The organism is Acinetobacter sp. TG2027 (assembly GCF_000302435.1).
Taxonomy (GTDB): domain Bacteria; phylum Pseudomonadota; class Gammaproteobacteria; order Pseudomonadales; family Moraxellaceae; genus Acinetobacter; species Acinetobacter pittii.
Map to the genome: position 1 here is coordinate 57,672 of NZ_AMJN01000036.1, position 57,671 is coordinate 115,342.

At 40.1% G+C, this 57,671-nt stretch carries 47 protein-coding genes (2 of these 47 cut by a window edge); 29 read left to right on the forward strand and 18 right to left on the reverse strand.

Annotation, left to right across the window (positions count from 1 at the left end):
- From pcaF to B806_RS0108975, 5 genes are all read left to right on the forward strand, one after another.
- Window positions 1-1,156 carry the 3' portion of a 3-oxoadipyl-CoA thiolase gene (pcaF, locus tag B806_RS0108955; protein WP_017402908.1) on the forward strand. The gene continues 53 nt to the left of window position 1, outside the view, so the window shows 1,156 of its 1,209 coding nt (coding positions 54-1,209); its start codon lies off the left edge, out of view; the stop codon is at window positions 1,154-1,156.
- A gap of 40 nt (window positions 1,157-1,196) precedes the next feature.
- Entirely contained in the window at window positions 1,197-2,486 is a 1,290-nt protein-coding gene (paaK, locus tag B806_RS0108960) for a phenylacetate--CoA ligase PaaK (protein WP_017402909.1), read from the forward strand.
- 53 nt (window positions 2,487-2,539) lie between these two features.
- The gene (gene paaX / locus B806_RS0108965; protein WP_079381066.1) at window positions 2,540-3,505 is read left to right on the forward strand and encodes a phenylacetic acid degradation operon negative regulatory protein PaaX; all 966 of its coding nucleotides are present in this window, start codon (window positions 2,540-2,542) and stop codon (window positions 3,503-3,505) included.
- Window positions 3,492-4,097 (forward strand): DapH/DapD/GlmU-related protein, encoded by a 606-nt coding sequence (locus B806_RS0108970; protein ID WP_017402911.1) that lies wholly within the window; start codon window positions 3,492-3,494, stop codon window positions 4,095-4,097. Before paaX ends, B806_RS0108970 begins: the two co-directional genes overlap by 14 nt.
- 77 nt (window positions 4,098-4,174) lie before the next feature.
- On the forward strand, window positions 4,175-4,558 hold the full coding sequence (locus B806_RS0108975) for a PaaI family thioesterase (RefSeq protein ID WP_004709473.1): 384 nt from the start codon (window positions 4,175-4,177) through the stop codon (window positions 4,556-4,558).
- 108 nt (window positions 4,559-4,666) lie between these two features.
- Here B806_RS0108975 and B806_RS0108980 read toward each other — a convergent pair whose 3' ends face one another.
- Window positions 4,667-5,851 carry a hypothetical protein gene (locus B806_RS0108980; protein ID WP_017402912.1) on the reverse strand — a complete coding sequence of 395 codons (1,185 nt, stop codon included), beginning with the start codon at window positions 5,849-5,851 and terminating at the stop codon, window positions 4,667-4,669.
- A gap of 1,375 nt (window positions 5,852-7,226) precedes the next feature.
- On the opposite strand from B806_RS0108980, the gene B806_RS0108990 reads away from it, so the two are divergent.
- The 7 genes from B806_RS0108990 to phnX all read left to right on the forward strand — a co-directional run bounded on the left by B806_RS0108990 (window position 7,227) and on the right by phnX (window position 15,320).
- Window positions 7,227-7,949 (forward strand): UTRA domain-containing protein, encoded by a 723-nt coding sequence (locus B806_RS0108990; RefSeq protein ID WP_017402914.1) that lies wholly within the window; start codon window positions 7,227-7,229, stop codon window positions 7,947-7,949.
- Between the two features lie 91 nt (window positions 7,950-8,040).
- Window positions 8,041-9,078, forward strand: a complete 1,038-nt coding sequence (locus B806_RS0108995) for a putative 2-aminoethylphosphonate ABC transporter substrate-binding protein (RefSeq protein WP_017402915.1) — start codon at window positions 8,041-8,043, stop codon at window positions 9,076-9,078.
- Window positions 9,079-9,100: 22 nt separating this feature from the next.
- The gene (locus tag B806_RS0109000) at window positions 9,101-10,303 is read left to right on the forward strand and encodes an ATP-binding cassette domain-containing protein (protein WP_025466684.1); all 1,203 of its coding nucleotides are present in this window, start codon (window positions 9,101-9,103) and stop codon (window positions 10,301-10,303) included.
- Window positions 10,297-12,006, forward strand: coding sequence for a putative 2-aminoethylphosphonate ABC transporter permease subunit (locus B806_RS0109005; RefSeq protein WP_017402917.1), 1,710 nt, complete (start codon window positions 10,297-10,299; stop codon window positions 12,004-12,006). Before B806_RS0109000 ends, B806_RS0109005 begins: the two co-directional genes overlap by 7 nt.
- Before the next feature lie 102 nt (window positions 12,007-12,108).
- Entirely contained in the window at window positions 12,109-13,263 is a 1,155-nt protein-coding gene (locus tag B806_RS0109010; protein WP_017385552.1) for a TIGR03364 family FAD-dependent oxidoreductase, read from the forward strand.
- A gap of 26 nt (window positions 13,264-13,289) precedes the next feature.
- Window positions 13,290-14,477 carry a 2-aminoethylphosphonate--pyruvate transaminase gene (gene phnW / locus B806_RS0109015; protein ID WP_025465957.1) on the forward strand — a complete coding sequence of 396 codons (1,188 nt, stop codon included), beginning with the start codon at window positions 13,290-13,292 and terminating at the stop codon, window positions 14,475-14,477.
- Between the two features lie 27 nt (window positions 14,478-14,504).
- Window positions 14,505-15,320 (forward strand): phosphonoacetaldehyde hydrolase, encoded by an 816-nt coding sequence (phnX, locus tag B806_RS0109020; protein WP_017385554.1) that lies wholly within the window; start codon window positions 14,505-14,507, stop codon window positions 15,318-15,320.
- Window positions 15,321-15,535: 215 nt separating this feature from the next.
- Here phnX and B806_RS0109025 read toward each other — a convergent pair whose 3' ends face one another.
- On the reverse strand, window positions 15,536-16,786 hold the full coding sequence (locus B806_RS0109025) for an MFS transporter (RefSeq protein WP_017385555.1): 1,251 nt from the start codon (window positions 16,784-16,786) through the stop codon (window positions 15,536-15,538).
- A 61-nt stretch (window positions 16,787-16,847) separates the two neighbouring features.
- The gene (locus B806_RS0109030; protein WP_017385556.1) at window positions 16,848-17,999 is read right to left on the reverse strand and encodes an acyl-CoA dehydrogenase family protein; all 1,152 of its coding nucleotides are present in this window, start codon (window positions 17,997-17,999) and stop codon (window positions 16,848-16,850) included.
- Between the two features lie 331 nt (window positions 18,000-18,330).
- On the opposite strand from B806_RS0109030, the gene B806_RS0109035 reads away from it, so the two are divergent.
- Complete coding sequence (locus B806_RS0109035; protein ID WP_017385557.1) at window positions 18,331-19,548, forward strand: CaiB/BaiF CoA-transferase family protein; 1,218 nt, start codon at window positions 18,331-18,333, stop codon at window positions 19,546-19,548.
- Window positions 19,549-19,734: 186 nt separating this feature from the next.
- Window positions 19,735-20,580, forward strand: a complete 846-nt coding sequence (locus B806_RS0109040) for an IclR family transcriptional regulator (RefSeq protein ID WP_013198245.1) — start codon at window positions 19,735-19,737, stop codon at window positions 20,578-20,580.
- 66 nt (window positions 20,581-20,646) lie between these two features.
- Here the strand turns inward: B806_RS0109040 and B806_RS0109045 are convergent, their stop codons facing one another.
- Entirely contained in the window at window positions 20,647-21,456 is an 810-nt protein-coding gene (locus tag B806_RS0109045; RefSeq protein ID WP_017385558.1) for an enoyl-CoA hydratase, read from the reverse strand.
- A 230-nt stretch (window positions 21,457-21,686) separates the two neighbouring features.
- On the opposite strand from B806_RS0109045, the gene B806_RS0109050 reads away from it, so the two are divergent.
- Window positions 21,687-22,658, forward strand: a complete 972-nt coding sequence (locus B806_RS0109050; protein ID WP_017385559.1) for a nitronate monooxygenase family protein — start codon at window positions 21,687-21,689, stop codon at window positions 22,656-22,658.
- 58 nt (window positions 22,659-22,716) lie between these two features.
- Here the strand turns inward: B806_RS0109050 and B806_RS0109055 are convergent, their stop codons facing one another.
- The 6 genes from B806_RS0109055 to B806_RS0109080 form a co-directional block, all read right to left on the reverse strand.
- Window positions 22,717-23,889, reverse strand: a complete 1,173-nt coding sequence (locus tag B806_RS0109055) for an MFS transporter (protein WP_017385560.1) — start codon at window positions 23,887-23,889, stop codon at window positions 22,717-22,719.
- A 63-nt stretch (window positions 23,890-23,952) separates the two neighbouring features.
- A complete protein-coding gene (locus B806_RS0109060) occupies window positions 23,953-24,795 on the reverse strand; it encodes an IclR family transcriptional regulator (RefSeq protein ID WP_000081480.1) in 843 nt (280 codons plus the stop codon).
- 108 nt (window positions 24,796-24,903) lie between these two features.
- Window positions 24,904-26,109, reverse strand: coding sequence for a 3-oxoadipyl-CoA thiolase (locus B806_RS0109065; RefSeq protein WP_017385561.1), 1,206 nt, complete (start codon window positions 26,107-26,109; stop codon window positions 24,904-24,906).
- Between the two features lie 14 nt (window positions 26,110-26,123).
- Window positions 26,124-27,647, reverse strand: coding sequence for a 3-hydroxyacyl-CoA dehydrogenase (locus B806_RS0109070; protein ID WP_017385562.1), 1,524 nt, complete (start codon window positions 27,645-27,647; stop codon window positions 26,124-26,126).
- Between the two features lie 61 nt (window positions 27,648-27,708).
- The gene (locus B806_RS0109075) at window positions 27,709-28,470 is read right to left on the reverse strand and encodes an SDR family oxidoreductase (protein ID WP_017385563.1); all 762 of its coding nucleotides are present in this window, start codon (window positions 28,468-28,470) and stop codon (window positions 27,709-27,711) included.
- A 29-nt stretch (window positions 28,471-28,499) separates the two neighbouring features.
- Window positions 28,500-29,288 carry an enoyl-CoA hydratase gene (locus tag B806_RS0109080; RefSeq protein ID WP_017385564.1) on the reverse strand — a complete coding sequence of 263 codons (789 nt, stop codon included), beginning with the start codon at window positions 29,286-29,288 and terminating at the stop codon, window positions 28,500-28,502.
- Window positions 29,289-29,599: 311 nt separating this feature from the next.
- Between B806_RS0109080 and B806_RS0109085 the strand changes: the two genes are divergently transcribed.
- The 6 genes from B806_RS0109085 to B806_RS0109110 are packed head-to-tail and all read left to right on the forward strand — an operon-like array spanning window position 29,600 to window position 36,057.
- Window positions 29,600-30,754 (forward strand): acyl-CoA dehydrogenase family protein, encoded by a 1,155-nt coding sequence (locus B806_RS0109085; RefSeq protein ID WP_000617392.1) that lies wholly within the window; start codon window positions 29,600-29,602, stop codon window positions 30,752-30,754.
- Window positions 30,755-30,812: 58 nt separating this feature from the next.
- Window positions 30,813-32,096: an MFS transporter gene (locus B806_RS0109090; RefSeq protein WP_017402918.1), complete on the forward strand. Its 1,284-nt coding sequence runs from the start codon at window positions 30,813-30,815 to the stop codon at window positions 32,094-32,096.
- Between the two features lie 47 nt (window positions 32,097-32,143).
- Window positions 32,144-32,812 (forward strand): 3-oxoacid CoA-transferase subunit A, encoded by a 669-nt coding sequence (locus tag B806_RS0109095; RefSeq protein WP_017385566.1) that lies wholly within the window; start codon window positions 32,144-32,146, stop codon window positions 32,810-32,812.
- A complete protein-coding gene (locus tag B806_RS0109100) occupies window positions 32,812-33,465 on the forward strand; it encodes a 3-oxoacid CoA-transferase subunit B (protein WP_002157212.1) in 654 nt (217 codons plus the stop codon). Before B806_RS0109095 ends, B806_RS0109100 begins: the two co-directional genes overlap by 1 nt.
- A gap of 36 nt (window positions 33,466-33,501) precedes the next feature.
- Window positions 33,502-34,818, forward strand: a complete 1,317-nt coding sequence (gene dcaP / locus B806_RS0109105; RefSeq protein WP_017385567.1) for an outer membrane trimeric porin-like protein DcaP — start codon at window positions 33,502-33,504, stop codon at window positions 34,816-34,818.
- A gap of 18 nt (window positions 34,819-34,836) precedes the next feature.
- A complete protein-coding gene (locus tag B806_RS0109110) occupies window positions 34,837-36,057 on the forward strand; it encodes an MFS transporter (protein WP_017402919.1) in 1,221 nt (406 codons plus the stop codon).
- A gap of 16 nt (window positions 36,058-36,073) precedes the next feature.
- Here the strand turns inward: B806_RS0109110 and B806_RS0109115 are convergent, their stop codons facing one another.
- The gene (locus B806_RS0109115; protein ID WP_079284144.1) at window positions 36,074-36,523 is read right to left on the reverse strand and encodes a PaaI family thioesterase; all 450 of its coding nucleotides are present in this window, start codon (window positions 36,521-36,523) and stop codon (window positions 36,074-36,076) included.
- Between the two features lie 304 nt (window positions 36,524-36,827).
- Here B806_RS0109115 and B806_RS0109120 point away from each other — a divergent pair, with 304 nt between their 5' ends.
- The gene (locus B806_RS0109120; RefSeq protein WP_017402920.1) at window positions 36,828-38,630 is read left to right on the forward strand and encodes an acyl-CoA dehydrogenase C-terminal domain-containing protein; all 1,803 of its coding nucleotides are present in this window, start codon (window positions 36,828-36,830) and stop codon (window positions 38,628-38,630) included.
- Between the two features lie 196 nt (window positions 38,631-38,826).
- Window positions 38,827-39,630, forward strand: coding sequence for a thioesterase family protein (locus B806_RS0109125; RefSeq protein WP_017402921.1), 804 nt, complete (start codon window positions 38,827-38,829; stop codon window positions 39,628-39,630).
- A 73-nt stretch (window positions 39,631-39,703) separates the two neighbouring features.
- Here B806_RS0109125 and B806_RS0109130 read toward each other — a convergent pair whose 3' ends face one another.
- The gene (locus B806_RS0109130; RefSeq protein ID WP_017402922.1) at window positions 39,704-43,186 is read right to left on the reverse strand and encodes an indolepyruvate ferredoxin oxidoreductase family protein; all 3,483 of its coding nucleotides are present in this window, start codon (window positions 43,184-43,186) and stop codon (window positions 39,704-39,706) included.
- A gap of 204 nt (window positions 43,187-43,390) precedes the next feature.
- Here B806_RS0109130 and B806_RS0109135 point away from each other — a divergent pair, with 204 nt between their 5' ends.
- Window positions 43,391-44,332, forward strand: a complete 942-nt coding sequence (locus B806_RS0109135; protein WP_017385572.1) for a LysR family transcriptional regulator — start codon at window positions 43,391-43,393, stop codon at window positions 44,330-44,332.
- 247 nt (window positions 44,333-44,579) lie between these two features.
- Here B806_RS0109135 and B806_RS0109140 read toward each other — a convergent pair whose 3' ends face one another.
- The 5 genes from B806_RS0109140 to B806_RS0109160 are packed head-to-tail and all read right to left on the reverse strand — an operon-like array spanning window position 44,580 to window position 51,096.
- The gene (locus tag B806_RS0109140) at window positions 44,580-45,485 is read right to left on the reverse strand and encodes a hydroxymethylglutaryl-CoA lyase (protein WP_017385573.1); all 906 of its coding nucleotides are present in this window, start codon (window positions 45,483-45,485) and stop codon (window positions 44,580-44,582) included.
- Window positions 45,482-47,473, reverse strand: a complete 1,992-nt coding sequence (locus B806_RS0109145) for an acetyl/propionyl/methylcrotonyl-CoA carboxylase subunit alpha (protein ID WP_017402923.1) — start codon at window positions 47,471-47,473, stop codon at window positions 45,482-45,484. The genes B806_RS0109140 and B806_RS0109145 overlap by 4 nt, the downstream gene beginning before the upstream one ends.
- Window positions 47,474-47,484: 11 nt before the next feature.
- Complete coding sequence (locus tag B806_RS0109150; RefSeq protein ID WP_017385575.1) at window positions 47,485-48,288, reverse strand: enoyl-CoA hydratase/isomerase family protein; 804 nt, start codon at window positions 48,286-48,288, stop codon at window positions 47,485-47,487.
- A 9-nt stretch (window positions 48,289-48,297) separates the two neighbouring features.
- The gene (locus B806_RS0109155; RefSeq protein ID WP_017402924.1) at window positions 48,298-49,899 is read right to left on the reverse strand and encodes a carboxyl transferase domain-containing protein; all 1,602 of its coding nucleotides are present in this window, start codon (window positions 49,897-49,899) and stop codon (window positions 48,298-48,300) included.
- A 24-nt stretch (window positions 49,900-49,923) separates the two neighbouring features.
- Window positions 49,924-51,096, reverse strand: a complete 1,173-nt coding sequence (locus tag B806_RS0109160; RefSeq protein WP_001053639.1) for an isovaleryl-CoA dehydrogenase — start codon at window positions 51,094-51,096, stop codon at window positions 49,924-49,926.
- Window positions 51,097-51,240: 144 nt separating this feature from the next.
- Between B806_RS0109160 and B806_RS0109165 the strand changes: the two genes are divergently transcribed.
- The 5 genes from B806_RS0109165 (at window position 51,241) to B806_RS0109185 (ending at window position 57,421) form a co-directional block, all read left to right on the forward strand.
- Window positions 51,241-51,858: a TetR/AcrR family transcriptional regulator gene (locus tag B806_RS0109165; RefSeq protein WP_017385577.1), complete on the forward strand. Its 618-nt coding sequence runs from the start codon at window positions 51,241-51,243 to the stop codon at window positions 51,856-51,858.
- Window positions 51,859-51,968: 110 nt separating this feature from the next.
- On the forward strand, window positions 51,969-53,663 hold the full coding sequence (locus B806_RS0109170; RefSeq protein WP_017385578.1) for an AMP-binding protein: 1,695 nt from the start codon (window positions 51,969-51,971) through the stop codon (window positions 53,661-53,663).
- 71 nt (window positions 53,664-53,734) lie between these two features.
- A complete protein-coding gene (locus B806_RS0109175; RefSeq protein ID WP_017385579.1) occupies window positions 53,735-54,406 on the forward strand; it encodes a class I SAM-dependent methyltransferase in 672 nt (223 codons plus the stop codon).
- A gap of 275 nt (window positions 54,407-54,681) precedes the next feature.
- The gene (locus B806_RS0109180) at window positions 54,682-55,965 is read left to right on the forward strand and encodes a DcaP family trimeric outer membrane transporter (RefSeq protein WP_079381074.1); all 1,284 of its coding nucleotides are present in this window, start codon (window positions 54,682-54,684) and stop codon (window positions 55,963-55,965) included.
- A gap of 100 nt (window positions 55,966-56,065) precedes the next feature.
- Complete coding sequence (locus B806_RS0109185; RefSeq protein WP_017385581.1) at window positions 56,066-57,421, forward strand: MFS transporter; 1,356 nt, start codon at window positions 56,066-56,068, stop codon at window positions 57,419-57,421.
- Between the two features lie 49 nt (window positions 57,422-57,470).
- On the opposite strand, the gene B806_RS0109190 is transcribed toward B806_RS0109185, so the two are convergent.
- A protein-coding gene (locus tag B806_RS0109190) for an SGNH/GDSL hydrolase family protein (RefSeq protein WP_017385582.1) crosses the window boundary here: on the reverse strand, window positions 57,471-57,671 show its end. The gene runs 1,038 nt beyond the window's last position; 201 of the gene's 1,239 nt are visible here — the last part of the coding sequence; the start codon falls outside the window, past its right edge; the stop codon is at window positions 57,471-57,473.

Sequence of the window (57,671 nt, forward strand, 5' to 3'; positions counted from 1 at the left end):
AGGTGCCTTAAGTGCTGTACGTGCAGATGATTTAGCTGCATTGCCCATCAAATATTTAAAAGATAAACACCCGAACCTACCGTGGAATACGGTAGACGAAGTGTTTTTAGGATGTGCCAACCAAGCAGGTGAAGACAACCGTAACGTTGCACGTATGGCGACACTCTTGGCAGGCTTACCTGATACTGTACCAGCGATGACCGTCAATCGTTTATGTGCTTCTGGCTTAGATGCGGTAGGACTTGCAGCACGCTCAATTAAAGCAGGCGAAGCACAGTTTGTTTTGGCGGGTGGTGTGGAGTCGATGAGCCGTGCGCCATTTGTACAAGCTAAACCGACCGAAGCGTTTAGCCGCACACCTGAAATTTATGACACCACCATTGGCTGGCGCTTTGTAAATAAGCAACTTAAAGCGCAATACGGCACCGACAGCATGCCGGAAACAGCCGAAAATGTAGCTGAAAAATATCAGATTAGTCGTGAAGACCAAGATGCGTTTGCATTGCATAGTCAGCAAAAAACCGCTGCGGCACAACAAAATGGTTTCTTTAACGATGAGATTTTGCCTGTCGAGATTACAGACCGTAAGAAAAACGTGACTGTTGTTAGCCGTGATGAACATCCGCGTGAAACGACACTTGAAGCACTCGCTAAGCTAAAAGCCCCGTTTAAAAAAGAAGGCGGCTCGGTGACTGCCGGAAATGCCTCTGGTGTAAATGATGGCGCCGCATGTGTGTTAATTACCAACCGTGAATTTGCAGATACACATGGTTTAAAACCTTTAGCACGCGTGATAGGCATTGCAAGTGCAGGTGTTGAGCCCAAATATATGGGTATAGGTCCTGTTCCGGCTGTGCAGAAAATTTTAAAGCAAACAGGCTTAACGCTAGATCAGATGGATGTGATTGAGCTGAATGAAGCATTCGCAGCCCAATCTTTGCCTTGTATGCGTGAACTTGGTTTAAAAGATGACGATGAACGCGTTAACCCAAATGGTGGTGCAATTGCATTAGGCCATCCGCTCGGTATGAGTGGTACACGTTTAGTGATTACGGCAACACGTGAGCTAAAAAAACGCGGTGGACGCTATGCACTTTGCACGATGTGTGTGGGTGTTGGACAAGGCGTTGCACTGATTTTGGAAAACTTAAATTAATTCAGACGATTTTTAAAATTACATAATGAGGAGAGAGGCGATGGACAGCCTTACAATGGATAATGTTGAGCAATTAACACTTGCAGAGCTTAGAGAACTGCAAACTAAACGGTTAAAACAAACCCTGACTTTTGTATATGAAAATAGTCCGGTCTATAAGAAAAAGTTCGACGATGCAGGTGTACATCCTGATGACTTCGTCACTTTAGACGATCTGGCGAAGTTTCCATTTACCACCAAACAGGATTTAAGAGATAACTATCCGTTTGGAATGTTTGCTGTGCCACAAGAGCAAATTGTGCGTTTACATGCATCATCGGGCACAACGGGTAAACCGACAGTCGTGGGTTACACCCAAAAAGATATTAATACGTGGTCTGACATTGTTGCGCGTTGTTTACGCATGGCAGGTTTAACCGCGAAAGATATGGTTCAGGTTGCTTATGGCTACGGACTATTTACAGGTGGACTAGGTGCACATTATGGTGCCGAGCGCTTAGGTGCAACGGTTATTCCAATGTCTGGCGGGCAAACTGAAAAGCAAGTTCAGCTCATTCAAGACTTTAAACCTACCGCAATTATGGTTACGCCATCGTATTGCGTGAGCATTATTGAAAAGCTCGAGCAACAATTTGGTACTGCACGTAATACGTCTTTAAACGTCGGGATTTTTGGTGCCGAGCCATGGACCAACGAACTGCGCCGTGAAATTGAAGAGCGCCTAAATATTAAAGCACTCGATATTTATGGCTTGTCTGAGGTAATGGGGCCGGGCGTTGCGATGCAATGTCTAGGTGAGGGCGAGGGATTAACGATTTGGGAAGATCATTTCTACCCTGAAATTATTAATCCTGAAACAGGTGAAGTCTGTAAAGATGGCGAACTTGGCGAGCTAGTCTTTACGACCATTACTAAAGAAGGTTTACCGATTATTCGTTACCGTACTCGTGATTTGACCCGTTTGCTCGCTGGTGAAAATCTGGCGATGCGTAAAATGGATAAAATTGTGGGCCGTAGTGACGACATGCTGATTATTCGCGGTGTGAACGTTTTCCCGACTCAGATCGAAGAGCAAATTTTGCAAGTTCCGCATTTAGTTCCAAATTATGAAATTTTGGTGACTAAAAAAGGCCATATGGATACTTTGCATATTCGTACAGAGATGTGTCATAACTGTACTATACAGGCCAATCAACTTGCTCAGGAGTTGATGAAACGCATTAAAACCATGATTGGGATTAGCGTTACTGTAGAAGTTGTGACAGAAGCGACCTTACCTCGTTCGGAAGGTAAGGCAAAGCGGGTAATCGATATGCGTCAGATTGCTTAACATCAAGATCATTCAGGGTATAGAATCTATACCCTGAAACTAAACGCCAAGACATCAGTATGAGTGCAAAAATACAGCAAATAATTGATTCTGTTGTAAAGAATGAAACCTTAAGTGGAACTTCGCTTATTTCGACAATTTTTGGAGATTCAGTACTTCATCGGGGTGGAAACATTAGTCTTGCAAGCCTGATTCAGTTATTAGAGCTATTTGGTTTTAATGACCGTGCTGTAAGAACCTCTGTTTTTCGTTTAGTTAAAAATGATTGGTTATGTTCGGACAAAATCGGCAGAACCAGTTTTTATCGAATTACCGATTCGAGCCGTTCGACCTATTTGCAAGCCGAGCAACGCATTTATAACGACCAGATGAAAGAGTGGGATCATTATTGGGATCTTATTCTGATGTCTAGCCTCGACACTGAAAATAAAGCGTTGTTAAAGAAAGAACTCGAATGGTTAGGATTTGCCAATATTTCGACAAACTTAATGGCTTATCCGGGTTGTAACCGTATTGAACTGCAACGCTTGTTGGTTGACTTAAATATGAGTGAGCAAGTGGTGGTGTTTAAAGCCGAAACCTTGCAGCTCTTTAATAATTCGGTCGATACCATTGGTCGTATGCTCAGAACCAACTGGCCCATCGATGAATTACGCCAAAGATATCTACAGTTTCTCGATATTTTTAGAGAAATTGGGGTATTGCTGATGCAGGAAAACGAACAACTCGAACCTGTTCAGGCCTTTCAGATTCGAACTTTGCTGATTCATTATTATCGACGGATTTTATTGAAAGACCCTGCATTACCGCTTGAATTGTTGCCAACTGACTGGCCTGCGATTAGTGCACGAACGTTATCAATGAATATTTATAAAAAAGTATTTGAACCTGCCGATGAATACTTCTTGTCTGTTGCTGCAACAGCAGAAGGACCAATGCCAAATGCCACAGCACATTATTGGCGCCGTTTCGGAGGTTTGGCGGCGACAAATGAGAGGTTAAATCATGCCTTGTTATAGTATTGACGGTGTTATTCCGGTGGTCAGCCCAGAAGCTTTTGTACATCCAACCGCTGTTTTAATTGGTGATGTGATTATTGAAGCGGGTGTATATGTGGGGCCATTTGCGTCATTGCGTGCCGATTTTGGACGTATTCATATTAAGCAAAATGCCAATATACAAGATAGCTGCACCGTACATGGTTTTCCGCAAAGCGTGACTTTAGTTGAGGAAATGGGGCACATTGGGCATGGGGCAATTTTGCATGGCTGCCGCATTGGTAAAAATGTTTTGGTCGGTATGAACAGCGTAATTTTGGACTATGCAGAAATTGGTGAAAACACCATTATTGGTGCAAATAGTCTGGTCAAAACTAAAGATATAATTCCGGCAAATGTATTGGCAATGGGTAGTCCTGCCAAGGTTGCACGTGATTTATCAGAACAAGAAAAAAAGTGGAAAACCAGAGGCACGCAAGAATACATTGAGCTTGCACAGCGCTGCTTAAACTCAATGGAAGAAGTTGAGCCTTTAACTTCAGAGTTGGATGACCGCCTAACCTATAAGGACTTTAGTTCTTCAAACTATCAGATTAAACAAGATAGCGTTTAACGGCTATTCATAAGTCGATTTCAATACATAGTGATTCATAACACTTAAGGAATACTCGCACGAGTAGGGAGAGGTTTGTGCAAAAAATGGAAACTACTGCGGTTGATCAATTCGCAGAGCTATTGGGTGTACAAGTGCTGCATCGCAGTTTTGATGAAGCACGTTGTCAGCTTAATGTGAAAGACGAACACATGAATGCATTGGGCGGCGTGCATGGTGGCGTCATATTTTCTTTAGCCGATATTGCCTTTGCGATGGCTTGTAATGCAGGGGATGCCCCATATACTGGCCTACAGGCGGATATTCGCTATATGAGTGGTGCGAAAGATAAGGTGTTATTTGCAACGGCAACCAAGGTTGGTAGTAGTAAAAAATTTGCGCATTATGAAGTGGTGATAACAGATGGTTTAAATAATAGAGTCGCTTTATTTACATCTACGTGTTACAGACTTGCGCCTTAATGTGTGGTTAGTTTTGAAGAGAGCCCCTAATTTTTTTGGGGCTTTTTATTAATACTAAGAAATTAAAATAATTTCATTTTATTAGGATGGACTTATTTTTTAATTGAACTACCAAGGAAATATTTCAGATTCTAATCTTTCTGATTGCTCATCTTTTTGAGACTGAATCTCTATAAGCCTTATCCATTCTTGCTCTTTCTTATCAATTAAAGATAAAATTTCAGTATTTTTATTTTTTAACTTCAATTTTAAAGAGGCTAGATACGATAATTTATATCGCATATTATCTGACATATTTCCTGAACGAACTTCTATTGTTTTTGTATAGAATACATTATTTTTAATAATTTTTTCTAAAATTAAAGTTGGATTTTCACTAATATCCAAAATTTGAATAATCAAATCTATCCAATTTTTTTTAACTATAAAACTGGAGTTTTCAACCCAAAATATTAATTTTTCTTGATCGTTTTTTATCCACTGTAAAACTTCTTCTTCTTTTGCATACGGAAGAATATTAAATAAACCATTAAAAAGGAATTTTCTAAATAATTCTTCATTGCAAAATTCTTTAATAAACTTTAATGTTTGGAGTGTAATTAACTCTTTTAATGTATTGAAGTTTTTATCATTATTGCTGATATTAATGTATTCTTGTTGTTGGTAGTGTTTAATAATAATTTTAAAGGTCTTGTTTATAGTAGTTTGGTCACTTGTTAATAGATAATTTAATATATCTTTAGTTGTATATGTATTTTCTATACTTATAAAATAGCTCAAATGTTTAATTAAAAATTTTTTATATTTTGTAGAGACCTTTTTTTGAAGGCTACACTCTTGAAATAACTCAAATTGCACTATTTTATGAAGTTTTAGGTCTATTAAGGCATCTAAGATAATTTCAAATTGTTTTTCACTAATTTGATTATTTGCTTTTAGCCAAGCTAAACCAATAACATTTTCACAATATATTTCTTTATTCTTTAGTAGATTGGCTAAATATTGATAATCTTCATCATTACTGCAATTTATAAAGATAATTCTACATGCCAATTTTCTATATTTTATATTAGATGATATAAAATTTATAAGATGCTGGTATTCATTTTCAGATTTTTTCTTAAAATATTTAACTATACCTAGTAGTAAGTCAGATTCTATCAATGGTTCAGTAATTTTGGCAGAATTTAAAATTTCAATACATTCATCTAAGGATTCTAATCTAGATGCAATACGCTCTCCTAATATTTCTGTATAATTTATTTTTCCTCGTATTGATTTGATATTTAACAATAGTGAAATATTATTTTTTAAGTTTTCAGTATTTTTAAGTTGAATACTTAAATAATTAATTAAATTTTCATAATTGTCGAAATCTGGAATCTCTATAATAAATTCATCATCACAATCTTTATTTATCTTATATAAAAAAGTATCTGTAATAAGAAGATATGATTTTATTAAATTTTCAATATTGGTTAAGTACTGAAATATAATTGATTTAAAATGTCACATGACTTGGTCGTAATAATACTTTCTCCTTAAAATATTATAGTCGCTATTAAGTAAAATTTAATTTGCTTAAACTAAATTGAAAAAATACAAATCTAATTTCAATTAATCTTAATTAAATCTAAATATACATTCATGAAAAAACAAGAAGAAAAATTATTATAATTTTTGAATGTTATTTTTTTAATCTATTTATTGGTGCTATTTTTAATAAAATTTTTTAAAATATAACATTTGGTAAATGATTAACTTTATTATTGCAAAAGATTTTTTTGTTTTTTTCAATATATTTGATTATATTTTTTATCAGTTGGTAAAATATAAAAAATTAGGTGAATAAATATCCATAATTTTATTCAATAGAATACAAAAAATTAAAATAAATATATTTTTCATGGGCTTAATTGTTGTTGGTCCAAGCTTTTTAGAAGCTGTGGATTATGTTGTATCAATTTTAAGCATCTAATGTCATGTTTAATAGTTTTTCATAAGTTAATTTAAATTTTATAAATAAAATATTAATTAGATTGAGTGAATAATTGGGTGATATTTAACCTTGGGTGTATGGTTGTGGTTTTGTGCAATAAATATACTAGTATGTCTTATACTCTTTTTTTAATTCGATTTATTGTTTAATATTTTAGTTAAATTAAAATTTTATGTTTGTTTTGAGGTTAAGTAATTTTCTTAATATTTTAGTTTTTATTAAATGAATAATTTTGTATTAAGACTTTATAAATATAAGATGATGAGTGTATTTTTTTTATTGCTTAGGATGATTTGGGTTTTTCTTGATCATGTTATTCTAATTCTATAAGAATGTAATATAGGAGGCGTGATATTGATTTTTAGTGCAAACCGTCAATTCCTGTGTAAGAGTCCGTACAGAAATATGAATTTTTATCTTAAAAAGTGTCTAATTAAATATGAGGTAATGGCTAGGTCATGCCGATTTTTCTTGATGAACAAATGAGCTAAGGAAAATTTTCAGAAGCTATTGTAGGCGTGAACACTCGATTTTTTTTATGAAAAAATGAATTGGAAAAAGCGGGGAATAGGACGCGTTTTGCTTAAAAGATCAGCATTAATAAAAGCTTTTGTCATATTTTTTCAGTATATTGCTATTAATTTCTTTATTTATAAATTCTAAGTTTGTATGGAACAGGACCAAGCTCGCATACCTAAATATATTCCTATCCGCGATGCAATTGCCCACGATATTGAATCTGGTGTATTAAAAGCCCACGCAAAACTCCCTTCGGAAAGGGTGCTTTCTGAACAATTCCAAACCACTCGTGTTGCTGCACGTGAAGCTTTGTTAGCTTTGGAAACTGATGGTTTGATTTATCGCTTAGATCGCCGTGGTTGGTATGTCCGTTCTCCTCGTATTATTTATCACCCGCAATCTACCAAAAACTTTAATCAGTTTGTGATTGAACAAGGCTATGAACCTTCGACAGAAGTGATTTCGAGTGAACTGACTCAGGCTACTTCTTGGGATGCCAAGCATTTAAAAGTTGAAAAAGGGCATCCGATTTATTCAGTTTGGCGACGTCGTTGTATTAATGGACGACCTGTTTTGGTTGAGCATTTACGGGTGAATGCCGAGTTTTTCCCTGAGTTTTTAACTCATGATCTTAAGCAATCGATTACTTTACTGATGGCAAAACAATATGACTGCCATATCACTAGAGCCGACATTAATCTGTATCCAACCGCTTTATCGGAACAGCAGGCCAAAGCACTGCATGTCAATGTGGGCGCACTGGGTTTATATATTCGTCGTAGTAATAGAAATGAACAAGGCGTGATTACTGATGTCGACCAAGAATATTGGCTACATGATGTTTTAGATTTACATTTCGAAGCGCGAGCATAAAAATACAATCTGGTTTAAACCAGATTAATTAAACTGTCATATAAAGCTGTTGAAATACGATCATCAAATAATTGCATTCGATGGTTTGCAGATGAAACAGTATGTTCAACAGACAATTAAACTCGGTACTGCATCAGTTTTAGGTGTAGTAGTTGCTATTCAAATGGGATGTTCATCAGCAACATCAAAACAATCAGAAGAAATTACAGTCTATACGGCAGTGGAAGCCGACCAGCTTAAACAGTACCAAGAAGAATTGCATAAAGCCTATCCTGAACTCAAAGTAAAATGGGTACGTGATTCAACAGGTGTGATCACTGCTAAACTTTTGGCAGAGCAGAAAAACCCACAAGCAGATGTGGTTTTTGGTGTGGCTTTAACCAGCTTACTGGTCATGGAAAAGAAAGACATGCTTGAGCCTTTCAAACCTGAAGGCATCCAAAATTTAAAACCGGAATTTGTAAGTCAAAAACCTGTACCGACTTGGACGGGTATGGATGCATGGGAATCTGCAATCTGTGTAAATAAAGTCGAATTAGAAAAACGTAAGTTACCAATTCCAAAAACTTGGAAAGATTTAACCAACCCCATTTATAAAAACCTGATTGTGATGCCAAATCCAGCTTCGAGTGGCACAGGCTATTTAGATGTCACAGCTTGGATGCAAATTTGGGGCGAAAAGCAGGCATGGGATTATATGCAGGCTTTAGATAAAAACATTTCCCAATATCCTCATTCGGGTTCAAAACCTTGCAAGATGGCAGCACAGGGCGAAATCCCAATTGGTGTTTCTTTCGGCTATCCAGCCTTTAAATTAAAAGCAGAGGGCGCGCCTTTAGAAGTGGTTTATCCAACAGAAGGTTTAGGTTGGGAAATGGAAGCCTCAGCAATTGTGAAAGGAACCAAAAAATTAAGTAGCGCACAGAAATTTATAAATTGGTCGGTAAGCAAAGCGGCAAATGAAGCCTATGCCCATAACTTTTCAATGGTGGCCTATAAAGGCATTGAAAATACCACTATGGACTTCCCGAAAAATCTTTCTCAAATGCTCGTAAAAAATGATTTTTATTGGGCGGCCGAGCAGCGTGAACGTATTTTGGCTGAATGGTCAAAGCGTTTTGAAAAGTGATCTTTTAGATAAAGGCCTCATTATGCAAATACCTTCGTCATTGCAGTCATCGCTGCTGGGTCAAAACCAAAAGGCCGAGTTAGCAGGGCATTTATTGTCGACCTTAACGACCTATAAATATCCTGAACATGGCCCCTCAGTTTTAGAAGTGGTGGATATTCAAAAAAAGTTCCAACACTTTCAGGCCCTAACGCATATTAATTTAGACCTGAAAGCTGGCGAGTTCGTGAGCTTTTTGGGACCTTCTGGATGCGGTAAAACCACATTGCTACGTATCATTGCGGGTCTAGAAAAACCTGATTATGGAAAGGTTATAAAAAAGGGCGCAGACATTACGTTACTCAGTGCTGAAAAGCGTCACTGTGGAATTGTGTTTCAGAACTATGCGTTATTTCCAAACTTAAACGTTGAAGAAAATATTGCTTTTGGCTTAGACAAACAGAAATGGGATAAGGCACAGCGTAGTCAACGAGTTCAGCAATTATTAGAACTGATTGAATTACCAGATATTGCTAAAAAATATCCAAATCAATTGTCGGGTGGGCAGCAGCAGCGTGTTGCGCTTGCTCGGGCAATTGCACCGAAGCCTGATATTTTACTGCTCGATGAACCCTTGTCTGCACTTGATGCGCAGGTACGTCTAAACCTAAGACAAAAGATCCGTTCGATTCAATCGCAGCTTAATTTGCCAACCATTATGGTCACACACGATCAAGAAGAAGCATTAAGCATTTCTGACCGTGTTGTAGTCATGAATCATGGTGTTATTGAGCAAATTGATACGCCGCACAATATTTATTACAAGCCACAAACCCAATTCGTTGCAAAGTTTATTGGCACCATGAACTTTTTGGTAGCTACTTGTTCGGTAGTTAATCAGCTCGAGGTTTTGGGTTTTATTCCTCTAAATTTGGAACAGCAAAAACTTAAAGCAGGGGAAAACTACAGCATTGGTTTTAGACCGGAAGCTGTCGAGTTGGTTGATGATTTTGGTAGTGATAAAGAATCGTTGTATTTGCCAGTTAAAGTATTAAGCACTGAATTTTTGGGTGCCAAGCGTCGTTTGTTTTGCGCTATTCATATCGATGGAATTGAGCAGGCAAAACACCTGTTGCAAATTGAAATTGAAAATACCAAGTTCAAATCTTTGCAAGAACTCATGTTTATAAAAGTACCTAATCAGCTCATTCATGTCTTTGACGAACAAGGGTACGCACTATGTTAAATGAAGCTGCTTCAGCGGTTTTAAAAACACAGCCGCGTCGGAAAACTGCATATTCATTAAGATCAAATATTGCTTTGGCAGTCGTCGCAATTGCTTTGACTTTAGCGATTATTGCTCCTTTAATCATGTTATTTGAAACTGCATTTTTTGATGAAAATCAAAATTTTGTTGGTCTTGAAAATTTTTATAGCTATTTTGCAAGTCCAGCTTTACTCAGTTCTATATTTAACTCAGTGTGGGTTGCTTGTGCTGCTACTGTCATTACAGTATTGCTTGCCAGTATTTATGCTTTTGCACTCACCAATGTGAATATAAAAGGTAAAGGCTTCTTTAAACTGGTGGCTTTTTTACCGATTTTAGCGCCGTCACTTTTGCCCTCTTTGGCATTGGTTTATTTGTTTGGTAAGCAAGGTGTGTTTAAACCTTTACTGGGCGATATACAAATTTATGGCCCAATCGGTATTTTAATCAGTTATTGCTTTTGGCTATTTCCAGCAATTTTGATGTTGATGATGGTGTCTTTTCGCAGTGTCGATCAGCGTTTAATTGAAGCCTCTTTGTCGCTAGGTAAAAATATCTGGAATACACATTACCACGTCACGCTACCTGCAATTCGCTATGGGCTTATTAGTGCAAGTCTGGTGGCTTTTATTTATGTACTGACCGATTTTGGGATTCCAAAAGTCATTGGCGGTTCATTTAACATGATGGCGCTTGATGTCTATAAACAGATTATTGGTCAGCAAAACATGAGCATGGGTGCAGTGATTTCCATCTTATTGTTGTTACCAGCAGTTTTTGTATTCATTTTCGATCGTATTCAAAGCAAACGCCATGCACGTTTTCAAGCTTTTCAGGCTAAACCTTATATCTCAACATCGAACAAAAAACTTGAAGTCGTTCTGAGCTTATTTTGTGGGTTGGTTTCAGGTGCGATTTTACTGATTATCTTTACGGCAGTGCTGGCTTCATTCATTCAGTCTTGGCCTTATGATTTGTCTTTAACCTTAGCACATTACAGTTTTGAATATGTCGATGGCGGCGGTTGGGCAGCGTACTTTAACTCGGTTCGTATGGCACTCTTTAGTACGGTTTTTGGAACATCACTCATTTTTATGGTGGCACTATTAACCGAACGTTTTAAGGCACACCCACTCATTAAAAACTATGTGCAAGCTTTGGTTTTATTACCCCTTGCTGTACCAGGGTTGGTGCTAGGTATTGCTTATATTTTGTTTTTTAACCAGCAAAGCAACCCTTTAAATGTGCTGTATGGAACCATGACCATTTTGGTGATTTCAACCATCGTGCATTATTACACCGTCCCACACCTGACTTTAACCAATGCTATTAAACAGATTCCGCTACAGCTCGATCAGGCAGCACAAACTTTAGGAACATCGAAGTGGAAAACCTTTTGGAAAGTCTATTTGCCTATGTGTTTTCCAGCACTATGCGATGTATCGGTCTATGTTTTTGTGAATGCCATGACCACTGTATCGGCTGCCATTTTCCTATATTCACCAGACACTAGTTTAGCGGCGGTAGCCGTTTTAAATATGGATGATGCGGGAGACACGGTTGCTGCTGTTGCCATGAGCATTCTAATTTTAACCACCTCATGTATTGTAAAACTCATTCACTGGTTATTTACCAGAAAAATTATGGCAAGAAGTCAGCAATGGCGTGAAAGCGCTCACTAAGTTTTAGCTAAACACAATTTTTATTTAACCGACTGAAATGAAAATGCTTTGTTCAACAAGGCAAGGGTTTATTCATCCTAAATTTCGCGAATTGGAAGTCCTATGAATAACGCACAGTTTGATTTAATTGTTGTCGGAGCCGGTATTTTAGGTTTGTCCGCTGCCATACAGGCACAAGAACAAGGCCTAAAAGTCTGTATCTTCGAGAAAAATGCCAAGCCTGTGGGGGCAACTCGTCGTAATTTCGGCATGGTCGGAACTTCGACATTAACCCATCCAGAGCAACAGTGGCGAAAGTACGCGCTTGAAACGCGTTCTTTTTATCAGCGTATTCAGGCTGAAACCGATATTTCATTTGCTCAACGCCAAGGTGTTTATCTCGCAAACACTGCACTTGAATGGCAGGTTTTAAATGAGTTTGCCGAGCGTGCAAATAATTACCAAATTCCAGTTCATTTGCTTAGCCATCAGGAACTGGTCACTCAATTTTCTTATTTAAATCCTTCGCAGCATTTTCAAGGCGGCTTGGTTTTTGAAGAAGATTATTCGGTTGAACCGCATGTGATTGGGCAGCGACTATTGGCATATGCCGAAAAAAACGGTGTGGAGATTTATACCAATGCCTGTGTTGTTCAAACCCAATATCAGCAGGAAAGTTGTCGGGTCCATTTGGCAAGTGGCGAGGCATATCGGGCAAATAAAGTTTTGATCTGTCACGGTGAAGTCATCGATGTTTTATATCCAGATCTTTTGCAAAGCTTGAATCTGAAACGTTGTGGCTTACAAATGGCCCTGACTCAACAGTTTCGCCAAAACTTAAATACTTCTCTTTATTCGGGCTTATCCATTTCACGTTATCCAGCTTTTGAAATTTGCCCAAGTCATGCTGAGTTGATTAAAGCGTCACAACAGGGATTCATAAAAGAATTCGGTATTCATATTCTGATTAAACAAAACGAATTTGGCCAACTTATCGTAGGCGATAGCCACGAATATCATTCGATTAATGAAGCGCCTCAGTTTGAGCAGCGTGAAGAGATTAATGAATTTATCCAAGCTTATTGTCATGAAAAACTAGGGCTGAATTTACCTCCAATTCAAAAACGTTGGAATGGTTATTACCTGACTCATGAACATGAGTTGGCCTGTATCACTGAAGCTGAAAAAAATATCTTTCTGGTGAGTGCGATTGCTGGCAAAGGCATGACTACAGGGGCTGGCTTTATGAAAGAAATATTAGAACAAAATATTTATTAGTTTGTCATCTGGTTTAAACCAGATTGATGTATATTGAAATGAACGCGAAAGAAATGAGTAACATTATGAACATGCAACCCCAACTCGATATGGATTTAGAGAACAAATATTTGCTTCTTACTCCAGGACCATTATCAACATCGGCAACAGTACGCCGTGCCATGCAAAAAGATTGGTGTACTTGGGACCAAGAATACAACTCGCTGGTACAAGATATTCGTAATCGACTGGTAAAGTTGGCAACCAGTCAACCTGAAAAATATACGGCTGTGTTAATGCAAGGCAGTGGTAGTTTTGCAGTGGAGTCTGTGCTTGGTTCAGCTATTCCGCGTGATGGTAAAATCTTAATTATTAATAACGGCGCATATGGTGCACGTATGGTGCAAATGGCGCGTTGCTTAAATATTGAAGTTGTAGAACTGAACTATTTAGAAACCCAGTCACCAGATTTACAAGAGATTGAACGCGTTTTAGAAGATAAAGCCATTAGCCATGTTGCTTGTGTGCACTGTGAAACCACCACAGGTATTTTAAACCCGATTCAAGACATTGGTCGTTTAGTTAAAGCAGCAGGAAAAATCTGGATTGTAGATGCCATGAGTTCATTTGGTGGTGTGCCCATGGATATGGCTGAGCTGGAAATTGATTTCCTGATTTCAAGTGCAAATAAATGTATTCAAGGTGTTCCGGGTTTTGGTTTTATTTTGGTAAAGCGTAATTGCCTAGAAGTATGTAAAGGTTTAGCTCGTTCGGTCAGCCTCGATTTGTATGATCAGTGGAACACGATGGAGCAGTATAACGGTAAATGGCGTTTTACCTCGCCAACTCATGTGGTACGTGCTTTTTATCAAGCCTTACTTGAGCTTGAGGCAGAAGGCGGTGTTGCTGCACGTTATCAACGTTATTTACAAAACCAGCAAACCTTATCGCAAGGTATGCAACAACTGGGCTTTGAATTGGTATTAGGTAATCAAGCTCCCCAATCACCCATCATTACCACTTTTCTTTACCCAACAGCCGAGAAATTTAGCTTTCAGTCATTTTATGAAACGCTGAAAAAAGCAGGCTATGTGATTTATCCGGGTAAAGTCACTGACCTTAACTGCTTCCGTATTGGCAATATTGGCGAAGTTTATATTCATGACATTGAAGGACTTCTTGCTGCGATTGCGAGCTACTGCGAAAGCCATCTCAATCAAGCTGTAACAGCATAATTTTTATTAAATTAAGGGGAATACATCATGACGACCAACAATACACAAATTCAGGCTGTAGTTTTTGACTGGGCTGGCACAACTGTAGATTTTGGTTCACGCGCACCGATTTTGGCTTTTATGGCTTTATTTAAAGACAATAAAATTGAAATTACGGTCGAAGAGGCGCGTGCGCCAATGGGTTTAGAAAAACGTGACCATATTGCAGCAGTTTTAAAAATGCCGCGTGTAGCGACTGCATGGCAGGAAGTATATGGTCAGGCGGCAACTGAAGCAGATATTGACCGTTTATATAAAGACTTTATTCCGTACCAGTTAAATTCTATTCCGAAATGTTCTGCTTTAATTCCGGGTGCATTAGAAACGTTTGAAAATATTAAAAAGCGTGGTGCAAAAATTGGTAGTAATACAGGATATGCATCCATGATGATTGGTCGTTTGGTCAAAGATGCTGCCGATCAGGGCTATCGACCGGACTGTATCGTTACGGCAAGTGACGTGAAATATGGTCGTCCATATCCTGAAATGTTGTGGAAGAACTTAATTCAACTCGATGTATCCGATATTAAAACCGTTGTAAAAGTAGATGATACCGTGGTGGGTATTGACGAAGGTTTAAACGCAGGGTGCTGGACAGTAGGACTTGCGATTAGTGGTAATGAAGTCGGCTTGAGCTATGAAGAGTGGAGTGCATTATCGGCTGATGAACAGATTGTGCTAAAAGATAAGGCATACCAAAAAATGAATGCGTCGGGTGCTCACTATGTGATTGATAGTGTCGCTGATTTGCCAAATGTACTCGATGATATTGAACGCCGTTTGGGGCAGGGTGAACGACCTTAAACAAAGTTTAGGTTTATATATTTTTAAGCTTAGCTCCCTTGGGAGCTAAGCTTACCTAAAAAATTAAAATGAAGAGTAGATACACTCTACATATGTGGAAATAAGGAGTAACTTTGAGGAGTAAATTCCTTATTTCCGGCTAACGATTTAAAACACATGTTTCGATTGTTAGCACCATCAATCAGATAGGCATATGACCTATGTGATAGATCTTTTTATGACTTTTGAGGGTCATATAATTTTTCTTTAATAAATAGGGCTGGTATCACGCCACAAATTAGGTAGGCAGCACCCATCACGACAAAACCTAAACCAATTGAACCGCCAGAGGCTAAGAAACCAATCGTTGCAGGGGCTAAAGCAGCACCTAAACGTCCGACGTTATAAGCACCACCAATGGCTGTACCGCGGATTGCTGTTGCAAAGCTTTCGGTCATATAGGTGGCATTTACGCCATACGGGATGCCGTAGAGGAAACCAAAGGTCACCAGTAAATATAAAATGTTGCTTGGAGAGTTATAAAAAACAATTAAAGGTAGGAAAATAGCAGTGCCGATTGCACCAAAAGCATAGGTAAAACGACGTCCTAATTTATCGGCCATCATGCCCGCAAGAACTTTACCCAAAATCATCGCGGTATATGTACCTACCATATAGGCAGTCATTTCCTTAAATTTCATACCGAGTTCACTTTCAAGGTATGAAGGCATCCAGTTATTTACGCCATAGTAGCCAAACTGTAAAAAGCCTGCCGTTAGCGCCCATAGGATAAACATATTACGGTTTCGTTTATCTTGGAAAATAAGCTTAAATGCCGAGGTTTTTAGAGCATTTTGAGCCACAACAGGTTGTTGTAGTCGAGACTTTTGCCATGCTTCTGGTTCTGGTACAAGAATATGCATGAGGAAAGCAATAACAACAGGAATAATCGCAACATAAAACAGCATGCGCCAGCCATGATCAGGAATAATCCAGCCTGCAAGTAAGGTCGCAACAATATAGCCAACCGTCCAGCCAGCTTGTAGGGTACCCAGTACTGTGGTGCGGTAACGGGTTGGGACATATTCGGCCATGAGGGTATTACAGGCAATATAAAGTGAACCCAAACCCAGTGATGCAAAAAATCTTAAAATACCAAACTGAAGAAAGCTTTGGGTGAAACCTAAGCCACAGGTGAGGAGTGAGAAAATTAAAATAGAAATAACCACAATGCGCACGCGACCAAATTTATCGCACGCCCATCCCCCAAAAATTCCACCAACAGCCATGCCTGCCAATGTGAAACTGCCAAGCATACCTGCTTGTACTGAACTTAATCCAAAATCTGCCTTAATACTATTTAAGCTATAAGACAGTAGCATCAAATCTGCCCCATCTACCAACAGTGCTAGAAATGCAAAAATAAATGCTATTTTCCACGTATGAGGCTGTATACGGGAAAGACCTTCTTTGTAATTTGTAGCCATAATCCATTACCTACATTTGATAAAAAGCACTTCAAGTCGTTTTGAAGCGCTTAAAATTTGATTAAGACGCAACGCGAATCATGTTTCGGGCAATAATCATTTGTTGAATTTGAGTGGTCCCTTCATAGAGACGGAACAAACGAACATCTCGATAAAAACGTTCAATGGCGTATTCACTGATGTAACCCGCGCCGCCGTGAATTTGTACGCAGCGATCAGCAACGCGGCCACACATTTCTGTTGCAAACATTTTTGCGCATGAGGCTTCGGTGCTAACGTTTTGACCTGCATCGCGTAGGCGTGCAGCGTCTAAGACCATACATTTAGCTGCATAAATTTCAGCTTTTGAGTCGGCAAGCATGGCTTGAATGAGTTGAAATTCGGCAATCGGTTGTCCAAATTGCTTGCGTTCGATGGCGTAATTTAAAGAATCGTCTAGCATTCGTGTTGCTGCGCCGACACTCAAAGCCGCAATATGCAAACGGCCTTTATCGAGTACTTTCATAGCAGTTTTAAAACCAACACCTTCAACACCACCAATGAGTGCCGAAGCAGGAATACGACAATTTTCAAAAATCACATCACAGGTATGTGCGCCTTTTTGCCCCATTTTTTTATCGCGTTTGCCAAGAAAAATGCCCGGAGTTTGGCTATCGACAATAAAAGCAGAAATACCACTAGTGCCTTTAATATCAGGGTTTGTACGTGCCATGACTGTAAATACACCAGCGTGAGGAGCATTGGTGATAAAGCGTTTAGTACCATTTAAAATGTAAAAGTCACCGTCTTTTACAGCGGTGGTTTTTAAAGAGGCAGCATCAGAACCTGCATCCGGTTCGGTTAAGCAAAAAGAACTGATCACTTCACCACGTGCTAAACGTGGCAAGAAAAATGATTTTTGTGCTTCGGTCCCATCAATAATCAGGCCACTTGAGCCAATGCCATTATTGGTCCCAATGAGAGAGCGAAAAGCAGGAGAGGTACGACCTAATTCAAAAGCCACATAGACTTCTTCTTCCATCGTCAGGCCAAGACCTTCGTACTCTTCAGGAATGGTTAAACCAAATAAACCGAGAGCTTTCATTTGCTCAACGATATCTTGAGGAATTTCATCCGTTTCAGCGACTTCATTCTCATGAGGAATTAATACACCTTCAACAAATTGTCGAATCATATCAACAAGTTGATTTAAGGTTTCCTGATCTCGAATCATAGTCTCGTCCTTTTACTACATGCAGAAAACATCAATGTGATGTTCGTAAAATCACCAATATTTGAAGCGATAGTAATCAAAGGATGAACGCAAAACAATATATTTTGAAAATTAATTTCGCAATGCGATACTTTGTTGTTGATTTATGTTTGGCTAATTTATTGATTTATTTAAGCTATATTTTCTTATAAAAAATCATTATTTTTAGTGGAAAATTAAAGTTTGATTTTTCAAAAGAGCTGTGTATATTAAAAATATATATCGCTATGCGAAATTTTAAATAGATAAGTTTTCCTATAGGAAATGATTCACAAAATATAGTAGGATAAAGATGGGTGCTTTAAATGGAATTCGGGTGCTTGACTTAAGTCGGGTATTGGCTGGACCTTGGTGTGGACAGATTCTTGCCGATTTAGGCGCAGAAGTAATCAAGATTGAACGACCGGAAGTCGGTGATGACACCCGTTCTTGGGGGCCACCTTGGATGAAAGATGACTCAGGCCAAGACACTCAAGAAGCTGCATATTATCAGTCCACTAACCGCAATAAACTATCGGTTGCCATCGACATTGCCAGTCCTGATGGTCAAGAATTGATTAAAGCCCTCATTCAAGACACCGATGTCGTGATTGAAAACTACAAAGCGGGGTCTTTAAAAAAGTACGGTTTGGACTATGAGTCTTTATCTGCGATTAACCCTAAACTGGTGTATTGCTCGATAACAGGTTTTGGTCAAAATGGCCCAAGAGCAGAAGAGCCCGGTTATGACTTTATTATTCAGGGCATGGGGGGACTCATGTCAGTTACAGGTGAGCGTGATGATTTGTCGGGCGGTGGTCCACAAAAAGTAGGGGTCGCATTTTCCGATTTAGCTACAGGACTTTATTCTACGATTGCCATACAGGCTGCTTTACTCAACCGCCATGTGACAGGTTTAGGCCAATACATTGATATGGCTTTACTTGATGTTCAAATTGCCACAATGGCAAATCAGGGAATGAACTATCTTTCATCGGGTAATATCCCTAAGCGTTATGGCAATGCACACGCTAATATTGTGCCTTATCAAGTGTTCAAAGCTTCTGACCGTGATTTTATTATCGCGTGTGGAAATGACACTCAGTTTATTCAACTCTGTCGAAGTATTGGGTTACCCGATTTAGCAAATGATGCACGTTTTGCTCGAAATGCGGACCGAATCAAGCATCGTGATGAAATTATCGGGATTTTACAAACTCACTTTTTAACAAAAACAGCAGATGAATGGGTAGATGCAATTTATGCCGCTAAAGTTCCCGTCGGTGTGATTAATAACTTGGAACAAGCTTTTCAAGAACCGCAAGTCATTGCCCGAGAAATGTTAGTCGAGATGAACCATCCTCAGCGTGAAAAACTGAAGGTAATTGGGTCACCAATCAAACTTTCTAGAACACCTGTTGAATACAAAACAGCACCACCGCTGCTGGGAGAACATACGCAGGCGGTTTTAGGTCGAGTAGTTTCTCCTGAAAAACTAGCTGAGCTCAAAGAAAAGGGCGTAATTGGGTAGGTGGCTTAAAAGCGGAAGGTTAAAATTATATTTAAAATCAGAAAATAAAATATTTAATCTTTCGCTTTAATGAGTTAAATGAAGTTATCTTTTAGATGCAGACTCGGATGTTTGCTCTTTTGCTATTTATAGAAAAAATAGATTATAATTTTCGCAGTGCGAAACAAAATATGGATTGGTATGACAATGAACGATGCAGTTGATGCAGAACCGACAGAAAAATTATTAGCGCCATTAAGGCATGAATTATTACATCCGATTGAAGACATGCAGGATGAAAATGATCGCCAATTTATTACTGCATTAGCACGTGGTTTAGAGCTATTACGTTGTTTTACGCCTAAACATCAGCATTTGGGTAACCAAGAGCTTGCTCAGATGACCGGTTTGCCAAAACCAACCATTACTCGCCTTACACATACCTTGTCGCGTTTGGGTTATATCAAACAAGTACCTAACTCAAGCAAATTCCAGCTTTCAGTAGGGGTTCTTGCGTTTGGTTATTCCATGTTGTCTAACGTATCGATTCGCTCTATTGCTCATCCATATATGAAAAATTTGGCAGACTATGCTGGCGCTGCTGTAGCCATGGCAACACGTGATCGATTGAACATGATTTATCTTGATGTGGTGCAAGGCAAAGGCAATATGACCATGCGCCGTCAAGTTGGAACCTATTTACCGATTCATTTAAGTTCTATGGGGCGTGCATGTTTAGCTGCAATGCCTGAAGACGAAAGAGAATTTTTACTTGATGCCATCCGTAGCAAACACAAAGAAGACTGGATCAAAATTAACCGTGATTTAGACAAAGCCTTTAAAGATTACCAAGATTTTGGTTATTGTTTTTCAATTGGCGAATGGCATAAAGATGTCAATTCTGTTGCAGTTCCACTGATTCATGAACAACATGGTTTACTGGTGTTCAACTGTGGTGGCCCAAGTTTCATTATGAATCGTGAAAAACTTGAAGAAGATATTGCACCACGTCTTTTACACATGGTGAATAATATTCGCACTGAGATTAGCTAAACCTATTTGATTCATTTATAGGAGCCAGCTTTGTTTTTTCAAGGCTGGCTTTTTAGTGGGTAAGCTTTAGGCTGTTTGGTTGTGAAAGTTCGGTTTCCGTTTTTCTTTGAAAGAACTTAATGCTTCTTTAAACTCGGAACCTTGTAAACAACGCGAGAAAATAGTCGACTCATGGTCAATACGATTGAGTAGATCATCAATTGGCATATCTCTTAGTAACTTTTTACTGAGCTGTAAGGCTTGGCTTGGTTTGTGAGCAAGTTTAATGGCCATATCTTCAACCGCTTGATCCAGCTCAGTTGCCTCAAATATTTCATTTACCAGACCGTAATTTTTTGCTTGTTCCGCCGAAAACTTTTCACCGAGTAAAATAATTTCCGAAGCTCGAGCAAAGCCCAATAATCTTGGCAAGATGTAACTTGAACCCGCTTCAGGTACAAGTCCCAAATTCACGAAGGGAAACTGAAAAATAGAATTTTGGCTTGCATACACAAGGTCGCAATGTAGAAGCATAGTGCTGCCAATGCCAATTGCCACACCATTTACTTTAGCAATAATCGGTTTTGGAAACGTTGCTAAGCTTTTTAAGAAAATAATCGAAGCGGGTGGTTCGGAACTTGATGCGTCGCGTTTTTCAAATGCATTGACATCATTACCACTCGTAAATGCGGAGTTTTCACCAGTAAGCACAACGACATGAACGTCTTGATTGGTTGCAGCTTGATCTAAGGCCTGACTTAGGGCCGCATACATTTCGTAATTAATTGCATTCTTTTTAGTGGGATTGCTCATGGTGAGCGTTAGTATATGTTTATCTAAACGCTGTTGAATTGTGCCTGTTTTAAGCTCGCTTTGGGTTTTATTGTCCTGCTGCATTATTCATTCCTTTAAATAGCTTTCCGTCTAAAATTTAAACTTATTAAAATAATGCTATCGAAAAATAATTCCGTTATCAATTATTTTGTTTTATATTGTGGTATAAAATTTTGTATTGTGAAATTTTTACTTTAAGTCACTTTAAATGATGATAAGATTTATGTGTAAATAAGCATCTAGCTCTGCTAAGGAAATAAGAGGCTAGCTATAGAACAGTGAGTGGGAATAATATGAAGACCAAAATTACAGAACTATTTGAAATCGAGCATCCAATTATTCAAGGCGGTATGCATTATGTTGGTTTTGCAGAGCTTGCTGCTGCGGTTTCTAACGCAGGCGGGTTAGGTATTATTACTGGCTTAACTCAGCGTACACCTGAAAATCTGGCAAAAGAAATTGCACGTTGCCGAGAAATGACTGATAAGCCTTTTGGGGTAAATTTAACCTTTTTGCCTACGGTGAATACCCCTGATTATCCGGGTTTTGTAGAGGCAATTATTAAAGGTGGAGTCAAGGTTGTAGAAACAGCAGGGCGTAATCCTGAACAAGTCATGCCGTATTTAAAGGCTGCTGGCATTAAAGTAATTCACAAATGTACTTCGGTTCGACATAGCTTAAAAGCACAGCAAATTGGGTGCGATGCGGTTTCTGTAGATGGTTTCGAGTGTGGTGGGCACCCCGGTGAGGATGACGTGCCAAATATGATCTTATTGCCTTTAGCAGCCGATGCATTAGACATCCCGTTTGTTGCTTCAGGTGGAATGGCAGATGGGCGCTCACTCGCTGCTGCATTAGCGATGGGAGCCGATGGAATTAACATGGGAACGCGTTTTATTGCGACTCAGGAAGCTCCCGTACATGCAAATGTGAAACAGGCGATTTTGAATGCAACCGAACGAGATACGCGTTTAATTATGCGTGCTTTGCGAAATACTGAACGTGTTATGAATAATGCTGCTGTAGAAAAAATCGTGGCAAAAGAAAAAGCGCTCGGTGATAACATTAAATTTGAAGATATTATTGAAGAAGTTGCGGGCGTCTATCCCAAAGTCATGATTGATGGGGACGTTAATGCTGGCGCATGGTCATGTGGGTTAGTGGCAAGCTTGATTCATGATATTCCGACATGCGATGAACTGGTTAACCGAATTGTCAAAGATGCAGAAGATATTATTCGTGGCCGATTATTAGGACTTTTATAGAGTTATCCTAGCTTCTATAACTCATTATTAGCCTAATTTATATACATCAGCACAAGTTTTAATTGTGCTGATTTTTTGCATCACTCTCACAATAATAAAGACATAAAACGGCAAAAATTAAACCCAAAATACAGACACCTGTCCATCCGAAGTGTTTCCAAGCATAACTTCCTGCCGTTGTGCCTAAAGCGCCGCCAGCAAAGTAACCCGTCATATAAATCGCGTTAAAACGTGAGCGTAGTTCTTGATTAAGTTTAAATACAATACTTTGGTTGGTGACATGCACAGCAGAAAGAGAAGCGTAGAGAATGAGTAAGGCAATAATATAAAAAGCGAAATGGTAGGGTAAAAGTGAAAAAAGAATCCAACTTAAAATAAGGCCAATGCCGCAATAAATTGAAATTTTATGAATGTAGCCTTGATCAATAAATTTACCTGAAAAATTGGCAACGAACGTCCCTAACACGCCAACAAAACTGAAAAGGCCAATGGTAAAGTCGCTAAAAAAATAGGGTGCTGGAGCCAAAAGCAACGACATGGTGGTAAAGGTTAAACTTACACAAGCAAATGTAAAACCACCAATATAAGTTCTGGTTCTTAACCGCCGATTTTGAATAAAAATCTGTGGTAAAGAGCGAATAGTTTTTGCATAGTTTTCAGATTTGGTTGGTGGAAATAACCCGATATTACGATGCAAAATAATGGCAATGACAAGTAACAGAAAGCCACTGACCAGATAAATAATATTCCATGCAAAAAGTGTAGACATCAGCCCTGAAAGAGAGCGGGCGAGTAAAACCCCCATCATCAGTCCACTGAGTAAAAAACCGACGACTCGGCCGCTTTGTTGGATTGGAACCAGACTTGCAGCAAGTGGTAACAACAGTTGGGCTGCACTAGAAAATAGACCAGTAATGATAGTGCCAAGCAGTAAAAGATAAATATTGTGCGAAAACCCGCTAATAATTAATCCGCTTGAAGCCAATAACATAAAGACAAATAGCAGCTTGCGCTTTTCTAATATGTCACCCAACGGCATTAAAAAGAGTAAGCCACATGCGTAGGTGATTTGGGCTAGAGTTGGCACCCACGCTGTAGTTGTTTCAGTTAAATCTAGGCTTACACTAATTGAATGAATAAGTGGCTGACTAAAATAATTTCCACCTGTACAAATGCCTGCGGCAATTGCCATTAAAATAATGGTTGGGGTATAGAGTGCGTTTTTCATCATGCCTTAGTCATAATGAAAGTGGAACTTTAATCAACACAACCATGACTGTTTTAAGCACGACTGTTAGTGCGTTTCATTCAAAGCATCTTGAATGTTGTGCACCATGTGAATTAAACGTGGTCCAATTTCACCTTCAAGTTTTTCGGGATTTAAATGAAAACTTGGCGCACCACAGTTAAAAACATAAAGACCATGTTTGGAGCTAACTAAAGGTACAGCCACCGAGTTCACTTCTTTATGCCACTCGCCTAAAGACAAACAATATCCATAATCTTGGTAATCACGGAAAGCTCGTTCTAAAGAACGTTTTATGGCTGGCCAGTTTTCGGGATTCTTTTGTTTCAACGCATCAAGTAGAAAGTTGCGCTCACGTTCAGGGGTCGCAGCCAAGCATGCTCGGCCCATAGAACTACTATGAATTGGCAAAGTCGAACCAATTGGACGGCGCATATTTAAGGCTGTTTCAATTTGCACAACATCGATATACACCATATTTAAGCGATCACGCGTTGCCATCGCTACAGGCGCTTGAACATACTGGCTCATCTCTTCCATATATTGATGAGCAATATTACGAATCGAGATGTTAGATAAAGCTGCATATCCTAAAGATAAGACACCAATATCTAGTGTGTATTTGGTCGAGTTAGGCAATTGTTTTAAATAACCTAATGACACAAGGGTATTGGTAATACGTGCAATGGTCGGTTTAGGTAAACCTGTCATTTTTGCTAATTCTTGGTTACCAAGTACCTGATTATTTGCAGAAAAGCATCTTAAAAGTTCTAAACCGCGCGCTAAAGAAGCAATAAATTGCGGGTTATTTTCCCGATGTATATGCGAAATAGGATCTAAACGTATCTCATCAAAATTTATTGGTTTTTCAGTTTCCGTGTTTTGAGACATTCGATCCTCAAATATAATTAAAGCAATAGTTTTGCCATTATATTTCGCTCTGCAAAATAAATCCATTCATCACTGCGCTGTTGTGATGAATGGATATCGGGTTCATGGTTATGAAACGTTTTCAATCACCATTGCAAGACCTTGACCTACACCAATACATAGGCTCACCACGGCATATTTCTTTTTACGGCGGATTAACTCGCGAGCTACTGTTAACGCAAGACGAGCGCCAGAGGCACCCAGTGGATGACCAACTGCAATTGCACCACCGTTGGGGTTCACACGCGGGTCATTAAAATCAACATTTAAACCTTTTAAACAAGATAAAACCTGTGAAGCAAACGCTTCATTAATTTCAATAATATCCATGTCATCTAAAGTAAGGCCAGCACGAGTAACTGCTTTTTTAATGGCTTCGATCGGGCCTGCACCCATAATACGTGGTTCAATACCCGCAGCTGCTGCTGACAAAATTTTAGCCATTGGTTTTAAGCCATATTTTTGACCTGCCGCTTCTGAACCAATCAAAAGTGCTGCTGCACCATCATTAATACCTGAAGCATTACCGGCAGTGACCACGCCACCTTCAAAGAGTGGTTTTAACTTTGTAAGTGCTTCAACAGTTGAGCTTGGGCGAGGATGTTCATCTTCAGAAACGAGTTTAGGTGGCAATTTTTTGCCTTGGAAAACCTCAATTGGAGTAATTTCATCGGCAAAGAAACCTTCTTCTTTGGCTTTTTGATATTTGGCTTGTGATTGAGCTGCAAATAAGTCTGCTTGCTCACGACTAATACCAAAATCGGCTGCAACGTTATCGCCCGTTTCAGGCATTGAATGACCGCCGTACTGAGCAATAATTTTTTTATTTGGAAAGCGAGAACCAATAGTGGTGTCATAAATTTTTGCATCACGGCTATAAGCACTTTCTGCTTTACCCATTACAAAGGGAGCACGTGACATACTTTCTACACCACCTGCAATATAGAGCTCGCCTTCACCACAAGTAATAGCGCGTGCTGAATCAATTACAGCGCCTAAACCACTAGCGCATAGGCGGTTTACCGTTTGGCCCGGCACAGTGACAGGTAAACCGGCAAGCAATAGTGCATTTCGTGCCACATTACGACTATCTTCACCTGCTTGATTGGTATCACCTAAAATCACATCTTCAATATCCGCTCCCGGTACACCTGTTTTTTCAAGTAATTTTTGAATAACAGTTGCTGCTAAATCATCAGGGCGAATTGAGGCAAGTTCACCTGCATGACGGCCAAATGGACTACGTAAACCATCATAGATATATGCATTTAACATTGAGAAATTCCTTTTCAAGACTCGTGAGTAAAAGTAAGAGGTAAATGAAGTGCGACACGACGCTGTAACCACGGGCTAGGGCGGTAACGTGGATCATACGTAAGCGCTGTTATACGGTTCAGAATGAGTAAGATTTTTTCGCTACCGACTTGATCGCCCCATTCAATTGGACCAAATGGATAGCCTAAACCAAGACGTACTGCGGCATTAATGTCATCTACCGTGGCAACATTTTGCTGGGCAATATCACAGCCTAGATTAATCACCATCGCTAAAACACGCTGAGCAACAAAGCCAATACTTTCATTAATCATGCTCACCAGATTTCCGTCTAGATTGAAAATAGAGTGAGCTGCTTGACAATATTCAGATTTAGTAATGAGTGAAGGCATTAAGGTTCGGTGCTTTGCAATGCCATAAAGCATGTCTATAGCAACAGCTTGCGCAGGATTAACCCCAAGGCGAGTAGCCGCTTGAGTGGTATCTTCACCGTAACAAGCAAGTAAACATAAGCTATCTATTTGTGGTTCAGGATTAGCGTCTAGGGCAATATTTTGCTGAGTTAAATAATCTTCGAGCTGTTTTTTATCTTCTGGGAAATCGGCAGCTACCCAAACTTTTGGATATTGCGCTAAACGCTCTACAAACTTGGCAGGTTGTTCACCTGTTTTTGAACCGGTTTCATAGTTATAAAAACCTTGATTAACCTTCCGTCCAAGTTGCTTGGCATCTAGCATCTGTTTGGTCAGCGGGTTCGGTTTGTAGCGCGCTTCTTCATAGTATTGGTGATAAATCGACTCCATAACTGGATGCGAAACATCAAGGCCAGTTAAATCGAGTAATTCAAAAGGACCCATTCTAAAACCAACGCCGTCACGTAAAATACGGTCAATTTCGCTAATATCACAGACATTTTCATTTAAAATTTTAAGCGCTTCGGTGCCATAAGCTCGGCCTGCGTGATTAATAATAAATCCAGGAGTGTCCTTCGCTACAACAGGGCGGTGACCAAATGCACGAGATAAATCGTTTAAAGCATCAATAATAAGTGGATCTGTTTTTAAACCACGAATGACTTCGACCACTTTCATGAGTGGAACTGGGTTAAAAAAGTGATAACCCACAACACGCTCAGGCTTTTTGCAATTTGCCGCAATGGCTGTAATAGAAAGAGAAGAAGTGTTTGAGGCTAAAATAGTATTATCCGAAACAATATCTTCAAGCTGCTGCATCAAGCTTTGTTTGATATCAAGACGTTCAACAATTGCTTCTACAATCAGGTCGCAATTTTTTAAATCTTCAATTTGATGAGCAACAATTAAATGGTTATTTGCTGCTGCTGCTTGCTCAGACGTGATCTTATTTTTGTCGACTAACTTTTGAAATGTAGCAGCCAGTTTTTCTTTAGCGTGTTCTGCTGCACCTGCTTTGGCATCATATAAATAAGTGGTATGACCTGACTGTGCAGCAATTTGAGCAATACCACTGCCCATAATACCGACACCAATCACAGCCATGCTTTTAATATCATAAGTCATGTCGATCATCCTGATTATTGATCTATATTTGAAATTAAATGGAAAAATAGGGTTGGGTGATTTAGCTTAAGCATTGTTTATCACCATCAATTGGTAGAATTTGCCCTGAAATTGAGCGGCCACTATCTGAAGCTAAAAATAGGCATAAATCTGCAATATGCTTTGGATTGACAAAATATTTGAGTGACTGATTTTTCAGTGCATTTTGAGTCACTTCTTCAAGTGAGGTATTTGCTACATCGGCGCGGGCCTGTAATACGCGTTGAACCCGATCACCATCGACTGCACCCGGAAGAATAGCGTTAACTCGAATATTGTCTGCACCGAGTTCCATAGAAAGGGTTTTGGTAAAACCGATCAGCCCCCATTTTGAAGTGGAGTAAGCTAATCGGTATGGATAGCCTAAGCGGCCGGCAATAGATGACATATTAATAATCACGCCTGCTTCTGCTTTCTTTAAATAGGGAATGGCTAACTGGGTAATTAAAAAAGTGCTATTCAGGTTTAAATTTATAACTGTATTCCAATCTTCAAAACTTAGCTCATCTGCGGCAACAGTCGGGCCTGAAATGCCTGTGTTATTAACTAAAATATCAATACTGCCAAGTTTCTGAACTGCATGACTAAACATGAGTTTAATTTGCTCATGATTAGCTAAATCACAGGTATATATGTGCAGCTTTGGATAACCTTTTTGAAATTGTTCTAGGCTTTTAGCATTAATATCACAAACGAAAACTTCATCCTGATTGTTTAAAAATGCCTCGGCAATGCATCGTCCAATCCCTGAACCACCTGCACTGATCAATACTTTTCTGGCCATTTTCATTCCTTTGTTATTATGGTTTTAAATTATTTACCTTGATACGACGGCTTACGCTTTTCGATAAAAGCTTGAACGCCTTCATTTTTATCTTCGGTAGAAAACAACAACTGGAATGCTTTTCGTTCTAGCGTTAAGCCTGCATTTAATGGAACATCTTCGCTCATGAGCGCAACTTCTTTAATTTGTTGCAGGGCAATAGGAGGCATTTTTGCGAGGCTTTGCGCCATTTGAATCGCAGTTGGAATAGTTTGGTCATCTTCGGTGACTTGCGAAACAAGACCGATGGTATAAGCTTCTTCGGCTTTCACCATGGCACCCGTCATAATCATGCGCATGGCATGGAATTTACCGACAGCACGGAATAAACGTTGTGTACCACCAGCACCCGGCATTAAACCGACTTTAATTTCTGGTTGACCAAAAGTCGCGCCTTTACCAGCAATAATAATGTCAGCATGCATTGCAAGTTCACAGCCACCACCTAATGCATAGCCATTTACAGCAGCAATCACAGGTTTAGGGCACTGAGCAATCGCATTCCAGTAACGTTCGGTATGACGCAATAACATTTCTGTGGAAGTTGCGGTTGCCATTTCTTTTAGATCTGCGCCTGCGGCAAAGACTTCTTCTCCACCTGTGAGCACAACCGCATTGATCTCATCGTTAAAACTTAATTCGGTAAAAGCATGTGCTAGTTGTTTGCGAACCTCTGTATTCAGTGCATTTTTTGCTTCAGGTCGGTTTATTTTTACAATCGCTATTTTTTGAATAGAAAAGTCGACTTCTACGAAATTATTCCCTATTGATACACTCATTTTTGAATTCCTTGTTTCGCACATCAAAACTATATTCCTTTTATGATGCTTATTTTGGAATTTATTTCAAGTCTTATTTAGTCCATTAGAGCAATTATGATTTATTAAATAAGCTAAGTTATTGATATTGCGTAATGGTGATTTTTTAAATTTCGTTAAACGAAATTAATTTTCAAAAAAGCTTGAAATTTGTATTTTCGTTCTCGTACTATGAAACACATCCGCAGTAAACAAGATTTAAAACATGGTATCCAGACAAGCTGGAGATGGCTGATGGGTACGATGGAAATACATAAAAAGGGAGATCACAGATGATCCGTGATGAAGGGATGTTGGAGCAGTTACTTTCAACAATTCGAGATTTTGTAAAAAATGAATTGATCCCTCGTGAAAACGAAGTGGTAGAGAAAGACAAAATTCCGGATGACATTGTGCAGCAAATGCGTGAGCTTGGTTTGTTCGGCCTCACAATTCCCGAAGAATATGGTGGCTTAGGTATCACCATGGAAGAAGAAGTCAGAGTTGCATTTGAACTTGGACAAACTTCACCAGCTTTTCGTTCTTTAATTGGTACTAATAACGGTATTGGTTCAAGTGCAATTTTGATTGATGGCACAGAAGAGCAAAAGCAAAAATATTTACCTCGTTACGCAAGTGGCGAAATTATTGGTTCATTTTGTTTAACCGAGCCTGAATCTGGCTCTGACGCTGCCTCTTTAAAAACCAGCGCAGTTAAAGACGGTGATTTTTATGTGTTAAACGGCACCAAACGTTTTATTACCAATGCACCTCATGCTGCAACTTTTACCGTAATGGCTCGAACCAATCCTGAAATTAAAGGGTCTGGTGGTATTTCAGCTTTTTTAGTTGAGGCAAATACGCCTGGCATTACGTTGGGCAAAATTGACCAAAAAATGGGGCAAAAGGGTTCGCACACTTGTGATGTGATTTTTGAAAATTGCCGTGTGCCTGCTTCTGCATTGATTGGTGGCGTAGAAGGTGTTGGTTTTAAAACGGCCATGAAAGTGCTGGATAAAGGGCGTTTGCACATTGGTGCCTATAGCGTGGGTGTTGCCGAACGCATGTTAAACGACGCACTGCACTATGCGATTGAGCGTAAGCAGTTTGGTCAACCTATTGCAAATTTTCAGCTGATTCAAGCCATGCTCGCCGACTCAAAAGCCGAGATTTATGCAGCTAAATGTATGGTTTTAGATGCAGCTCGCCGCCGTGATAATGGCGAAAACATTAGCACAGAAGCATCATGCGCAAAAATGTTTGCGACTGAAATGTGCGGACGCGTTGCTGACCGCTGTGTACAGATTCACGGTGGTGCAGGCTATATCAGTGAATATGCCATTGAGCGTTTTTATCGTGATGTGCGTTTGTTCCGTCTCTATGAAGGAACCACGCAAGTTCAACAACTTATTATTGCCAAAAACATGATTAGGGAAGCTACAGCCTAATAAAAAATCAAATGCCATGAGGCATGGGATGCCTCATGTTCCTTCTGAGGATATGGACATGACAACAAAGACTGTTACAGAGAATATGAGTAGCACTGAAGCTATTCAAACACCAAAAAAGATTTGGATTACAGCTTTTATATTCGCTTTTTTTACACTTTTATGTGACGGGGCCGACTTAGGTTTTTTGGCATTAAGCCTCACTAGTCTTAAAGCAGAGTTTCATTTAACTGGTGTGCAAGCCGGAACATTAGGAAGCTTGACACTATTTGGTTCGGCCGTGGGTGGCCTTTTTGGTGGTTGGGCTTGTGACCGTTTTGGTCGGGTCCGCATTATTGTTTTCTTTATTGCTTTTTCTTCGATATTAACCTGTGCACTCGGCTTTACACATTCTTATATGCAATTTGCAGTTTTAAGAACAATAGGCGCCATGGGCTTAGGTGCACTTTATATTGCCTGTAACATTCTTATGTCTGAAATGGTGCCAACCAAACACCGTTCTACCGTTTTAGCAACGCTGATGACAGGTTATACACTAGGTTCTTTATTAGCGACATTACTAGCAGGTCATATTATTCCTGAACATGGCTGGCGTTTCCTTTACTGGATTGCAATTGCGCCTGTGGTGTTGTCAGTTTTGATGCACTTTTGCGTACCTGAACCTGAGTCATGGAAAAAAGCCCGTCAACTAAAAGCGCTAGAAGTCGCTCAAAGTAACCAACCTAAAAAACGCCAAAATCCATATCTTGAGATTTTAAGAGATAAGAAACATGGCACCATGTTTGTTCTTTGGATTATTAGTACGGGTGCATTGCAGTTTGGTTATTACGGCGTAAGTAACTGGTTACCTGCTTATTTAGAGTCTGACCTTGGCATCAAGTTTAAAGAAATGGCGATGTATATGGTCGGTACATTCCTAATTATGATGTTTGCCAAAGTAATTGCAGGTATTGTTGCCGATAAATTAGGACGCCGCGCTGTATTTGCTTTCGGAACCATTGGTACAGCCTTATTTATTCCGGTCATTGTCTACTTAAATACACCAACCAACATTTTATGGATGATGCTGTTCTTCGGTTTCCTTTACGGTATGCCTTACGCAATTAATGCCACCTATATGACAGAAAGCTTCCCGACTTCTATTCGAGGCTCGGCAGTGGGCGGTGCTTATAACATTGGCAAAGTACTTTCAATTTTCTCTCCATTAACAATTGGTTATCTATCGCAAAACGGTACTATTGGTTTAGGGCTCTTGGTGATGGCTGCAGCTTATTTTATCTGCGGTGTAATTCCATTGTTATTTATTAAAGACCGATTATTTAACCCGCAAAAGGCAGAGTGACAGATCAATCTGTCACCTTAAATTAAGGATGAAAAGGGACAAGTGAGATGATAAATAAAATCACCAGTAACATTGAACCGATTTTAAAAGCTATTCCTGATGGTGCAACCATCATGACAGGCGGGTTCGGTGTGACGGGGCAACCTGCTGAATTAATTGAAGCCTTAATCGATTTAGGAAAAAAAGAACTTACCATTGTAAATAACAATGCGGCTTCTGGTGACCGTGGCCTAACCAAGCTCATTATTGCTGGCTGTGTTAAAAAAATGATTTGTTCATTTCCGAAATCTGCTGGATCAACCGTTTTTCAAGACTTATATAGAGCGGGAAAAATTGAGTTAGAGCTGGTTCCACAAGGGAATTTGGCTTGTCGTATTCAGGCCGCAGGTGCTGGTCTTGGGGCTATTTTTACTCCGACTGGTTATGGCACTAAAGTTGCCGAGGGTAAAGAGACGCGAACCATCAACGGTAAAAACTATGTACTTGAATATCCACTTGAAGCTGATTTTGCACTGATTTATGCCGATAAAGCTGACCGCTGGGGCAATTTAACTTATCGCAAAGCAGCCCGCAATTTTGGGCCAATTATGGCAAAAGCCGCCAAGACCACGATTGTTCAAGTGAATGACACCGTAGAGCTAGGAACGCTTGACCCAGAGTGCATTATTACACCGGGAATTTTTGTTCAGCACGTTGTAAAAGTAGGAGATATCTAATGTCAGTTCAAAAACGTTCTCGTGAAGATATTGCCAAGCTCATTGCCAATGACATTCCTGAAGGTTCTTATGTCAATTTAGGGATTGGCTTACCGACCAACGTTGCTAAATTTTTGCCAAAAGACAAAGAAATCTTTTTACATTCGGAAAATGGTGTCTTGGCTTTTGGGCCTCCACCACAACCGGGTGAGGAAGATCAAGACTTAGTAAATGCCGGAAAAGAACTTGTCACTTTGTTAGATGGTGGATGCTTTATGCATCATGGCGACTCGTTTGACATTATGCGTGGTGGCCATCTGGACATTTGTGTGATTGGTGCATTCCAAGTTGCGGTAAATGGAGACTTAGCAAACTGGCATACCGGTAAAGCAGATGATGTACCCGCAGTTGGCGGTGCTATGGATTTGGCAGTCGGCGCAAAAACGATTTATGTCTATATGGAGCATGTCACTAAAAAAGGTGAGTCCAAAATTGTAAAAGAACTGAGCTATCCAATAACGGGTGAGCAGTGTGTAAACCGTATTTATACCGATTTATGCATTATTGAACTCAAAGATCAAAAAGCTTACGTCAAGGAAATGGTAGACGGCTTAACTTTTGATGAATTACAGGCAGTCACTGACTGTGAACTAATCGATGCACGTGTAGCCTAAATACACACGGAAAAACGCTTCTTTAAGGATTAAAAGATGAAAAAATTAATTTTAGCTGCAGCTTGTGCTGCGGCTTCAGGGACTATTTTTGCAAATTCTTCAGATACGACAGAACAAAGAATTAATTTGCTAGAAACTGAGCTGCAAAAATTAAAAGCAGAACTTGCTGCTCAGAAACAAACTCAAAATAATTTACAGGTCAAACAGGTTAAGATCGAAGAGAACATTGAAAAAACTAAAGCAACGGTAACAGAAAAGCCAGTTGCTCCTTCATGGGTCACTTGGACGGATAATGTTAAGGTTTACGGTATTGCCCGTATTGATGCAGCGGTCGATTTTAAATCATCACCTGACTCGGGTGGTAGAACGACCAGCAGCCTGTACCGAACACCTTTTGAAAGTGAAAAACGTTCAAACCATGCACGCTCTGATGCCATGATTAATGCAAGCCGATTAGGCGTTTATTTTAATAGCCCAAATAAAGCGGTTACAGGGAATATCGAGGCCGATTTCTTTGATAGTTCTAACATGGGAACGGGGGATGGTAAATTCCGCATCCGTCATGCTTTTTTCACTTATAAAGACTGGACCTTTGGCCAAACATGGTCACTCATGTCCAACATGGAAACCCGTACAGAAGCTGTCGATTACACGCAATTTGTGGGAACCTCATATACGCGTACTCCTCAAATTCGCTATGACTGGAAAATTGATGCCAATAATGATTTAAAAGTAGCTTTGGAATATACAGGTTCGAGAGTCTCGGCATTTCCAACTTTAACGGGGCGCTATACCTTTAAAAAAGGGCCTTTAACGGCACTTGCACAAGGCTTTATTAATGAAAAGTCTACAGATATCGCAACTGCCACGGTGAAGAAAGTAAGCTGGGGCGCTGGAGGCGGCTTAAAATATCAATTAACGCCTCAGCAATCGGTACAAGCAAATTATCAATATATTGTCGGTGATCAAAAATTTATGCCGTACACCACTCAAAGTGGATTGGCAAATTCAGCAAGTTTAAATGCCGCGGGTGATTTCTCTTTAAACGAAGACAAAACAGATTTGGTTATGAATAAGTTGAATAGCATCAATATTGGTTATTCATATAAATTTAATGAGCAATGGCGTGCAAACTTATCGGCTTCAATGTTTGATTATGATGACGACACGGCTTATGCCAAACTCAACCCAGACGCCAACAAGCGTTTAACGGATTACGCAGCTAACGTTTTCTATTCACCAATTGAGCAAATGGATATTGGGATGGAATATCATCAAGGCAAACGAGAAGTGTTTGATGGCAGAACCGCTGATGTATCACGTGTAAACTTTGTATCTATGTATAAATTCTAAAATGGGACGTAGTTAAAGATGAAAACAATAGTTGAGCCCAATGCAGAAAATATACTGTCAAAAAGCTTTATTTTTATCATGGCAATGACATGTGGCATTTGTGCGGGTTCAAACTATTATAACCAGCCCTTAATCTATTCAATTGCAGAAGCATTAAAAGTTAATGCCGATCAAGTCGCCTTAACTATTGTGATTAGCCAACTGTCATATGCAGTTGGCCTTTTTATATTGGTTCCCTTAGGCGACTTTTTTGAAAAGCGCAGTTATATTTGCTTGCTCATGTGTTGTACGGGACTTGCACAAGTAGGGTTATCCTTAAGTCAAACCTTGCCAGTTTTATATGGCTTTACCTTTTTAGCGACATTCTTTTCGATTGCGACTCAAGTTTTGGTTCCTTTCGCCGCAGGTTTAGCTAGCCCGAAAAAAAGTCCTCAAGTTGTAGGCACTCTCATGAGTGGTTTGTTCTTGGGAATATTATTAGCGCGTTCTATTGCAGGCTTACTTTCTACAGTTTGGTCTTGGCATGCGGTTTATTTAATTAGCGGAATTGTCATTCTGGTGTTTGCTTGGGTGATGTGGGTGAAGTTACCGGTTGCGCGAAAATCCCACCAACTCAATATTCTACAGATCTATGGTTCACTATTTTCATTAGCTGTTCACCAGCCGCATTTATTACGCCGTGGTTTTGCTGGTGGAATTGGCTTTGGAATTTTGGCCCTCATTTTCACCACCATGACTTTTATTTTGGCGAATGAGCCTTATCACTTTAACGATTTTCAAATTGGTTTATTTGGAATTGTTGGGTTGGCTGGTGTATTTGCGACCCCATGGGCAGGTAAGAAAATTGCAGCAGGACTTGAAAATAAAATTGCGGTAATTTGCATGGGCCTATTAATAAGTGCATGGATACCACTATTTTTTGCACAGCAGTCTCTGGTGGCCTACGCTGTTGGTGTGATCATGGCGTACTTTGGTTTGTCGGCATTTCATGTTTTGAACCAAAATCTGGTCTACCGAATTTCGGCCGAGGCGCGTTCCCGTATTAATTCAATTTATATGACTTTATATTTTGGTGGAGCCGCCTTAGGTTCTTTTATTGCGGTGTATGCATGGAAACATTGGGGATGGGAAGCGTGTGCAGCCTTAGGTTTAGCGATGGCAATATTAAGTTTTATAATTGATCGCTTAGATTTTTATGAAATGGGCAAGATTGCCAAGCAAGAAAAGCTCCATAAATAGGAGCTTTAAAATTTTATTATTTGCGAATAATCATTAAGGTTGCTGAAGCAAAAGCATACACTTTGCCGTTCTCATCTACGATTTTACCTTCGGTACTAATAATATTCCGGCCCGCATTAATCAACTCGGCTGTCGCATAGTACGAAGTATCAACTTGCATGGGACGGATCATTTTTACATTTAAATCAATGGTTCCATAACCAACTCCATGTTCAAGTAATGTATGAGCTGCGCTGCCTGTTGCCGTATCTAAAGCTGTGGCGCAAAAGCCGCCGTGTACACCGCCTTGTATATTTCTATGTTCTTTGCGAGGGGTAACTTTATAAGTTGCTTTACCTTCGGAAACTTCAACGAGCTCCATCGGTATGGTGTGAGCCATAGGTGATGGTGAAACTTCACCATTTTTTAAAGCGGTTAAAAACTCAAGACCTGTGTATTTCGGGCTTTCCATAAATCGTCCTTGGATGATTAAGCAATTTAATCACCATACTATAAATTGAATTTTTACGGAATAAAATTTTGCAATACAAAATTTAAATTTATTCTGATTAAGCAGTGTTAATTACTTTTAATACTATATTTATATTTAAAAACATATATTTATATTTTATCTCTATAGCTAAGTTAGGATAATTTTATTAAATTAGTGAAAATATATTTTGCTATAAGAAATTTTTTGATATTTTGGTGAGATTGAAACAATAAAAGTCCATTTCAAGGAAAAACAATATCTGCCCATGACACAGGCAGTGAAGTGAAAGGAAAAAACTATGCCTTTATACAAAGCTCCATTACGTGATATGCAATTTGTACTGCATGAAATGCTTCAAACAGAACAGAACTATCAAGGTTTAAGCAACTATCAGGAAAGCGTAAATCGAGAATTAATTGATCAATATTTAGAGGCAGCAGCAGATTTTTGTGAAAATGAGTTGGCACCGATTAACCAAAATGGTGATCAGGAAGGATGCCATTTAAATCAAGGCGTAGTCACAACGCCGAAAGGTTTTAAAGAAGCCTACCAAAAATATGCTGAGCTTGGATTTACCTCTTTAACTGCCGATCCGGAATATGGTGGGCAGGGCTTACCGACATTGCTGCGGATTGCGATTTCTGAAATGTTATGTGGCTCTAATTGGGCTTGGGCGATGTATCCCGGCTTGTCTCATGGCGCAATGAGAACAATTGAGCATCATGGTACCGAGCAACAAAAACAGCAGTATTTGACTAAACTCATTAGCGGTGTCTGGACGGGAACCATGTGTTTAACCGAATCACATGCGGGCTCGGACCTTGGGTTAATTAGAACGAAAGCCGAACCAAATCCGGACGGTAGCTACTCAATTACGGGTGAAAAGATTTTTATCTCGGCGGGTGAACATGATCTTTCTGAAAATATTATTCATATTGTTTTAGCCCGTTTGCCTCAGGCACCTGCAGGGACTAAAGGCATTTCTTTATTTATTGTGCCTAAATTTAATGTGAGTGATGATGGTCAGGTGCTGGACCGTAATAAAGTCGTTTGTAGTGCGATTGAACATAAAATGGGTATTCATGGAAATGCCACCTGCGTACTTAATTTTGATGGCGCAAAAGGTTATTTGATTGGTCCGGAAAATCGTGGGCTCAATTGTATGTTTACCTTTATGAATACTGCACGCATTGGAACGGCAGTACAAGGGCTTGCTGCTTCTGAAATTTCATTTCAAGGCGCATTAAGTTATGCCAAAGAGCGCCTTGCCATGCGTTCGCTATCTGGTCCTAAATATCCTGAGAAAAATGCCGATCCAATTATTGTGCATCCCGCTGTACGTTCGATGTTAATGACGCAAAAAGCGTTTTCTGAAGGCGGCCGTGCACTGGCTTACTTTTTAGCTCAGCATGTCGATATTGTGGAAAGTTCAAACGATCAGGAACAGCAAAAACACTCCGATGAATTACTGGCTTTTTTAACGCCAATTGCTAAGGCTTTTTTAACAGAATCAGGCAATGAATCTGCCAAGCATGGCGTTCAAGTATTTGGCGGTCATGGCTTTATTGTTGAGCATGGAATGGAGCAAATTGTACGTGATGCGCGTATCTCAACATTGTATGAAGGAACGACCGAAATTCAGTCTTTAGATCTACTTGCACGTAAAGTCCTCAAGTCAGAAGGCAAACTTTTAAAGAACATGACTGATTTAATTGATCAGTTTATTAGCCAGCACCAATCCAATGAAGTGCTGAAACCTTATCTAGAAAAATTAGCTGAGCTTAAGCAGCAATGGCTGTCACTGACCGAATCGATTGCAGAGAAAGCCAAGCACAACCCTGAAGAAATAGGGGCCGCTTCAGTAGATTATCTTTATTTTTCTAGTTACATCGTGTTCGCGTATTTGTGGGCTCGAATGGCACAAGTTGCCCATGAAAAATTAGAATCGGGTACACAAGAAGAAGCTTTTTATAAAGCAAAATTAACTACTGCTAAGTTTTTCTATCAAAAACTTTTACATCGTACACAGAGCCATGCCGCTTCTATTGAGTCTGGAGCTGAATCTGTGATGGAGCTCGATCAAGATGCTTTTGCTTTTTAGTGACTAGTATTTTTTAGAATCACTGGGTGAAATTTATGTGCGGAATTTTACCTAGTGATTAAATTTGTAATTTTAGACTCATCAGTTTTTGGTAGGAAAAACCAGTTGAGCCAAACAAATAGAGGGTTAACATAAGCATTAAAACGTGAATTTTCATCAAATATTGATGTTGGACAAGGACTACGGAAAGAAAATCATGAATGCTTATTATCAATTACTGAATAGAACAATTGGTCCTCAAGGTGAAGTTATTGCTCATTATTGCTCAACTGTTCATGCACAAGGGGCTTGGAATCCTCATGAACAGCACATGGCGCCTGCAAGTGGTGTAATCGCAGCAGAGTTAGAGCAATTTTCACCACGACAAGATATGCGAATTGGTCGAATTAGTTTTGATATTTTTGGATTGATTGCTTTTGGTGAGTTTACGATTAAGACACATGTGATTCGTGCTGGTAAAACCATTGAACTGATTGAAGCTGAAATGCAAGCACAAGGTAAAACCTGCATTGTGGCTAGAGCATGGCGCATGTGTACTCAAGATAGTTCCGATATTGCTGGGCTTGAAGATCAGCCAGTTCACCATCCAGATACTTTTACAGAATGGACAGGTATGAAACGATGGCCGGGTGGTTTTATCCAGACACTCGTCACTAAAACTGATGATCAGCATCGCGCAGGCAAAGGGATTGTTTGGCTCAATAATGATAACGAAATCGTGGAAGGGCAGCCGACCACAGATTTTGCCCATTTGATTGGCATGATAGATACAGCGAACGGCATTGTCCCAAGACAAGAAGGCGAATTTACTTGGGGCTTTCCAAATCTTGATTTACAAATCCACATGCACCGTTATCCGCAAGGGAAATGGCTAGGTCTGGAAACCGTTCAGCAATATGGTTCGGATGGTATTGGTTTAACCAGTGCGGTTTTACATGATGTATATGGCCCATTTGGACGAAGCGAGCAGATTTTGACTTTGCGTAAAATGACTAAGTAAATTTTTGAGCCAATAAAAAAGTCATCCCTAAGGATGACTTTTTTATTTTCAGATTTAAATTTTAAGCAATTTCTTAGCTACGTACTTTAATGAGTGTTGGAGTAAGGTCATCCCAACGTTGTTTTGCAGCGTCCATTGCTTTCATTTTGATATGACCATAACCGCGGACTTCTGCTGGTAATTTTGCAATTTGTTCAGCAACTGCCAAGTTATGATTATCTGGTGCTTCAACAAGTGCTTCAACAAATGCGATGTAACGGTCACGCCAAGCTTGTTCGTGTTGACGTTCTTCTTGACGTGCAAATGGGTCAAGGAAAGTTTCACGAAGCCATTGTAAGCGAGCAAGCATCATCATTGGGAAGCGCATCCAGTAACCAAACGCACGTTTACGAACATTTTTCAGGCCACCAAGTAACGCTGGTGGGGCAAGGTGATATGTTAAACGTAAGCCTTTACCGAACTGGGTTTCAATCGATTCTTTGAAGCTCTTACCTGTTAAAAGACGTGCAACTTCATATTCATCTTTATACGCCATAACTCTATAAAGCTGAGTTGCAATGGTACCCGTTAATTCTTCTGGTAACTTTTTAGCTGCAAGTTCTACAAGTGTGCGGTATTTAGCTGCATAAGCTTCATTCCAGTAGTCTGTTAGACGAGCAGAACGGTCTTCAACAAGTTCAGCCAAAGTTTGCGGAGTTTTGGTTTTTGGCATTGCCGCAACTAAGCGTGCAGCTAAAGTTGGGTCACTTGCAAGATGACAACCTACACGGAAAGCTTCGAGGTTCTTTTCAACAGCAGTACCATTTAAACGAATTGCTTTTTCAATGCTTTCACGTAATAACGGAATACGACCAGATTGCCATGCCATACCGAGTAATAACTGGTTGGTATAGATTGAATCACCTAAGAGCTGAGTTGCAATGCGAGCCGCTGGCAGAGAAACCAGTTGACCTTGACGAACACGACCACGAAGACGATCAATTAAATCGCTAATAGGTGCATACCAGTCACGAGATTTAATAAACTCAGAAGTAGGAGTACTGTCTTCATTCACAATAACCAACGCATCATCTTTTAAGCGAGAAAGAGCAGCGCTACCACCAGCAACTACCGCATCTGCACCAATCAATAATTCACATTGGCCCGCTGGAATTTTGGTAGAAGAAATTTGCTCATCAGTTGCTGCAAGTTGAACGTATGAATAAACTGTACCACCTTTTTGGGCAAGTCCAGCCATGTCCATCACACGGGTTGCTTTACCTTCTAGGTGAGCTGCCATGCCAAGCAGTGCGCCAATAGTCACCACACCCGTACCACCAATACCTCCGACCATAATACGACTTGGAACATCATATAACTGAGGAATAACTGGAGATGTTGGCCAGCCTGCACCAATACCTTCAAATTTAGCTGGACGTTTCATATCACGTGTATGAACAGTCACAAAACTTGGGCAGAACCCTTCGGCACAAGTAAAGTCTTTATTACAGCTACTTTGGTTAATCTGACGTTTAGTACCTAAAGCAGTCTCTACTGGTTCAATCGATAAACAGTTTGATTTTTTCGAACAGTCGCCACAGCCTTCACAGATATCACTGTTAATGTATAAACGTTCAGCTGGGTCGGGGTAGGCATCACGTTTACGGCGACGACGTTTTTCACTGGCACAGGTTTGTACATAAATTAAAGCGGTGACCCCTGTAACTTCACGAAGCTCACGTTGAACTGCGTCGAGCTCATTACGGTGGCGAATTTCTACGCCTGGTGCAATGCCATCTTCTTCGTTTAATAGTTTAACTTCATCAGTAACAATGACTTGTTTTTTAATGCCTTCGGCAGCAAGCTGACGAGTTAACTGCGCAACGCTCAAATGACCATCTACATGCTGACCACCTGTCATAGCGACTGCATCGTTATAGAGGATTTTGTAGGTAATATTGGTTTTTGCAGCGATAGACTGACGAATTGCTAAGTAACCTGAGTGGAAGTAAGTTCCGTCACCAAGGTTGGCAAAAATGTGTTTTTCATTGGTAAATGGTGATGCACCCACCCAACTTACACCTTCACCGCCCATTTGAGAGAACGTTTCCGTACCGCGGTCAAGTGAAACGGCAATATAGTGACAACCGATACCGCCTAATGCACGGCTACCTTCAGGAACTACGGTTGAAGAGTTATGAGGGCAACCACTACAGAAATAAGGTTTACGTTCTGCAAGATCAATAACACGTTTTGATTCTTGCTCTGCTTTTAGCAGTAAGTCGATTCTGCTTTGGATTTGTGCTTTTAAGTTTTCTGGAATATCAAGTTTTAAGAAGCGAGCGGCCAGCATTTTTGCAATCGGTTCAGGCTGATACTCATAGTGACCAATGAGCGGTGCTTCTTCAATAGTGGTACTCCATTCGCCTTTACTATCAGTTGCTTTACCAATGACACGAGGACGTTTGCCGTCAGGCAGTGAGTACAGCTCGTCTTTAATTTGCGTTTCAATAATTGGACGTTTTTCTTCAATAACAATCAGTTCTTGTAAACCTTCGGCAAATTCACGAACGCCTTGTGGTTCTAAAGGCCAAATCATCCCAACTTGATAAACACGTAGCCCAAGCTGTTGGGCAGTTTCATCTTCAATCCCTAAAATGCGTAAGGCTTCAATCGTATCTAAATAACCTTTACCACTTGCAGCAATACCAATACGGGCATTTTCACAAGGCCATGTAACGGTGTTGATTTTGTTGGCGCGGGCATAAGCCAAAACAGCAGGTAAACGGTATTTATAAAGACGTTCTTCTTGTTGGATACCATGATCGGGCCAACGAATGTTAACGCCACCCTCTGGGAAGTTAACATCTTTTGGTATAAGAGGAGTGACACGGTCTAGGTCAACATGAACAGAAGCAGAAGTTTCTACAATTTCACTGACTAGCTTCATTGAAGACCAAAGGCCAGAAAAACGTGAAACTGCAATGGCGTGAACACCAAAGTCTAAAATTTGTTGAACGGATGTTGGGTAGAAAATTGGAATACCGCAACCAATCATGACATGTTCAGACTGATGCGGGATTGTAGAAGATTTACATGAGTGGTCATCACCAAATAAGGCAACCACACCACCACGTTCAGAGGTACCAGCTAAGTTCGCATGGCGGAGTACATCGCCTGAACGGTCAACACCCGGGCCTTTACCATACCACCATGAAGACACACCATCATATTTGCCTTGGCCTGAAAGATTAACTTGTTGGGTACCCCAAATAGCGGTAGCAGCCAAGTCTTCATTTACGCCAGGTTGAAATACAACATTATGGGATTTAAGTAATCCTTGAACTTGCCAAAGCAAACTATCATAGTTACCAACAGGAGAACCGCGATAACCAGAAATAAAACCAGCAGTATGATAACCATTGATCGCGTCACGGCGAGTTTGGGCAAGAGGCAAACGAACAAGTGCCTGAATGCCGGTCATATATGCTGTACCGTTATCACTTACATATTTATCTTCAAGTGACACATCCTTTGTTGCAATAATATTTGGAGTGACTTTTGTAGCTATATTCATTTATATCTCCTTAGAATTTTTAGTAGCTCGGACTACTTTCTTTTTTCAACATCCAGTTGAATATTTGGAGCAAGTGACATACGAAATAAAAAAAGATCGGTTCCTCTTCTTAAAAAGAATTAGTGCCAATGTATGTACATTTAGTCATTGTGGTTGATCTAAACTGGTGCAACAATCCGTAATTTAGGAAAACATATTTACGTTATGCGCAAAAATCTCGATGGTGGACTATTGCATGCAATGCATGCATTCCTGAAAGTGATTGATAGCGGGAGTTTCACAGCAGCAGCTGAGCAGATGGATCTGACCACTGCACAGGTTTCACGTCTTATCAGCGAGCTAGAAACACGCTTAGGTACAAAATTAATACAACGCTCAACGCGCCAGCAGGCACTGACCGATATTGGTGCAACTTACGCAGAGCGCTGTCGCCAAGTCATTTCAATGGTGGATGAAGCGGAGTCAGAAGTAACCGGAACAGCATCTAAACCCAAAGGACGTTTACGTGTATTAAGCATGGGAAGCTTTGGGCATCATTATGTTTTTCCAGTGATGGCCGAGTTTTGTAAGCATTACCCCGAATTAACCGTGGAATATACGACTTCACAGTACGTTCCAGACTTGTTGGCAAAAGGGGTCGATGTCAGTCTGTATCTGACCGAATCATTAACAGACTCCCGTTTTGTTGCACGCAGAATTGGCACTATTTTTTCTGTTTTATGTGCTTCACCAGCGTACCTCGAGAAACACGGTGTACCGAATTCTCCAGAAGACTTAAAAGATCATGCCTGTTTACGCTTGGTAAACCCGTCTATTACGCCAGATTGGCACTTGTTAAATACAAGTGGTGAGTCTTACCAAATCGACATTGGCGGGCAACTCATTGCAGATAATCCTGAGTTATTGTTAGATGTGGTGCAACAGGATATGGGCATCGCATTATTGCCGATGTTTTCGGCTTTAGATGCAGTTCAAAATGGAAGATTATGTCATATCTTGCCAGAGTGGCGTTCGCCCGATATAGGAGTTTATACCTTATTGCCTTCACGCCATTTTATTGATGCCAAAACACGTGCATGGTTAGATTGGGTGGAAGAATATATTTCCCCAAGAATTGAAATGGATGCATCTTATTTTTATAAATAATGAGATAAATTTTTTAAGGACTAAAATAGAAAAGGATGAAGAATAATACGGTTTAGAATAAAAATAGGGTAGAGAATGCTTCTTTTGAAAGAGGCATTTAATACAGAGATAAATAATAGATTTTAAAAAAATTGCATGAGGAACTTAGTCCCAATTCCTGAACAGAATGAGATAAAAATGAGATAGGATGATCTGGTACTTCGCCTAATATTCAGCTTTATACCAGATGCTGAGCTATTTTAATTGATTACGATGCACACTTGGTTTGCCAATACGCATTTGCATAATTCGACAAGCTTTTTCGGTTTAATACGTTGCTAATATTTTGGCTGGCTTGCATCAGTTTCTCTAAGTCAATGCCAGTTTCAAAGCCCATGTGTGACAGCAAATAAAATAGATCTTCGGTCGATACATTGCCAGAAGCACCTTTGGCATAGGGGCAACCGCCAAGTCCTGCAAGGGATGAATCAAAAACACGAATGCCTTGCTGTAAAGACTGATAAATATTGGCAATTGCCATGCCGTAGGTATTGTGGAAATGCCCAGCTAAAACCTTGCTATCGAGTTCAGCAATGCATGCTTGCCAAACCTTTTGAACGCGATCTGGTGTTGCTGTGCCAATGGTTTCACCTAAAGATACTTCATAGCAGCCCATGTCATAGAGCCGTTTCACAACTTTCACCACTTGCTCAGGGGCAATTGCGCCTTCATAAGGACAATCGACAATACAAGAGACATAACCACGTACACGGATGTTATGTGCTTTTGCAGCACTCATGACATCACTAAATTTCTCAAAGCTTTCATCAATAGAGCAGTTAATATTTTTACGGGTAAAGCTCTCAGAAGCTGCGGTAAAAACCGCAACCTCTTTGCATCCTACCGCTTGAGCTGTCTCAAAACCTTTGATATTGGGGGTGAGCAGGCTAAATTGCACATCGGTTGTTTGGGGTAATTGCTTAAATAGCTCGTCACTTTGAGCCATTTGCGGTACCCATTTTGCTGAAACGCATGAACCGACTTCAATTGATTTTAGGCCTGCATTAATTAGGTCATTAATAAAGTTTAAGCGTTGTTCGACAGTTAAAGCCTGCTTTTCGTTTTGGAGGCCATCTCTGGGACCGACCTCCATGATTTTGACAAACTCACTCATGCAACTTCCTCCTGCGCAGGTTGAAATTCCACAAGTTCATCGCCAGCTTTGACCTGATCACCGACTTGGAAATAGGAGTCTACAATCAAGCCGTCTTTAGGGGCACGAATGGTGTATTCCATTTTCATTGCTTCAAGCGTCATTAAAATATCGTCTTTTTTAACGCTATGATTTGCGCTCACCAGTACTTGCGTGACCACACCTGGCATTGGTGCTTTTAGGTGACCTTCATCGGCTTGGCTATCTGCTTGATTAAAGTCTTGGCGAATATAAGCAAACTTATAGCTTTGCCCATTTTGGAACAAGGTAATGCCTTGCTGACTTTGGTTAAAAGATAGCTTTTGCTGAGTCCCACCAATTTGAACAGACGCCGTATGCGCATCAATCAATTGACCTGAAATTGGGTAGCTTTGACCGTTATATTCTGCGGTGAAGCCATCTTCATTTGAGGCAAATTTAATTTGAATATTTTGGTTTAAATAGTTCAGTTTAATACTGTGCTGATAGGCAATATTTAAACGCCAAAGCGGCTGAGCTTGCCAAAGCTGTTTTTGGCTTGAGCTGTTGTTATTAAGTTTGCTTAAAAACTCAATAAATGCCGCTACTACTACCAGTTCTGGTTTGATTTCTTCAGGACTAAACAAGAAGTTTTGTTCACGCTGAATCAAATTGGTATCAAGCTTGGCTTGTTTAAAAGATTCGCTACGAACAATTTTTTCAAGAAAAGCAATGTTGTTGCCTAAGCCATCCACATGGAATTGGCTTAAAGCATTTTGCATTTGAATAAGTGCAGCTTCACGGTTTTTACCCCATACAATCAATTTGGCAATCATAGGGTCGTAATACGTCGTGATTTCATCGCCTTCAACAATACCGCTATCTACACGCACATATTGGTTTTGAGTTGGGTAATGCAAATAGTCAATTTTACCAATGGCAGGTAAAAAGCCTTTTTCAGGTTCTTCAGCGTAAATGCGTGCCTCGAGCGCATGCCCTTGAATGTGTAATTCGTTTTGTAGTTTAGGTAAAGGTTCGCCATAAGCCACACGAAGTTGCCATTCAACCAAGTCTTCACCTGTAATCATTTCAGTGACAGGGTGTTCGACTTGTAGGCGGGTATTCATTTCCATGAAATACGCCGTACCATCTTGTTCTACAATAAACTCAACCGTACCGGCACCAACATAATTTACGGCACGTGCAGCATCGATTGCAGCTTGGCGCATTGCATCGAGTTTCTCGCTTGGCATTTGTGGAGCAGGGGCTTCTTCTAGCACTTTTTGGTGACGGCGTTGTACAGAGCAGTCACGTTCAAATAAATGCACGTAGTTGCCATGTGTATCACCAAACACTTGAACTTCAATATGGCGTGGTTGAATCACATAACGCTCAATCAACACATCATCATTACCAAAACTCGATTTAGCTTCACGTTTACACGAAGCTAAGGCATGCAAAAAGTCTTCACTGCGTTCAACCAGACTCATGCCTTTACCGCCACCGCCGGCACTGGCTTTAATTAAAACAGGATAGCCAATTCGGTCTGCCTGTTGCTTTAAAAAGTCGGCATCTTGGTTGGTTCCGTGATAACCCGGTGTTAAAGGAACACCTGCTTTTTCCATTAAAGCTTTAGAAGTCGCTTTTAAGCCCATTGCTAAAATGGCATCCACTGGTGGGCCAATAAAGCAAATATTGTGTTGTTGGCAGGTGAGCGCAAACTGATCATTTTCAGAAAGGAAGCCGTAGCCTGGGTGAACCGCTTGGCTACCTGTATCAATGGCAGCTTGAATAATACGTTCAACCTGTAAATAACTTTGTGTTGCAGGGGACTGACCAATATAAACTGCTTCATCGGCAAGTTTGACATGTTGTGCGTTTGCATCTGCATCTGAGTAAACGGCAACCGTTGCAATACCTAATTTTTTAGCTGTGCGAATCACACGGCAAGCAATTTCGCCACGGTTCGCAATTAAAATCTTTTCAAACATGATGATCGTCCTTAATTGTTGTTATTCGAGTTAGAAACCCAAGCAGGCTGCTGCTTATTTAAAAAGGCACTTAGACCTTCTTTTGCTTCACTGCCTTGACGAACTTGAGCAATATGATGGGCTGTCTGTTGCAGCAAATCATTGCTCATGGTCTGGTTGCTCACCATTTGAATGAGTTGTTTTGAGGCCGCTTGAGCGTGCGGGCCACCGAGTAATAGAGCATCAATAATTTCTTGAACTTTTTTATCTAAGTCTTCAGCATCTGCAACCTCGTGTGCCAAACCAATGTGTTTGGCATCACGTGCTGAAATTCGCTCGGCAGTTAAGAAGTAACGAGAGGCTTGTCTTGCGCCGATTGCACGGATCACATAGGGACTAATGGTAGATGGGGCAAGCCCTAAACGAACCTCAGATGTTGCAAACTTGGCATCCGTGCTGGCAATGCAAATATCACATGCCGATGCCAAGCCCATACCACCACCAAAAGCAATGCCATGCACGCGGGCAATAGTCGGTTGTTTAAGTGTTGCAAGTGCATCAAGCATTTGCGCAAGTTTTAATGCATCTGCTTCATTTTCAGCCGAAGATGCTTGACCTGCCTGTTTCATCCAGTTGAGGTCGGCGCCTGCCGAAAAGCTTTTACCGCGACCAGCTAAGACCACAACACGAATGTCATCACGAGTATTAATTTGCTTAAAGCAAGTATGCAATTCTTCAATGACTGTCGTATTAAAAGCATTGTGCAATTCAGGGCGGTTCAGCCATACATAGGCAACCTGACCTTGTTGTTCGAGTTGTAAAAATTGATAGCTCATATACACCTCTTACATGCGGAACACGCCAAATTTGGTTGGCTGGATTGGAGCGTTCATGGCAGCTGCAAGACTTAAACCAAGTACATGACGAGTTTGAGCTGGATCAATTACACCGTCGTCCCAAAGGCGGGCAGAAGCATAGTATGGATGGCCTTGACGCTCGTATTGTTCACGAATCGGTTGTTTAAATTCGTCTTCTTCTTGCGCTGACCACTCGGCACCTTTTTGCTCAATTTGATCACGTTTTAAAGTTGAGAGTACGCTTGCTGCTTGTTCGCCGCCCATGACTGAAATACGTGAGTTCGGCCAAGTCCATAAAAAGCGTGGTGAATAAGCACGGCCGCACATACCGTAGTTACCTGCGCCAAACGAACCACCAATAATCAGGGTAAGTTTTGGTACATTTGCGGTTGCAACTGCCATAACCAATTTAGCGCCGTTTTTAGCAATTCCTTCATTTTCATACTGGCGACCGACCATAAAGCCGGTGATGTTTTGTATAAATAACAATGGAATATTGCGCTGTGTGCACAGTTCAATAAAGTGAGCACCTTTTTGAGCAGACTCGGAAAATAAAATTCCGTTATTGGCAATAATGCCGACTGGCATGCCGTAGAGAGAAGCGAAACCCGTTACAAGTGTTGAGCCAAAGCGGGCTTTAAACTCGTCAAAACGAGAGCCGTCTACAATACGTGCAATGACTTCACGCACATCGAAAGGTTTACGCGCATCACTTGGCACCACGCCATAGAGTTCCGATGCATCAAATAATGGTTCATCAATTTGCTTATTTAACTCATTTGGCTTTTTATTTAAGTTCGCAACAATGTTTCGCGCAATGGCAATTGCATGTTCATCATTTTCGGCTAAATGGTCAGCTACCCCTGAAAGACGTGTGTGAACATCACCACCGCCTAAATCTTCACTGCTCACCACTTCGCCAGTTGCAGCTTTTACCAGAGGAGGACCACCTAAGAAAATCGTACCTTGATTACGGACAATAATCGTTTCATCAGACATGGCTGGAACATAAGCACCACCTGCGGTACAGCTACCCATCACCACGGCAATTTGGGCAATACCTAGGCTCGACATGCGCGCCTGATTATAGAAAATACGCCCAAAGTGATCGCGGTCTGGGAAAACCTCATCTTGCATTGGTAAATAGGCACCGCCTGAATCTACCAAATAAATACAAGGCAAGTGATTTTGTTCAGCAATTTCTTGTGCGCGTAAATGCTTTTTAACCGTTAGGGGATAATACGTTCCACCCTTAACCGTTGCATCGTTGGCAACGATCATGCAAGTGATGCCGTTGACTTGACCAATACCTGCAATCACACCCGCAGCAGGAACATCATCTTCATAAACGTTGTAAGCTGCCAATTGACCAATTTCTAAAAATGCCGTGCCGACATCAATCAGTTGATCAATACGTTCACGGGGTAAAAGTTTACCTCGAGCCAAATGTTTTTGACGGGCATTTTCACCACCGCCTAAAGCAATACGCTGGGCAACTTGTTTGAGATCTGTGACCAATGTTTGCATGGCTTGCTGGTTTGTTTTGAAGTCTTCGCTTCGAACATTAATCTTGCTTTGTAATTGGTTCATAAGATGCGTCCTTACTTATAATTATTATTTGGTTTCATTGAAAAGTTCGCGGCCAATCAGCATGCGGCGAATTTCAGAAGTTCCCGCGCCAATTTCATAAAGTTTTGCATCGCGCCATAAACGGCCAGCAGGGAATTCATTGATATAACCGTTGCCACCTAAAGTCTGGATTGCTTCACCCGCCATCCATGTTGCTTTTTCAGCGGCATATAAAATGGCACTTGCGGCATCTTTACGTAAGCTGCGGTCATGATCCGCTTTATCGCAGGCAGCACCAACCGCATAAACGAGAGCTTTACATGCCAACCATGTTGAATACATATCGGCAAGTTTGCCTTGCATAAGCTGGAATTCACCTAAAGCCTGACCAAACTGTTCACGTTGATGCAAGTATGGGATTACCACATCTAAACAAGCATCCATAATGCCTAAAGGGCCGGCACTTAAAACTGCTCGTTCATAGTCCAAACCACTCATGAGTACTTTAACCCCGTTACCAACACCACCGAGTACGTTTTCAGCAGGGACTTCTACATTGTCAAAGAAAAGGGGGTAAGTGTTAGAGCCGCGCATACCGAGTTTGTCTAAGTGGTTGCCGTGACTAAAGCCTTTCATGCCTTTTTCAATCAAGAATGCGGTCATGCCTTTAGGGCCAGCTTGTGGATCAGTTTTAGCGTAAACGACCAGTACATCTGCATCACCGCCGTTGGTAATCCACATTTTTGAACCGTTTAAAACAAAGTGATCACCTTTTTGCTCGGCGCGTAATTTCATGCTGACGACATCGGAACCGGCATTTGGCTCAGACATGGCAAGGGCACCAACATATTCACCGGAAATTAATTTTGGTAAATACTTTTGTTTTTGCTGCTCATTACCGTTACGGTTAATCTGGTTTACACATAAATTAGAATGAGCACCATAAGAAAGACCAATGGCTGCCGAAGCACGGGAAATTTCTTGCATGGCAATAATATGAGCTAAATAACCCATATTGGCACCGCCATATTCTTCAGAAACCGTCATACCTAAAAGGCCCATATCTCCGAATTTTTTCCAGAGATGTGCAGGGAATTTGTTGTCTTGATCAACTTGTTGGGCAATTGGTGCAATTTCCTTTGCACAAAATGCGGCTACCGAATCTTGAAGCGCAATTAAAGTTTCATCTAGACCGAAATTCAAGCTGCGTAGGTTCATGATATTTTCATCCTATTGGTTATATTTGTTGTCCATAAAATATTTTGTGGGTATTTGATAATTACCATACAATGATTTTTTGAAAAAGTGAATACAGATTCATAAAATGATTTACAATTCATTTTATTTGTTAGAGAATAAATTATGAGCTATAAACGATCATCTTTAATGCAAGAGCGGATGGAGCAAAATCGAAAGTCGATTTTGAGTTCAGCTAGAAAAATAATTTCAGAGGGAGGGTTCAAAGACGCACAAATACAAACAATTGCAGAGCAAGCGGGTGTATCTAATGGACTGGTTTATCGCTACTTCGATAATAAAAGCCAAGTGCTAATAGAAGTTTTGTCTGATGCCATTAATACAGAACTATTGGTGATTGAATCGATTACCGAAAGTGACTTATCGGCAAAGCAGAAATTACACAAGGCGGTGGCAACCTTTGTAAAAAGGGCACTGAATAGTCCTCAGCTTGCATATTCACTCATGTTTGAACCCGTCGATTCAACGGTTGAACATGAGCGTTTTCGTGTGAAGCAATTGATTAAGCAAAGTATTAAAAAAATACTTGCGGATGGAAATGCAAGTGGTGAGTTTGTCTTGGATGATTTAAATACAGCAGCACTGTGTGTTGTCGGTGCCATGACCTATGTGGTGGTTGAACCCCTAGACCCAGCTCAAAATACAAAGTTTGATCATGCGCATAAAGACTATTTTTCAAAACAGATTGCTGACTTTTGTGTAGATGCTGTGCAGAGGAAATAGAGCATATAAAGGATAAAACAACACAAAAAAGGCGGTTTAGAAAAATAGTTGCAGTAACAACAATTAGATCAGGTAAGAAGAGAATTAGAAGAATCAAGGAGAATGATTCAATGCAACAAGAACGGTTAAGCTACGCCTCGGGACCAAGCACACAGCCCTTATTGGGTATGACCATTGGTGAACAATTTGATCAAGCCTGTCGGCAATATGCTGAAAAGGAAGCAATCGTTAGTTTTCATCAAAACAGACGATTAACCTATAAAGCTTTACAGGATGAAGTAAATGCTTTTGCTTGTAGCCTTTTAAAATTGGGATTAAAAAAAGGTGATCGATTAGCGATTTGGTCGCCTAACTGTGTGGAATGGACAGTTACCCAATTTGCAGCTTTTAAAGCAGGGATTATTTTAGTCAACCTGAATACAGCTTATAAAAGCCATGAACTTGAATATGTGTTGAATAAAGTCTCATGCAAAGGATTGATTATTGCTTCTCAATTCAAAACGACTGATTACCAAGAATTACTCACAAAAATTGCTCCTGAGTTAACCAACAGTGCAGATAAAGTGCTCAGTTCAGCGCGACTGCCACATTTAAAATTTGTGATTAAAATTGATGACCAACAGCATACGGGTATTTATCGCTTTAGTGATTTAGTTACTACACCAACTTCTGAACAGCTAGAACAATTAAAACTATTAACCAAGCAACATCAGTTTGATGAAACGATTAATATCCAATTTACCTCAGGTACAACAGGTAACCCTAAAGGGACCATGTTGACCCACCATAATATTTTAAATAATGGCTATTTTGTTGGTGAAGGCATCCGCTTAAGCCCTCAAGATAAAGTCTGTATTTCTGTACCATTGTTTCATTGTTTTGGCATGGTGATGGGAAATTTGGCCTGCGTTACGCATGGGTCAACCATGGTATATCCATCAGCCGTATTTAATCCTTTAGAAACTTTAAAAGCGATTCATCAAGAGCGTTGTACGGCAGCGTATGGCGTGCCAACCATGTTTATTGCGACCTTAGAACATGAGCGGTTTAATGAGTTTGATCTGTCGAGTTTAAGAACAGGCATTATGGCAGGTAGTCCTTGTCCACGTGAAATTATGCAGCGTGTTATAGACCGCATGCATATGTCTGAAATCACCATTTGTTATGGCATGACCGAAACCTCGCCAGTGAGTGTACAAAGTTCGGTAAATGATTCGATTGATAAACGGGTAAGTACAGTTGGACATGTTCATCCGCATGTTGAAATTAAAATTGTCAATTTAGAAGGGCAGATCGTTCCGCAAGGAACTTTGGGTGAGCTATGCGTTCGCGGTTATTCAGTGATGGCTGGCTATTGGGGCGAAGAAGAAAAGACCAAAGAGGTCATTGATGCTGCTGGCTGGATGCATACAGGTGATATTGCCGAAATGGATCAAGACGGTTTTATTAAAATTAAAGGCCGTATTAAAGATGTGGTGATTCGCGGTGGGGAAAATCTCTTTCCAAAAGAAATTGAAGACTTTTTATACACTCATCCAGATGTGAGCGATGTGCAAGTTATTGGCTTGCCAGACGCCAGATATGGTGAAGAACTCTGTGCTTGTATTATTTTGCATGAGCATCATCAAATTGATGAAGACAGCATTCGCCAATTCTGCAAAGAGCATATTTCTCATAATAAAGTGCCGCGCTATGTCAGATTCTTTAATGAGTTTCCAATGACAGCTTCAGGCAAAGCGCAAAAGTTTAAATTGCAGGAAATTATGCGAGCTGAACTTAACTTAACTGGAAATGTCTTTGATTAAAGAAGTCGAAAGTCAGGTCAAAGTGCAGCAAACTATAAGTTGAAAGGCAGTTTAAATAGAGGGTAAACAAAATGGCAAAAGACTTTAATAGCCCAAAGGTAGTCGAAGGATATGACGAACATATTCGTAAATTAATTCCGGGTTATGAAGTGATCCATCAACAGGTGGATGCCATTTTGCAATCAGTGTTACCACCAAATGCTCATATTTTAATTGTGGGTTGTGGCACGGGGTATGAACTCGAATATTTACTTAAACGTCATCCAAACTGGAAATTTACAGCAGTTGATCCATCTTTGACTATGCTGCAAAAAGCTCAGGAACAGGTTGAACTTTTAGATAAATCTTCTCAAGTCACCTTTGTTCACGGTGAAACGTCAGCTTTACCTCTTGAGAATTGCTTTGATGCTGCACTTTCTATTCTCGTGGCTCATTTTATTGCAGATGACATAAAACCTGTTTTTTTTAAGGGTATTTATGATCGCTTAAAAGAAAAAGCGATTTTACTGACCTACGATTTAATGACGTGTGTAAATCCACAGCATCTTCAAGCTTTACGTTATTTATGTTTGGCACAAGGCTTAATAGAAGAACAATGTCAAAAAATGTTAGAGCGTATGGCGCAAGACTTTTTTAGCCTAACCACTGAAGGATATATAAAACTTTTAGAAAAAACTGGTTTTGAAAGTGTGCATCCTTATACACAAATTTTGACGTATCAAGGGTTTATTGCAAAAAAATAATGGATTTGGGAAAGCGTTAATACGGATATAAAACCTGCATATTCTCAATGAGGAAGAGAATATAAAAACTGAAAAAATTAGAAGATTTAGCTTTACTTAAAACAAATTAAAAGTGGTTTTCAGGCCGCTTTAGGGAGGTTTTGTCTAAAAAATATGATCGAAGGTTTTTCTTGTAAAAGAAAGACAAATTTTAAGCGCCTATTTTAGATAGGTACATAACAAAAAGGATGTCGAGATCTTTAAGTCTAATTAAAGATCAAAAGGAAAATTTCATGATGAAAGTTTTAAATACAACGGTTCAAAAAAGCCTGTTGGCTGTTTCTGTGACCCTGTTTATGTCTTCCGCTTTGGCAGGTCAAACAGATCCTGAAATAGCACAACTTCGCCAAGAAGTGAAAGAACTTCGGGCTATGTTACAAGCCAATATGCAGGCGCAAAAATCTTTATCGCAACAAAGAGTGGAGCTAGCAAATTCAGCGACTCCTCAAGCCGTATCACTAATACAGCAAGGTTTAACCAAGTCTGGTGCAGAATTTAACTTATATGGTTATATACGGGCAGATGCTTCTTATCAAATGAAGGGCGCATCTACCATGTATAACAATATTAGCGGTGTTCCACTTGAAAACACGCCAGAAGAATCTGCACAAAAAGACCAGTTGCACAGTACGGTTAATGTGACACGTTTCGGGTTGAATTTTAAAACCCCGACGGCCGCGGGTGAGGTGAGCGGAAAGTTAGAAATGGACTTCTTTGGGGCAGCCACTCGTGATCAGTTTCGGATACGCCATGCTTATTTAACTTTTGATAAATGGCTTATCGGTCAAACGTGGTCAACATTTATCGCACCCGAATATTATCCGGAAACGATTGATGCGGGCACATTTGTAGGCAGTGCATTGTTAAGATCACCGCTAGTTCGCTATAGCGATAACTTAACGGCAAATACAAGCTTTGCAATATCGGTTGAAGATCCGAAATATACTGCGAGCTCAGACCCAGATAATAAAATGCGTTTACCAGCGTTGGTAGGTCGCTTAAATCATAAATTTGCCAATGGCTCGATGTTATCCGGACGTAGTTTTGTTGCCGAAAAGAGAACGAATAATGATGAAGAAATGTCTTGGGGCGTAGGCTTGGGCGGTAAATACCAAATTACGCCCGATACATTACTCAAAGCCGATTATTACCATGTCAAAGGAGATGGGCGTTTCCTGCTATGGACTAACAGCGGCTATGCAATAGATGATCAAAACAATATGCATAGCAATGAATTTGACACCGTTTCTTTAGGTATTACTCATCAATTTACACCGCAAATTCGCTCGACTGTAGGCTACGGCTATATGAAAGCCAAAGATGATAACCGTTTTGCTGAATTACAACGTAATAGCACCACCCAAAATAAAGAGCTTTGGCAGGGCTGGGTGAATGCACTTTATAACCCATACAAACCAATTACCTTGGGCGTCGAATATGTGTATGGCGAACGAGAAACTTTTGATGGACGTAACGGGATTGATAACCGCTTCAATATGATGGCGAGTTATGACTTTTAATTTATTCAATAAAACCTTGAATAATTTGTTTTTTCTTTAGGGTGCAGTATGTCGTTTTAAAAAATTGAATATGAATTTATCTCACAAAGGAGGTGAGTAAATGACAACATCTAAATTAAATGTAAATGAAGTTATTGATCAGGCCAGATTTACCCCTTTTCACTGGAGTATTTTACTTTGGTGTTTATTGATTATTATTTTTGATGGTTACGATCTGGTGATTTATGGCGTGGTACTGCCTTTGCTAATGCAAGAGTGGTCATTAACAGCTGTACAGGCGGGGATGTTAGCAAGTACGGCACTATGTGGAATGATGTTTGGGGCAATGTTCTTTGGAACACTGGCAGACAAAATAGGCCGTAAAAAGGTAATTTTAATCTGTGTGACTTTTTTTAGTGGTTTTACTTTTTTAGGTGCTTTTGCATCAAGCCCACTTGAGTTTGGGGTACTTCGGTTCTTGGCGGGATTAGGCATTGGTGGGGTTATGCCAAATTTAGTTGCACTTACATCAGAATATGCGCCTAACCGTATAAGAAGTACTTTGGTGGGGAGTATGTTTAGTGGTTATGCAATTGGAGGAATACTGTCAGCATTGATCGGTAGTTATTTGGTTGAAAGTCAGGGGTGGCAAATTATGTTTTTAATTGCCGGTATTCCATTATTTTTATTACCTGTCATTTGGAAGTTTTTACCTGAGTCTTTAACCTTTTTAGTTAAGACGGGTAAGACTAAGCAAGCACAGCGCATTATTCAAAAAATTTCGCCTGAACAAAACCTAACGATCACTACGCACTTAGTGCTTAATGAAGATAATGTTCCAACAGGTAGTTCTGTAAAGGGATTATTTCAACAAGGCCGTGCTTTCAATACACTCATGTTTTGGCTCGTGTTCTTTATGTGCTTGCTCATGGTGTATGCCTTAAGTAGCTGGTTACCAAAACTCATGCTGGCAGCAGGTTATTCACTCGGAAAGAGTATTTTGTTCTTGCTTGCTCTAAATGTTGGCGCAATGATCGGTTCAATCGGTGGCGGTATTTTGTCTGATAAATTCCATCTAAAACCTGTAATTATGGGAATGCTACTGGCAGGTGTTGTTGCTTTAGTCGGTTTAGGTTTTAAGTCACCAGCCTATGTTTTATATGGTTTGGTGACTGTGGCAGGAGCAGCAACGATTGGTACTTCAATTCTTCTTTATAGCTACGTTGCACAATATTATCCACTAAGTGTGCGTTCTACCGGAATTGGTTGTGCTTCTGGTGTAGGTCGAATTGGGGCTATTGTTGGACCTATCTTAACGGGCCTATTATTAGGGTTGGAATTACCACATAAAATGAATTTTGTGATGATCGCAATTCCTGCAATTTTAGCGCTTTTCGCCGTCATGGTTTTAAGACGATATGCAGCTGAAAAACAGCCTATTACACCAAAGCTTAACGCCGAGTTAGAGGGGAATTAATCCATATGGATACGGGTAGGAAACAAATTCCTACCTGTATCTAGATGTTTTATTGATTAACTAATTGGTTTAAATCAACCAGATTTGCCATTTGTTGATTACCACGGTCATTCGGATGTAGATGATCTCCTGAATCATAAATTGGATTTAATCGATCAGGATGTTTAGGGTCTTTTAAGCCTTGCTCAAGATCAAGTACACCGTCAAATGTATGGCTGGTTCTGATCCAGCGATTAATACGCTGGCGTAA

Excerpts from the sequence above, each read along its gene's own strand:
- B806_RS0109010 (WP_017385552.1), top strand. The coding sequence starts at position 12,109 with ATGAATAACGCACAGTTTGATTTAATTGTTGTCGGAGCCGGTATTTTA.
- B806_RS0109075 (WP_017385563.1), bottom strand. The coding sequence starts at position 28,470 with ATGGCCAGAAAAGTATTGATCAGTGCAGGTGGTTCAGGGATTGGACGA.
- B806_RS0108970 (WP_017402911.1), top strand. The coding sequence starts at position 3,492 with ATGCCTTGTTATAGTATTGACGGTGTTATTCCGGTGGTCAGCCCAGAA.
- B806_RS0109095 (WP_017385566.1), top strand. The coding sequence starts at position 32,144 with ATGATAAATAAAATCACCAGTAACATTGAACCGATTTTAAAAGCTATT.
- B806_RS0109030 (WP_017385556.1), bottom strand. The coding sequence starts at position 17,999 with ATGATTCGAGATCAGGAAACCTTAAATCAACTTGTTGATATGATTCGA.
- B806_RS0109165 (WP_017385577.1), top strand. The coding sequence starts at position 51,241 with ATGAGCTATAAACGATCATCTTTAATGCAAGAGCGGATGGAGCAAAAT.
- B806_RS0109160 (WP_001053639.1), bottom strand. The coding sequence starts at position 51,096 with ATGAACCTACGCAGCTTGAATTTCGGTCTAGATGAAACTTTAATTGCG.
- B806_RS0109080 (WP_017385564.1), bottom strand. The coding sequence starts at position 29,288 with ATGAGTGTATCAATAGGGAATAATTTCGTAGAAGTCGACTTTTCTATT.
- B806_RS0109170 (WP_017385578.1), top strand. The coding sequence starts at position 51,969 with ATGCAACAAGAACGGTTAAGCTACGCCTCGGGACCAAGCACACAGCCC.
- B806_RS0109000 (WP_025466684.1), top strand. The coding sequence starts at position 9,101 with ATGCAAATACCTTCGTCATTGCAGTCATCGCTGCTGGGTCAAAACCAA.
- phnW (WP_025465957.1), top strand. The coding sequence starts at position 13,290 with ATGTATATTGAAATGAACGCGAAAGAAATGAGTAACATTATGAACATG.
- B806_RS0109070 (WP_017385562.1), bottom strand. The coding sequence starts at position 27,647 with ATGACTTATGATATTAAAAGCATGGCTGTGATTGGTGTCGGTATTATG.
- B806_RS0109120 (WP_017402920.1), top strand. The coding sequence starts at position 36,828 with ATGCCTTTATACAAAGCTCCATTACGTGATATGCAATTTGTACTGCAT.
- B806_RS0109175 (WP_017385579.1), top strand. The coding sequence starts at position 53,735 with ATGGCAAAAGACTTTAATAGCCCAAAGGTAGTCGAAGGATATGACGAA.
- B806_RS0109110 (WP_017402919.1), top strand. The coding sequence starts at position 34,837 with ATGAAAACAATAGTTGAGCCCAATGCAGAAAATATACTGTCAAAAAGC.
- B806_RS0109025 (WP_017385555.1), bottom strand. The coding sequence starts at position 16,786 with ATGGCTACAAATTACAAAGAAGGTCTTTCCCGTATACAGCCTCATACG.
- B806_RS0109085 (WP_000617392.1), top strand. The coding sequence starts at position 29,600 with ATGATCCGTGATGAAGGGATGTTGGAGCAGTTACTTTCAACAATTCGA.
- dcaP (WP_017385567.1), top strand. The coding sequence starts at position 33,502 with ATGAAAAAATTAATTTTAGCTGCAGCTTGTGCTGCGGCTTCAGGGACT.
- B806_RS0109055 (WP_017385560.1), bottom strand. The coding sequence starts at position 23,889 with ATGATGAAAAACGCACTCTATACCCCAACCATTATTTTAATGGCAATT.
- paaK (WP_017402909.1), top strand. The coding sequence starts at position 1,197 with ATGGACAGCCTTACAATGGATAATGTTGAGCAATTAACACTTGCAGAG.
- B806_RS0109065 (WP_017385561.1), bottom strand. The coding sequence starts at position 26,109 with ATGTTAAATGCATATATCTATGATGGTTTACGTAGTCCATTTGGCCGT.
- B806_RS0109100 (WP_002157212.1), top strand. The coding sequence starts at position 32,812 with ATGTCAGTTCAAAAACGTTCTCGTGAAGATATTGCCAAGCTCATTGCC.
- B806_RS0109135 (WP_017385572.1), top strand. The coding sequence starts at position 43,391 with ATGCGCAAAAATCTCGATGGTGGACTATTGCATGCAATGCATGCATTC.
- B806_RS0109035 (WP_017385557.1), top strand. The coding sequence starts at position 18,331 with ATGGGTGCTTTAAATGGAATTCGGGTGCTTGACTTAAGTCGGGTATTG.
- B806_RS0109040 (WP_013198245.1), top strand. The coding sequence starts at position 19,735 with ATGAACGATGCAGTTGATGCAGAACCGACAGAAAAATTATTAGCGCCA.
- B806_RS0109185 (WP_017385581.1), top strand. The coding sequence starts at position 56,066 with ATGACAACATCTAAATTAAATGTAAATGAAGTTATTGATCAGGCCAGA.
- B806_RS0108990 (WP_017402914.1), top strand. The coding sequence starts at position 7,227 with ATGGAACAGGACCAAGCTCGCATACCTAAATATATTCCTATCCGCGAT.
- B806_RS0109150 (WP_017385575.1), bottom strand. The coding sequence starts at position 48,288 with ATGAGCTATCAATTTTTACAACTCGAACAACAAGGTCAGGTTGCCTAT.
- B806_RS0109060 (WP_000081480.1), bottom strand. The coding sequence starts at position 24,795 with ATGTCTCAAAACACGGAAACTGAAAAACCAATAAATTTTGATGAGATA.
- B806_RS0108995 (WP_017402915.1), top strand. The coding sequence starts at position 8,041 with ATGAAACAGTATGTTCAACAGACAATTAAACTCGGTACTGCATCAGTT.
- B806_RS0109140 (WP_017385573.1), bottom strand. The coding sequence starts at position 45,485 with ATGAGTGAGTTTGTCAAAATCATGGAGGTCGGTCCCAGAGATGGCCTC.
- B806_RS0109130 (WP_017402922.1), bottom strand. The coding sequence starts at position 43,186 with ATGAATATAGCTACAAAAGTCACTCCAAATATTATTGCAACAAAGGAT.
- B806_RS0109050 (WP_017385559.1), top strand. The coding sequence starts at position 21,687 with ATGAAGACCAAAATTACAGAACTATTTGAAATCGAGCATCCAATTATT.
- B806_RS0109090 (WP_017402918.1), top strand. The coding sequence starts at position 30,813 with ATGACAACAAAGACTGTTACAGAGAATATGAGTAGCACTGAAGCTATT.
- B806_RS0109045 (WP_017385558.1), bottom strand. The coding sequence starts at position 21,456 with ATGCAGCAGGACAATAAAACCCAAAGCGAGCTTAAAACAGGCACAATT.
- B806_RS0109145 (WP_017402923.1), bottom strand. The coding sequence starts at position 47,473 with ATGTTTGAAAAGATTTTAATTGCGAACCGTGGCGAAATTGCTTGCCGT.
- phnX (WP_017385554.1), top strand. The coding sequence starts at position 14,505 with ATGACGACCAACAATACACAAATTCAGGCTGTAGTTTTTGACTGGGCT.
- B806_RS0109180 (WP_079381074.1), top strand. The coding sequence starts at position 54,682 with ATGAAAGTTTTAAATACAACGGTTCAAAAAAGCCTGTTGGCTGTTTCT.
- B806_RS0109125 (WP_017402921.1), top strand. The coding sequence starts at position 38,827 with ATGAATGCTTATTATCAATTACTGAATAGAACAATTGGTCCTCAAGGT.
- B806_RS0109155 (WP_017402924.1), bottom strand. The coding sequence starts at position 49,899 with ATGAACCAATTACAAAGCAAGATTAATGTTCGAAGCGAAGACTTCAAA.
- B806_RS0109005 (WP_017402917.1), top strand. The coding sequence starts at position 10,297 with ATGTTAAATGAAGCTGCTTCAGCGGTTTTAAAAACACAGCCGCGTCGG.